The following is a 57671-nucleotide window of genomic DNA, read 5'->3' as shown; positions in this document are numbered from 1 at the left end:
TACACGAACTCAAAATAGCGATGAGTTTGGAGAGAAAACGGCGAAATTACCTAATCTGTGGCAACAAGTTCATTCCAAGGGTTTAGCGGCAAATGCGACTATTGTAGCTGTTTATTCAGACTATGAGTCTGATGCCAATGGGCTTTATACGGTTACTGTCGGTATTCCCTCCGATGACACACCGGCTCAATTGAATTCGGTTACTATTGAAACGGGAGACTATTTTGTTTTTCAAGGTAAAGGCCCTATGCCTGCTACAGTGGTTGAAACCTGGAAGCGTATTTGGAGTTATTTTGAACGCAACCCTGAGTATCAGCGTAGCTTTATTAGTGACTTTGAAGCATATAAAGGCTCTGATGAGGTGACTATTTATATTGGGGTGAAGTAATAGGCGTAGCCCGGTTGCAATCAACCAGGCTACAATTGATTTTTAAATGCAATTTGCTTAATCCATTGGTGAGTTGGGTTAGTATGATTTCTGACATGGCAATATAAAAGGTTGCAAGGGGGGCTATTGCCATCGGTGTTTCAAGCAATTTAACATTCTCCTATATGCTCATTTATTGGCCATTTTCGCAGCAATTCACTACCAAATTAGAATGAGCAATACGGTGGTATACGCACAGAAATTGTCAAGTACAAACCACAACATCACGCTGCAACTTCTATTTAGCAAGAGCGACATCCACCAGAGCAGGACCAAAACCATGAGTTAACTGGGCTATAATATAGAACATAGGAAACAAGGAGGGATAAGTTCATGAAAAAACATCAGGTTATGGGGATAGATAGCCAATCATTTCATAAGATGAATTATTATGAATGGGGAAATCCGAACAATCCCAAGGTATTGCTCTGTGTTCACGGCCTATTTCGTAACGCTCGAGATTTTGATGAGTTGGCTCAAGCACTATCCTCTCATTATCGCGTTATTTGTCCCGACATGGTAGGACGTGGTTTAAGCGATAAAGTAACGAATGCCAACGATTATTCTGCACCAACTTATATCGCAGACATCACTATTTTATTAGCTCAATTGGGTGTAACCGAAATTGATTACCTTGGCACCTCGATGGGGGGAATGATCGGTATGATCATGGCAGCAATGAACAACTCACCGATTAAAAAACTCGTGCTTAACGACATAGGTCCCTCAGTTGACACCAAAGCCCTGCAGCGAATTATTGATTATGGAAAAGAAGGAAGCAAACATTCCTTTAAAACCCTAGAGGAAGTAGAAACATATTTTAAAAAAACCTATTCGAGCTTTGCGCAATTAAGCCCGAAACAATGGCAACAGCTTGCCATAACAGGGGTATGGGAGAGCCCTAACAAGCACTACCAATTAGCATATGATCCTAAAATAATTGATAATGTAATTGTAGCTACCCAAAATAATATTCCTCTATGGGCATTATGGAGCAAGGTTCAATGTCCAGTCTTATTACTTCATGCCGGATTATCTGATGTTTTATCGGAGGATACCGTAGCCCAAATGCAGCAATTACAACCCGGCTTAAAAACCGTAAACATTCCCGGTATCGGTCACCCTGTGTCCTTGATGAAACAAGATGAGATCGAGCTAATTAAAGATTGGTTAACTGGGCACGAATAACCGTGCCATTAACGCACTAACCTGATGAATTTATTTATTTTATTTAAGAAGTTAGAATGAACAGCGCATCAAAATTTGGTTCGCTGCTAACTTGTTTGAATTTAAGGATAAATTAATGAATAAAAAAGTTCTCATCGGATTCATTTCTCTTTTATTTTTTTCCTCTGCCCATGCGGAAGAAAATGCCTCTTTAGAGCTCAGAATTAACTCCCCCCAAAAGACCAAATCTGCTACTCGTGCTAAATCTATACAAGACATCACTATTCAAGTAACACAAAATAATAACTGTTTAGCACAACCAGGCTCAATTACCATTACCAATAATTCCTTAGTTCATGCGCGTAATATTCAAGCAAGAGCAACTGATCCCAATTATGCTGCCTATATCCTAGCAACAAATAATTGCCCCACTCTTTTAGCTCCGAAAGCCAGCTGCACCATTTCTTTTTACACTAATGCCGCAGTCTCATTTCTAACGAAGGTGCTAGTAAAAGGGAGTAACACCAATAACACTTATTTTAATTTGAATGCCTTTGTTTGCACCCCAAGCATGACCTCCAGTGTATCTAATTTAGGGCTTGCAGTGAAAGGCAGCTTTACAGGGAACTCGCGGCAGTTTTATATTACAAATAATACCTTTATGAATGCACATAACATCAGCGTGCAAGCAAGCAATTTGCCCAATGGGACCACCTACACAACTACCTGTAGCGGTACTTTAGCTATTGGTAATTCATGTTCAATTACGGTAACGCCTGGTTCGACTGTAAGTGCTGATGCGCAAGGAAATCCATGTACCATTGGAAGTGCGTCTAACGCATTTTTAACCGTAAATGCGACACAAACCACCCCAACAAAAATTGGGATTTCTGTGGTAAATTACGGATGTATATATCAATCTGGCTTTGTGTTTTCAATTGATGATACTCAAGGATGCTCTTCATCACCCTGTGTTGGTGGAATTGGCGGAAAGATAATTTCTTTAACCGATTTAAATGGTCCCGGTTTATCATGGAGCTCAAGTTATGATTTAATCCCCGGAATAGACGATGCATCCACGTCAACTGTTGGTGTGCCAAGTTATAGTGATTTTTTAACCTGGTTTAGCACGACTTATCCCAGCTTGACCCCACTTCCCTCCACAGCATTTAATCAATGTGATGGCTTAACGGATGGATCCTGTAACTCAGGAAATATATTAGCTTTCTACAACGAATACATGACGATGGTTCCTGAAAGCAATCCACCCCATGCAACTCCCTTAAAGACTTATGCAGCAGGATATTGTTCTTTGTATTCTGCGGAGGGTTATACCAATTGGTATCTACCTGCTATTTGTGAATTGGGCAAAGAACCTAGCTATGCAGTATGCGGCTCGATAACAACAGATAATGTGGTAACTAATCTTTCTATGCTCATTAATTCTTGCACCTTAGGTGCATCCTGCCTATCGGGTAACTACTGGGCATCTACAGAATGGAGTGGAGGATCAGGCAATTCAGATACTACGTGGGCGTGGTATCAATACTTTGATGGCTCCAGTAGCGTCACACACTTTGACGTAAAAAGTGTGTCGCATTTAATTCGATGTGGACGAGAATTAACCTAGGCACTCACGAATCCAGTAGCTTACATTAACTGAGGGCCATGTCGAAGTAATCCAGAAATCGTTACTGGGTTACTTCACCGCACAGTGCGTATATTTAGGCCCTTATTCCATAATTATGAATATTACTGAACAACAACTTGAACTTCTTCAGCGCAAAGTCCCTTTTGCCCATGCCCGTATTTAAATAGAACCAGCTCTCCTTCTCGCAGTGTTTTAAAACCACTTTCTTGAATAGAACTAAAGTGCACAAAGTAATCCTTACCCTCACTTTGAATAAATCCAAAGCCTTTACGCTCGTTGAACCACTTAACGGTCCCTTTTATTTTTTCAGACATAATATTCCTTGATGAAATTTATCTTTACTCAGGTTATTACTTATTTTTCATTATTTAAGTAAGATTAAATAGCACTAGAATACTGGGTCAATTTTTATTGAAAATCTATTAGGGTTTACCTTGCTTGTGGGTAGATGAGCTAGCGTAGAAGTCGTAGCCCGTATTAGTACAGTCTAATACGAGCTTCATTTTTTGTTACATTTTTGGACTACTATAAGTCACCGCGGCATCCTCTTTTTTATTGATTAGCTCATTGAATAAGGACTTATGATCTTGTGCCCAAAAACGCAGGGCCTCCTCTAACAACTGCGTACGCTCATGCTCCTCACTGTGTTCCAATACAGTGACTAACTCATTAAGTTGCCGATAAGCGGCACGAGACGCTCCCTTAATTTTCACTAAATTCAAGATCCCATCACCTCGTTTAGTAACAGGCAAAGATAGGTTTTTCAGGTAGGTACAGAATTGGTTAATATGTTCAGAAATATCCTCTATCTGCTGTGTGTTTTCAACATCCGTTGTTTTCAATGCCACTAGTAATTCTCTGGTTTGATCCTGAAATTCATAAGCGTCATTTTTAAGTTTTAGGCGTCGTTTGAGTGTAGGCGCCATAGCAACAGCATGCCCTACAAAAAAACCAAAAGCCGCGCCCCCAGTACCTCTTAACAGCGAAGAACACTGCTCATCCTCACAAGTATTCGCAGCCACTGCGGCGCAGAGTACGGTAGCTGTTAAAAGACTGGCGCGAATAGCTAACTCCCGCCAGCTGTAATATGTCCATAAACCCCACAATGAATTTTTAGTCCTTTGTATTGCTAATCCTCCAAGGTTATAAAAATCCACCAAACTTCCAGTTGCATTGGTTAGTGTTCCAGCAAGATTCCTCATAAATAGTCCATCAATTAATAAAGGGAATGCGCATGGTAACAACCTCAACGCAGCTAATGCAAATGATTATTTTTAGTATTTACCCTTTATTTTTTAACCAACCTAACTCTTTGCCTTGATACCAATCACGTACGGCATTTGCAGCAAGAATTAGCACTACATGTTTAACTCCTTTGAAAAAAACGTTGAGCCTGAACCACGATAAAATTGCAAAACCCTTGCTTTTACAATCGCTTTACTAGACTAAATCGACGTTGGGGAAGTGCTTATCCTTCTTCTGGTTTTTATGCAGGAAGCACCGATGGTATCAGCCAACTATATGGCGCCCCCGCATGGCAGAATAACAGTACGTTCCAAGGATTTACTGCTGGAGGCTATGGAGTTATGGGCAGTTATGGTGGGATGCGCGCTGTTGCTGATATTGCCATGCTGGCAGATATTCACACAGGGATCATCGCATATTACACCAATGGTTGCGACAATGGCTGTATTTTTGGAGGTACGAGTGTTGCTTGTCCTTTGTATTCTGCAACCTTAACATTAATCAATCAGGCGCCTATGTTACAAAGTAAAGCGACCATAGGTTTATCAGCACAATACTTATATACCTTTGATCAAGTATTGTTGCAGAATCAAGGACTGAACTTTATAACTCCGCCTCACCGAATTATTGACGGTACCGTTCCCAATCCACCCAATGCGCCTATTTATGCCTTTACCTTATTTGATCAGAGCTATTGGTGTCACCGCCAAGTAACCTTCAACTGGGACTCCTCGCTGACTATGAATGAAAACCAGTATTAGAATGATGTCGTTGGGCTTGGTTCGCCTAATCTACCCATTTTTGTTCCATTCATGGCTTCTTAATGACACATTATCTCGGAACGCAAGAAGAAAATCTCCTGAATGAGACACGGTACCCGTTTCAGGAGAAACTTAGTCTTAAAGTACTCTTATAAAAAAATCTCCTCCTTAATAATAATTGTGCTACATTATTTTCATTAAGGATCAAATTCACTATTTGCCGAGATCACTATGGATTGGGATAAAGATCGTCAGGATTACGAGCAGCGGCTTGCCAATATTAAACCATTTTTAAATGGAAAAATCGTTTTAGAAAAAGATATCGTTGCCTTACTGGAAGCCGCGATAAAACCCTACGACCGGGTTTGTGTGGAAGGAGATAATCAAAAACAAGCCGACTTTCTTGCCCGCAGCCTCTGCACCATGAACCCTAAAAAAATACATGGGCTGCACATGATTCAATCGGCAGTAACACTTGCAGAACACTTAGATCTATTTGAACGTCAAATTGCCGCAAAAATAGATTTTTCTTTTGCCGGTCCCCAGGCAACACGCCTGGCAATTATGATTCAGCGAAACCAAATAGAAATTGGTAATATTCATACCTACAATGAGCTTTATGCGCGTTATGCCATGGATCTAACTCCCAATATTGCACTGATAACCGCAGAAAAAGCAGATCATCAAGGCAATCTCTATACCGGAGCAAATACTGAAGAAACGCCAAGCATCGTTGAAGCAACCGCATTTAAGAATGGTTTAGTCATAGCGCAAGTCAATGAGCTAGTCGATACCCTCCCCCGAATCGATATTCCAGGAGACTGGATTGATGCCGTAGTGCAAGCTCCTAATCCGGCCTATATTGAGCCACTGTTTACCCGCGATCCCGCCTTGATTGATGAAGTTAAAATCCTCATGGCCATGATGGTTATTAAAGGAATTTATGCGCCATATCAAGTCAATCGTTTAAATCATGGGGTTGGCTTTAATACCTGTGCCATTGAATTAATCCTACCCACTTACGCGGAATCTTTAGGGTTGAAGGGAAGTATTTGCAAACATTGGATGGTTAATCCATTGCCTACCTTAATACCTGCAATCGAAGCAGGCTTTGTCGAATCTATATTTTGTGTGGGTGGCGAGGTAGGAATGAATGAATATGTACGAGCTCGTCCTAATGTCTTTTTTACCGGCCGTGATGGCTCTTTACGTTCTAATCGTCTCTTTGGTCAACTCGCAGGACATTATGCTTGTGATGTCTTTATTGGCGCCACATTGCAAATGGACCCCCAAGCTAATAGTTCTACCGCAACCAAAGGCCGGATTGCCGGTTTTGGAGGAGCACCGAATATGGGCTGTGACTCCTTAGGACGACGCCATTCCTCTTATGCCTGGCTTAAAGCGGGGCAGGAAAAAAATAACCATAATCCTCAAGCGATACCGCGTGGCCGTAAACTGGTTATTCAGATGGTTGAAACCTTCCAAAGTGCGGGAAAGCCTACATTTGTCGAAAAACTAGATGCCTGGGAATTGCAACAAGAGATGCAAGCAGACTTACCCCCGGTCATGATTTATGGGGATGATATATCCCATGTCGTTACTGAGGAAGGAATTGCAAATTTATTATTATGTAAAAACCTGGATGAGCGCGAACAGGCGATTCGTGGCGTTGCCGGCTACACCCCCATGGGATTAAAACGAAATAAAACGATGGTCGATGAACTACGCCATCGAGGAGTAATTCAACGCCCGGAAGATTTAAAAATCAGCTTAAAAGACGCGGACCGTGATTTACTTGCCGCTAAGAACATTCATGATTTGGTAGAAATATCACAAGGGCTTTATTGCCCTCCAAATAAATTCAGGAATTGGTAGGAAAATTATGGATACGTATCAATATGCATTTAACCTGGAAAAAAAATTAACTACAGCTCCCGTAATTAAAGTTGGGGTTGCAGGCTCAGGCAATTTAGAAGTAATCATTAAGGCGAATGTGACCTCAATGCAAACCATTATTCGGGTCAATACTTTGATTTCTGGCTTTAAGGCAACCTGGGATGCGGTCATTGAACGCTATATTGAAGAGTACCCCTTCGCAGCGCTTGACATTACACTGAATGATGCCGGCGCAACGCCTCCTGTTGTTGCCCTGCGCTTACGCCAAGCAATCGAAACCTATCAATCAGGCTATGCCCCCAAAGAAAATTACCTCGAAGCCAATGCACGCAGCCGCATATACTCCTTAGTGGATGCTCAAACCTTTACCGAATTTCTTCTAGATATAGATACACCAAGCCCCACGCTACCGCAATTAAAGATGCAGGTAGAAACCGATGATGGGGTCATCATTGGTACCGCGCAAATTGGCGGAAGAGCGATAGCTATCGCGGCTCAGCAAAAAGATTTTATTGGTGGCGCAGTTGGCGAAGTTCATGGCGCCAAAATTAATGGCTTAATTAAATACACTATTAAAAAGAAACTAGAGGCCCTAGTCTTCCTAATTGACAGTGGTGGTGTACGTTTACAAGAAGCCAATGTTGGCGAAATTGAAATTTCAGAAATTATTCGCTCCATTTTAGATGCACGTTCTGCTGGCATAAAAACGATTGGCGTAATTTGTGGTAGTAATGGCGCCTATGGGGGCATGGGAATAATCAGCGGTACCTTAGATTATCTCATTGTAAATCAAGGGGCCCGCATCGGCGTTTCAGGTGCCGAAGTTATTCAAGCCGTAAAAGGAGCAGAGGTATTTGACAGCAGCGACCGTGCATTAATTTGGCGCGTTTATGGCGGCAGAACCCGCTTTTTGCAGCAAGCTGTACAAGCTTATACCTCGAATAAAATGGCCGATATACGTGAAGCCATAAACAATGCCCTGCACGACTCTAACCCAAAACTTAATTTAGACACCGTTCTTGTCCAGCATGAACGATTACAACAGCGAATCATTTCCGCCAAGCACTGCACTGAAGAGGGAGAATGGCTGAAAAAGTATCATCCCGAACTGGATGAGCAAGATGTTTTTAATTGTACGGATTTACAATTTTTAGCCTTAGCCAATAAGGGGAAAAATCATGTCCAGTGATCAAATTACCGCTCAACAACTAATTGAAGACTGTTTTGATACAGCGGAAACCCAAGTCAATCAGCAAATTATCTTTGGCAACGGCAAAATAAAAAACAGACAATTTAATATACTCGGAACCATTGAAAATACCGAATTTGGTGTAGAGGAAGCCATGGAAATGGCCAATCAGGTCTTGCAGCTAGTTAAAAGTAAAAATCAAGATCCTATTGTCTTGCTTACTAATGTCATTGGCCAAAAGTTATCGGTGCGTGATGAGTGGCTGGGCATGTATGGCTATTTTTCTCATTTATTGAGCTGTTTACACCTGGCCCGGAAAAATGGCAATAAACTCATCGCCTTAGTCTACAATCAAGCCATCGGGGGCAGCTTCATCGCCTTTGGTATGATGGCCGACCGTATTTATGCATTGCATAATACCGAATTAGCCGTCATGTGGTTGGAAGGTATGGCTAAAGTCACTAAATTAGACATTGATTTGCTCCGCAAAATCAGTGAAACCTCAGCTGTGTTTGCACCCGGCGTAGATAACTTTAAAAAACTGGGCGGCTTACATGAAGTACTGCATTTAAATGAAGTATCCGAAAAACTATTAATGACTTTAACAGAAGATAATATTACTGAAGATAATCGCGCAGAACTTGGAAAAAAATATGGTGGGCGCCAAATGGCCTTTGATCTAATTAACACGATTGAAAACCTATGAGTTACGCCAGACATACCTTATGTTACTTGAATCCCACTACAATAGCGGCAAGTGAGCATTCAGAGGAACAACAGCGTTTATTTCAATACTGGTTGAACCGCGGCTATCCCTTTATATGCTCCCGACAACCTCAAGACATTGCATCTGGGCAAATTCAACTCGCCCTCCCCTACTTTAACCACCAACAGCGAAAATTACGCCTCAGCTATCAGGTGTCAAAATCTAAAATAGCTCAACGCCAAGAGCTCCCTAAGTTTGCGGACGTATTTCCCTCCGTACTACTGGAGACTCCTGCGGATATAAAAGTCTATGGCTCTTATTGTTGGCAGTATCTTACCCAAGAATCCTATGTACAAGCTAATTCTGATTTAGATGTACTGATTGTCTATGAGGCGCAATCACTTACTGACTTCGGACGACTCTATAAAGAACTGTCCCATAAAAGTAAGGTACTTCATATTGATGGCGAAATACGCTTTCCTCTATGGGGAGATTGCTCGCTACCCGAGTTATTGCAAAGTAGTGATTCCATTTTATTTAAGTCCATTAATAACGTACGTTTATTAAGCAGAGAGGAACTCTATGCAGCATACCCCTCCCTCTGTTTCTAGCCCCAATAAAATGGCCCGTTATTATGCCAAAATAGCGGTGCGTGCGCTTTACGACGAAATATCCCTATACCCCAAGCCAGGCTTAGTAAGTTTTGTTGATAATGGTGCACATCACGACATGAATGGCGCTTTATTTTTTCGCAGCCTCTTTGGCTTACGCCATTATTTCGTGGAAGTCGGACAACATGCAGCCCTAAATGCACCACGATTGGAACTTGTTAAACTCGGCTTGCAGGCCGAACAAACCATGCATCAGATAACCGCTGGAGTTAATACCCACCGTGGAGCAATTTTTGCCTTGGGCATCATGTGCAGCAGTATATGTAAATTAAGCATCCAGTATAAAACGTTTTATCCTCAAGATTTGCATTTTACAATTATGGATGAATGGGCCCATTACTTACAGAAACATCACCAAAATACTAATACTCACGGCAGCCTAGTCAAAAATAAATATGCAGTAGCAGATGCCAAACAAATGGCAATAGATGGCTATAAACTGGTTTTTGATACCTATTCCGCTTTATCAGAGATTCAACATGATAAAGAGTTTTTTGGCTTGCTGGCCTATCAGCAGTTATTATTGGCAATGGATGACATCAATATCCTGTATCGCACAGGTCCTGAGGGCTTACAATTCGCCCGTTATCATATCAAGCAAAGTATCTCCTTAGAGAATCGCGCACAATCTATGAACGAGGCGATTCGCCTGCATTTATTATTTTCTCAATGCAATATTAGTCCTGGAGGTGTTGCAGACATGTTGGGACTTATTTATTTCTTACGCCATGTATTCTCAAGGAAATCACGATGAAGATTTTATTCGTTTTTTCAGGGCAAGGTTATCAAGACAGTAGCTTATTTAGCCTCTTTCAGGAAAATCATCAAGCCATGAAACGCTTAAGCGATTTTTCATCACTAACCAATGTCGATTTTTTACAACCCAATGTCCCTATTAGCAATCCAAATTTTACCCAGCTTATTATTGGTGTTTACCAGCTCACACTTTTTAGTATGCTCAAACCACTTTGCCACCTGCATCAAATTGAATTAGCGGGTTATAGTCTGGGGGAGATCAGTGCGCTTCTCACCAGTATTGATGCATCATTAGAGGAAAGCATTAAACTCTACACCTATCGCAGCCAACTGATGGCAACTCTGCTGAATCAAAACTATGATTTACTTTCTATTTGCGGTAATTTTGACTTAGCTGAGGTGGTGACCGTCTGTGCACGCAATCGCTGTTATATCGCGATTGTTAATTCCGAACAACATTTAGTATTAGGTGGAAAAATAGCGGATCTCGACCAACTGATTAGCGAGGTGCAACAACAAGTCGCGCACGTTAAGTTTCTTAAAGTGCATTTGCCTTCACATACGCCCTATTACAGCGATAAAAAAGGGCTCTTATTAGAGTTCATGAATAAAAATCTGCCTCAGTCAGGTTTATCTTATCCCATTATCAGCCCTTTAGAATTAACCAAAATATATGATTTCCAGCAAGAAAAATGCTTACTGGATCAAGAATTATATACACCGTTACAATGGCATAGCGTCTGTGAACTAATTGGAGCCTATCAATATGATCTCATTATTGATCTGGGGCCTGGAGCTGCAATGAGCACTATTTTAACGGGAGCTCATCCGCAATTAGCAGAAGTAAGGCGAGTTACAACATCCCAATATAAAAGTTTAGATGGTTTATTAACGGCAATAATGCGTTCGCTGTAATGGAGACTGGCCTGTTGCAAGAGCCCTATTAAGCCGCCAAGCGAAGATAGTTTTTGAGGCTAAGTTGCTTCGCTTGACGGGAATAGCCTGGCGATGAACATTTACAATTACATTGATAAAGGAAAGAAAAGCGATGATAAAACTCTACCAATTTCCACCCCAATGGTCCTTGCCAAATCCTAGTCCATTTTGTATGAAACTGGAAACTTATTTGCGTATGGCAAAACTGCCTTTTGAAGCCATCTATGTAGTAAACCCAACAAAAGGACCAAAGAAAAAACTTCCTACCATTAATGATGAAGGCACAATACTTGGTGACAGCGGTTTAATCATTAGCTATCTAAAAGAAAAATATGGCGACCCTTTAGATAGTCACATATCAAGCGAACAAAAAGCGCAAGCTTTGGCAATACAACGTTTACTTGAAGAGCATTTATATTGGATCATGGTGTATTCCCGTTGGATAGATGAGCGTTATTGGCCAGTTACCCGAGATACCTTTTTCAGCCATTTGAAATGGCCCCTGCGTATAATTATTCCTATCATTCTGCAAAAAAAAATTCGTGGAGATCTCTATAAACACGGAATTGGCAGGCATAGTACCACAGAGATTTATCAATTAGGTGTTGAGGATCTAACGGTCTTAAGTACCTTCTTAAAGTCCTCGGAATTTTTGTTGGGTAATGAGCCCACCAGTATCGATGCTAGTGCTTATGCCTTTCTGGCCAACATCCTGGAGACACCGATTGCCTCTCCACTACAAGATTATGCTAAAACTCAACCTCAGTTTATTGACTATTGTGAACGGATGAAGCATCGGTTTTACCTATAAAGCTTTCACCCAATAATCGCTTGGAATAAGGCTTCAAGCGATTTCCCCTATTTTCATCTCTCTAATCATTTTCAATTTAAAGCACTTTGTGTTAAAATAACACACAATCTGATTTTAATTTAAATTGCCTGGTGGGATTTTAATTGCACTCTCATTTTGACATAAGCGCGGCTAACTTGAATAAACAGTTTAACATGCAAACACTTCCTTCAACATTCAGTCAGTTTTTAGCTCAGACTGATACGGAGTATCGCAAAAAATTATCATCTATTCCTCTTTTTAATATAGAGAAAACCAGAGCCTGGGATAAAAATCAAAAACATTTGTTTGCCGCTATTTTTTATCATTTGAGAGGACATTTTATTAATTTCATGTGGTATATCGCCAACTTTTCAGCTGACGCTCTATCAAAATCAATTATCTTAGAAAATATTAATGAAGAGTTTGGGATTGGAAACAGGCTTTCCCATGAACAACTTTATGCTAATTTTGCCCAAGAATATGGTGTTGATATTCATGATGAAATTGTCAATGAGACCCATTACCGGCCTTTTGCCAAAGAATTTAACAAAGGTCACCTGGCTTGGCTAGCAGCTCATGACACAGAAGCTCAAATCGCTGCATTTGCCGCTTATGAACGCCTGGATAATATCGATTACATTTATCTTAGTGAATGCGCCTTATCGATGAGTACCTCATCTCAAGGAATGATTTTTTTTAAAGTTCATACTCATGTAGAACATTTTAGTTCCGTTATTGGAAAGTTAGAGCCAATTTGGGAACACTGCAGTGATAAAATAAAACAAGCCTTTGAGTTTATTTATTCGCATCAAATTCAAATGTGGCAAAAATTGTCCGATGAAATTTTTGCACTGGCTAAGTCATCATTACAAAGAGGTGGCTAATTGATATTATTTTTTTTAAAAAAAGGAATGGTTACTGTTTACAATTACCTGATGGAAAAAACCATTGAGGCCAGCCATCAAATCACCTTATTTGGTATTGTGATGATGATCAACTTTCCTCTTTTTGGAATTCTCTGGAAATTGCAAAATTTTCAGGTAAATAAAGAGTTTTTCCTCAGATTAATCGCGACGACTCTTTGTGCCTTATTAGCGCTCCATCGATTTTGGTCTCCTAAATTTCTAAGAGCCCTCCCATTTCTTTGGTACCTCAGTCTACTCTTTTGCCTGCCTTTCTTTTTCACTTATTTAACCTTATTAAATGCTGGGGCAACCTTATGGTTAATGAATTGCATGTCTGCGACCTTTTTCCTGTTTTTGGTAACAAACGCCTTAGACTCCCTAATATTGCTTCTGTTAGGCAGCAGTCTGGCCTACTTTTTCTATGTTTATGGTACAGATAAAATAATTAAGTATGTTCCCGGCGATGTATCCATTTTTGGTTTAGGAATAACCTTTACAGCAGCCATTATCATTGGGGCGCTTTTTGCCCGAGATAGAGAACTCATTTATAACGCTAAAATTTCGGGGATGCGCTTACTCGCGGGAAGTTTAGCGCATGACTTGCGAACCCCGCTATGCAGTATTTACCTACAGGCTAAAATGCAAAAATCCCTGGTGGAAGCCCTGCCTAATAATCAGGAAGTGAAGCAGAATTTAAACCAAAGCATTGCGAAAATTGAACGTGGCATTGACAGTGTGAATCAACTCATTAGCACGCAATTAAATAACATCCGCCATGATAAGTTTGATACCTGCAAATTTGGATTTTACTCCATCAATGAGCTCCTAAAACATGCTTTAGAAGATTATCCTTTTAAAAATAATCAACATGAACTTATCGACCTCCTTATAGAAGGTGATTTTATAATCTGGATTGAAAAAATCGCCTTTAGAAATCTTATTTGGAACTTATTGAACAATAGCTTTGATTTTATTGAAAAAGAAGGCAAAGGTGAGGTGCTAATTAGTATAGCTGAAGGACAAGAAAAGGATAATTTTAATTACCTACATATTAAAGATACTGCCCAAGGTATTTCTACAGAAAAAGCTAAGCTGATTTTTGAACCCTTTTACTCTGAAAGGCAAGGTGGCACGGGTATTGGCTTAGCCTATTGCAAATTACTCATGAAAGCCGCGGGAGGAGCAATTGCTTGCCAGGGCAAGCTGGGGGAGTACACCCATTTCACCATTAAATTCCCTAAAATAGACTAAAAAGATCAATAAAGAGCAGGCGATCTAAAAATAATTATATATACTCGTTATTTTTAAGGGACTTCTTATGCTGTGAGATAAAAAGAGGAAGCTTAAAAAAATTACAATGACCTCTACTTGGATATGCCGCAAGAAAACACCGAATACGCCACTAAAACGTTTTGAACAAACCGAATATAAACCATTCCCAATTGGAATATTTTTTACCTAAACGCATTTAACCTCTGCCGATGATTATCTCGAAAGCAATGAACGCACACTCGAATTTATCATGGAGAACCTGAACTCTCGAGCGAATCAATAAAAAGTGGTAAACTGTATTATTTAAGAAATATATGATTTAAACTGAATTTTTCTAACCGTAATGGATAATTAATAACGCATGGCTTTAAAAGAAACAGACTACACTAAGGTTGTTCAGGCAGCCGGTTCCGTCAAAAAGCAAGGAAAAATACCCTCCATTACGAATGTATGTGAAGAATTAGGAATGATTTCCCCGACACCCAATTTACCTGCACTTTTAGAACAATGGTTTCATACTCAACCTGAGTTTCAACGCTCCATCCCGGCCCCACTTTCAGAAAACATTACGATAAAAGCGGTTAACCTTTTTGAAAAAAATATTGAACTAGAAAAGTCACTCTCCCTACTGCGCGCCACTCTTGAGTCAACCGCTGATGGCATCATGATGGTAAATGGCCAAGGTAAAGTTGTCGATTGGAATCAAAAATTCGTGGAAATGTGGCGTATTCCCACCTCTATGCTAGAAGTTGGGACAGAAAGCATTAGCTTCGAATACATTCTAGAGCAGTTAATTAATCCTGAAGGTTTAATTTCCGATGTCAATTTTCTTTACGACAACCCTGACTGGCAAGGTGAACTGCCTATATTACATTTCAAAGACGGGCGTATTTTCGAGCGCTATACGCAACCCCAACGTGTCGGTGTGGAAATTGTCGGGCGCGTATATAGTTTTAGAGACATCACCAAAAAATTAATGCATGAAGATGAGCTTCGTATTCGTGAACGTGCGATTGAAGCAAGTACCCATGGCGTGGCCATCCTCGATATTAGTAAGCCTAATCTCCCTATTATCTATGTTAATAAAGCTATTGAGCGTATCACAGGCTATTCCGAAGAGCAGCTTTTGGGCCAAGATCTTACGTTCTTGCATGCGAATAAAACTCAGCATGTGAACCACAAGCGCATCATCTTAGCAATAAAAGAATTACGCGAAGAAACGGTTGAACTTGAAAGTTATCAACAAAATGGTGAAATTTTTTGGTGTGAAATCAGTGTAGCACCAGTGCGAGATTCCTTTGACAAAGTGAAACATTATATCTGTCTTATCAATGATGTTACAGAACGTCGTAAGATGGAAGAGCAGCTAATCAAGCAAGCAACACATGACTTCCTCACCGAATTACCGAATCGAGTTCTCTTAATCGACCGTGTTGATCAAGCAATTTTACAGGCGAAAAAGAAAGGGGCCATGTTAGCCTTTTTATTCTTAGATTTGGATCATTTCAAATTAACCAACGATACCTTAGGCCATAGCATGGGCGACCGACTCTTGCAGGCTGTATCAAATCGATTGCTTCTCGCAACCAACGATATTGATACCGTCAGCCGTCTAGGAGGCGATGAATTTGTTATTTTATTGCAAGACATCCATACAGAGCAGCAAGCGCATCAAATTGCCGACAAGATACTCAACTCCTTAGCAAAGCCCTTTACAATTGACGAACATAATCTCAAAATAACCGGCAGTATTGGCATTAGCTATTTCCCCAAGGACGGTAATGATTATGAATCGTTGATGAAAAGCGCGGATCTATCAATGTATCATGCCAAAGACAATGGGCGTAATACCTACCATAATTATGACAAGGAAATGAACACGCAAATTGTTAATCGCATGCAAATTAACAATGCTTTACGTGATTCACTGCAAAAAGAAGAATTTCATTTACTCTATCAACCATTAATCAATTTATCAGAAAATAAATTGATTGGCTTTGAAGCTTTATTACGTTGGAATAGTCACATTTTAGGAATGGTCCTACCCAATGATTTCATCGGCGTTGCTGAAGAAAATGGTTTGATCTTAGAAATTGGATTGTGGGCAATGGAAGAAGCATGCAAGCAACTCGTTCGCTGGCATCAACAAGGCTACTCTCATTTAACCATGGCGGTAAATATTTCTGGCCGGCAATTACGACAGCCAGGGATGCCAGAAATGATTGGAAAAATTCTTGCCGAAGCAGGCTTATCACCTAAATTTCTTGAGTTAGAACTTACCGAAAGCCTCTTGGTAGATAATATAAAACATGCTGTTGATGCAATGTATGAACTCAAAGATATGGGAATTAAAGTGGTCATTGATGATTTTGGTACAGGCTATTCAAGTTTGGCCTACCTAAAACAATTTCCCGTAGATAAATTAAAAATTGACCGCTCATTTATTACCGAATTAGTAGATAAAGAAAGTGACGCGGCCATCGCCCGCGCAATTATTAACTTATCCCATAGTCTAAATCTAGAGGTTTTGGCCGAAGGAGTAGAAACGGAATTGCAACGGGAGTTTATTATGAGGCATGGCTGTGATTATGCTCAGGGATATTACTTTTCTCCACCTCAAAAGGCTGAAGATTTGGGGCAGGTTCTAAGAGATTATTTGTAAGCAATAATAGAAGACCGAATTACCGTGGCTTGCCCCCGGTAATTCGATAACATTCTTAATATGGCTTAATCCCAAAGCAATTCCTACCAACCAGGCACAATTCTTGCTCCCATACCTATAGAGTTCATGTATCAGGGAGATAGGAATGAAGGAGATAAGCATTATTGGGGCTGGTTTATCCGGAACCCTACTTACACTCTACCTGGCAAAACGTGGATACAAGCTCCATGTTTTTGATGCAAGACCCGATCTCAGATTAACTCAAAATCATGATGGACGCTCCATAAATCTTGCCTTATCTTGCCGCGGAATTACAGGTCTTGCCGGTGTCGGAATTATGCAGGAAGTAGCACAGTTAATGGTTCCCATGCGAGCTCGAGCAATTCATGACGCTCAAGGACAAATAAAATACCAATCCTTTGGCCGCCATCATGAAGAATACATTAATGCAGTTGAACGCAATGAATTAAATAAACTGTTACTTAATGAAGCAGAAAAATATCCCAATGTACGATTTAGCTTTAATAGCAAATTATCTCATCTAGATCTTGAAAAGAAAGTCTTGTATTTTAAAACCCTTCATGAAGAGCATTTAAGTTTCCCCTACCAATACTTAATCGGCGCCGATGGAGTTAACTCTTGCGTACGAGAGCAATTAAGTGCCCATGGCTTGATTAAAGCAACGCGAAGCTTTTTATCCTACGGATATAAAGAATTGTCCATTGGTGCTCCAGGTCAACACGAACTCGCACATGAATATTTACACCTATGGCCTAGGAATGCCTTTTTATTATTAGGTAATCCTAATCGCGATCACTCCATTACAGGTTCCTTATTTTTACCTCATGAAGGAAAAAATAGCTTCGCTGAATTAAATAATGAATTAAAAATTAATGCCTTTTTTAAAGAAGAGTTTTCTGATGCCTATGAGGTCATGCCCAATTTACTGCATGAGTTTACCGAACACCCAACAGGTAACATGAGCACCATTCAATGTGACTCATGGCATTATCAAAATCACTGCCTGTTACTTGGTGATGCAGCGCATGGCGTCGTCCCTTTTTTCGGCCAAGGTATGAATAGCGCTTTCGAAGATTGTCGTATTTTAGACACATTGCTCGATAAATACCAAGATGATTGGACTCAAGTAATGCCCGCCTTTTATCACTCCAGAAAGCCCAATACAGATGCGGTAGCACAAATGTCTATGGATAATTTCCACGAAATTCAAACCAATATCCGCGATCCTCAATTTAATTTAAAAAAACAATTAGAACTGTTGCTCATGCAACGTTACCCACAACAGTACGTTTCCAAACACGTACTGGTCATGTTTACTAATACACCTTATGCAGAAGCGCTAAAAATTGGTGTAAGACAAACTGAGTTTTTAAATCAAATTTGCAAGAATGTGACCAACCTTGAAGCTATTGATTGGGAACGCATAGACATACTTATCAAGGACAAGAACTTAGCATACACCATGAGTTAGTGCACATAAAAAACAGGGAGAGATGATGCGACTTATTCAAGATTATATTGATTCAAAACAAAATGAATTTAAAAAACATCCGTTTTTTAATCTTTTAGAACAGTTAAATAGCCTCGAGGAAATAAGTTATTTTGTTCCAGAATTAACTTTTTGGACTATGACATTCCAAGATATTTTGCGCATTAATGAAGAACGAGTTACAGATCCCTATCTCAAAAAAATAGCACGCCATCATCGGCACGAGGATGCAGGCCATGACCGTTGGTTCTTACAAGATAAAAAATATATGGGAACAACCAGTATTAATAAAGCCTGTAATAAAAATGGGGTTAGCTGGCTCTACAGTAGAGAGACCCGCGCTACTCGTGATGCAGCTTATGCGCTTGTTGCTGAAGTATTCCATGCCAAAAATGACATTGTGAATATCGCCCTTCTCTTAACCCTTGAATCGTCAGGACACGTGTTCTTTGAAAAAGTGGCCGATCAAGTGAGAAAAACAGGTGAGGAAGAACATTTGAAATATTTTTCCAAGACTCATCTGGATGTAGAAAAAGCACATGCATTATTTGAAACGGAAATGGAACGCGAATTATTTTCCAGAAAAGTTCCTACCCACGTAAGACGTGACGCCCTACAAATGATTGATCGATGTTATGATGCATTTACTAAAATGTTTGATGGATTAGTAATTGCATGCAACCGTAAACTGGAATTAGCCCAAAAAAGGAACTTAAAAAATGCCGCAAACTGCGAACCAGTGGAACACCCAACACCTAATGCAATGGGAAAAAAAACCAGAGCAAAACATTCTAAGTAATGAGCAGGCGCTGGTTCCTTTCGGCCGCGATTTCGGTGGGATGGTACACTCCCAACCTGTAGCAGTCTGCGAGCCCCAAACACGCGAGGCGCTGCAGTCCTTACTTAAATATGCTCATGAACACCAACTTCCAATCACCATTCGTGGCAATGGCATGAGCCAAAATGGGCAATCACTAGCGGCTCCTGGAGGATTAATCCTCAATATGAAGCATTTTAATAAGGTTCAGGAGCCCGAGCATCATTCCATTTGGGTAGAAGCAAATTGCACTTGGGCCGATTTACTCCAGCGCTCATTACCTCACTGTCTTACTCCTTATGTACTCCCTTATAACTGCAACTTATCGATTGGTGGGGTGCTGTCAGCAGGAGGAATAGGCGCATCATCATTTAAATACGGTAGTGCAATTGCGCATGTGCGCGAATTGGAGGTTATCCTTGCCAATGGGGAATTAGTACAGGTAGATAGGCATTCCCCGTTAATGCAAGCCTGTTTAGGAGGTCAAGGTCATTTTGGCGTAATCACCCGAGCTCGCATTGCCTTAAGATCATGCAAAAAAACCGTACGAACATTCTATTTAACATATGACGATAAAGAAAGCTGGCTGCATGATTTACATCAATGTCAAAACTATGCGGATTATGTTGAGTCCTTTTGCACTCCCGCCATACAAGGAGCAAAGCTTACCGTCTCAGGTCGAACACCCTTCGCGCAATGGCTTTATGCTTTGCACGTCTCGATTGAGTACGATCGTCATGCACCTGATTTTCATAGTTTGTCCTTGAAGCCTTGGAAAATTCTCCATACTCAAGACGAGGACATTCACTCTTATTTACATCGTCATGACACACGCTTAAATGTCATGAAAATGAGTGGCCAATGGGATTTACAACACCCTTGGTATGAATGCTTTATCCCTAAGCTTCCGTTAAATAAATTAGAAGAAATTTTAGAGTCCCTACCTATCCACTATGCGTCATTAGTACATTTAATCCCCATCGTTAACCGTAAAGCAACTGGCTTTTTAATGATTCCCGAAGAACCGCATATATTCTCTTTTATGATTATCAATCCTGGCTTACCTGCGGTATTCACCCCCAGTTGTGTGGAGGCCATCAAATATTTAGATGCACTTTTTTTACCTTTAGGGGGAAAACGTTATCTATCGGGGTATTTAGGAGAGTCACTAGCGGATGACTATTGGCAAAATCATTATGGAGCACGCTATTCTGAATGGCTTGAGTTAAAAAAACAGTACGACCCGCTGCATATTTTAAGTTCTTATTTATTTAATAAGTGTTCAAAAATGCCGGAAATTAATCTATCTTAGGGGAGAATCTTAGCCTACGAATAAAAACAGGAGTAATATATGCCCATAAAGCTACTCAAAGGAATTCGCCATTTTAAAAGTTATGACCTTCCTGAACAGCGTGACTTATTTCACTCCTTAAGCAAAGGACAATCTCCAGATGTGTTCTTAATCACCTGCTCTGACTCCCGAATTGTTCCCTCCTACGTAACCAATGCAGATGCAGGAGATTTGTTTGTTATCCGTAATGCAGGAAATATTTTCCCACCCAAAGTCCCTTACCCAACAGGAGAAAGGGCAACCGCTGAATATGCTCTGAAAGTACTCAATGTAACTGAAATTATTGTCTGTGGACATTCGGATTGCGGTGCGATGAAGGGCTTATTAAATCCTAATCTTGCAGAAAACTTACCTCTCGTTGCTGAGTTCCTTGATGCTTACGCTCGACCCGCTCTGGAGCGGGTACATGAAAAGCATGCTGAATTGCAAGATTCACCACAAAAATTAAAATATCTTACAGAGGAAAATATCCTCTTACAAATAGAACACTTACATACTATGGATATAGTTAAAGAACGTTTACAAGCAGGCAAACTAAAAATTCATGCCTGGTATTATGACATTGAAGAAGGTGAGTTTTTTATTTATGAGCCCAAGACCCAACATTTTTTACCCTATGAACAAGCTGTCGAAAATCTATTTAATAGCGAACTTGTACTTAATAAAATGAACGCGATTATTGAGGAAGAGGCAAAAACCTATTCATTGCCCGCCACAGAAGAAGAGTACCGTACAATAGCTGAACAAATGAAGTTACTTAAGTTTAAAGGGGAAAATGTTATCTGGGATGCAATTAACACCAAGGTAATAGAGCGACTTTGGCATGAGTTTGGTGAGTTATGCATTGAAAGTGAAGGGAAAAAGGACCGCCGATTTGCGTCACTACTGGAAAAATGCCCAGAGGTTGCCCTAAGAACTGCGGGAAGTTGTCAGAAAAATATATTGAACTCGCCAGGCTATAATAAGGCTTGTATTAAAACAGCGCATACTCCGATGCATACCACCACGCCATCTAATGATGAAGAGTTGGTACCTACTAATGGGTTTCATTACGCTTAAAAGCCCCTAAATGTAGGTCGGGCCATAAGCCCGACCTACTCACGTGTTTTACGGGTCTATCTTTTGCGGTGTCAATAATGCCATCAATTGCTTACGAAAATAAGTGAAGAAAGTTAAGGTAAGTAATTCCGCAAGCTGCGCAGTTATTCTATCAATCCATTTTTCTTCACTGAGCTTCCAACCTAACCACAAACAAGGAATTAATACCGTAACCACCAAAACCACCGTATAATTCACCTGATGTAATCCCAGATATCGCTTATTCTGCGCCACCAATGCCCGTTGCAGATGTACCTTCTTGTCCATCGCGGTTATTTGCGCTCGTAACTGTTTCCTCGAATTGCTCATCATCCATACTCTTATTTTGGGAAAAATAGGATCTAGTTTTTTCAAAGCTCATATTTTTCAGATTAAAAGTAAGGTACTTAGCTAAAGCCAGCAATACCCCCAGATTAAATAGAACGACTAATACCACTGAGAGTAAGAAATTATTAGAAAGTACGAAAAACTCATACCCAAGTAATAATGAAATGCCTATCCAAAAAGTCATTAAAACAATGAGCAGCAGGCAGATATTCAGCACCAGCGGAAACACAGTAAGGCCCGCCAGCCTTGCCTCCAAACGCATCACTGAAAATATCGTTTTTACAAGATTAATTCGTGTAGAAACAAGCTCCTCTACCTGCTTTAAGGCTTCCATTATTTTCTCAAGATCTTAGATAATAAAAAACCTATCCCGCCCGCAATTAAAACGGAACTTAATGGATTTTCTTGTATTTTTTTCAATAATTGATCGGAGCATTCTTTAAGGCTCTCTTCTGCTTGGCAGGCACGATTTATGCCCTCTTCACACACCTCATTAGCCCATTTTTTTCCTTCATTTAGCAATTCACTAGCAGCTTCAGAAACATGTGATTTCTCACTACGATTTGCATTATCCATAATAGCTCTCCTATAATTTCTAGTGTTTTCCTACCTTTAACTATAGTTAGTCAGACGGTAAAAACAAATAAAATCCATAAAAACCTTAAAACATTTATGAAGAATCAATCTCCATACTACGCTATGCTAATAATTATCCCTAGAGAAGATAGGCCAGTTTCGATCAACGCTTAATTCGTGCTCCGCATAGCTTTCTGAACTCAAACTGCATTGTTGTTCAAATACCTTACCAATGGTGCTTGCAATATATGTTGAGGTTGAATCGCCCCCATGTCCATCATAAATTCCCACTAAAAAAGGTTTATTTTTTGCTAAGACTTGCACCGAAATGGAAATATTATCCCTTGAGCCGGCATGGAATGCCTTGTAAGCAAGCAACCGTGCCAACTCAGCCTCCGAATGTAACCCAGGATTATCAATAGACTGTAACTGCTGCCAAAACCATTGCTCCTGAGTTTCTTTCGTTTGTCCAGGGACTGGCTCCGTAAATCCATCGCAGGTAGTGATAATTTGCGTCTTCATCCCAGGAGCATGGGTAAAATCACTTGGTGTTATATCAATATGCGCCTCATCACAAACCCCAGATTCGATAAAATCATAATCCCCCAGTGCCCTTGATAAAGCCAAAGAACCATACCGTCCCAACAAACGCCCATTTTTTACAAGCCCTCGCACTTGAGTCAACCGCTCTTGATCGAGATCAGGATGATGAATAACCTTATTTAACCGCACAACTGAAGCAACATGTCCATTAGGGAAATAGACCACGGCAAAAACCACCGAATCCCCTAAGGTAGCTGTAATTAAATTACCTCCACCATCATAAATGGTGGTCGATGCGGTAGAGCCACCAAAACCAGGTTTGAGACAATGTTGATTAATCAGTTTATAACTGGTCCATAAACGATGCCCAATATCTTGCGCGGTTAATGAGTTAAATGAGTCTGCTGTGTACCAATAGGCTACCGCCGCATCCTCTTGAGTTGGACGTAAACCCTGCATCTCAAATAAAGCAAAATTCTGTTCTTTTTTTTCAAAGCGAACCTCAGACTCATCACTTGGTATAGAAATTAATTCTGCGACTCTCATCATGGTTGCTCCTTAACATACAGCGCACTCCCCAACTGCTTAATCTGTTGTTCAAGCTCTTGTGTAATCATTTTATATAGTTGATAGTTTAGCTCAGATACGCTGGACACATAATTTTTCATGACGATTGGCAGACCAAAGCTGACAGTAATTTTGCCCTTCCTAGGCCACATTTTTCCTTTAGGTAAACACTCATAAGCACCTTTAATATACGCAGGAATTATAGGAATTTGTAATTCCCAAGCCAACATCGCACAGCCACCTTTAAACGCGTGAAGGTCACCATCTAAAGAACGCGTAGCTTCAGGAAAAATAATTAAATTTTTATTTGCCTTAATCGCAGCTTGACATCTATTGATATTATTTAACATCGACGAGGGTTCAGGATTTCGATCAAAAGGAATTAAATTAAATAACTTTTTCAATAAAAAAAGAGTCGGCGAAGGAGGCTCATAAAAATAATCTTTGGCAGCTAATAAAGCATAATTATCAAAGGTACCTCCCGCCGCTGCCATCAATGCCAAGCTATCCAAATGACTACTATGATTTGCGGCGATAATAAACGAACCATCTGAAGGAATAAATTCACGCCCAAGGACCTCCATACCAAAACGATTACGGACAAATCCGGCCATGTATCGATGTACGGTGCTCCGCATGAGTGATGATTTAAAAAAAGCTGGTGTATCTGCAATCCGCTCACTTAATGGGGCACTAAAACGTTTGTATTGTTTTTGCTTCGATGTAATGGTTTGCGCTAAATCATCCAAAGTATTTGCCCCAGCAATTTCATGATCCGCTAAACGAATACCAAATTTTTTTTCAATTGCCGTTAATAACTCTATTTGTGCTAATGAATCTAAACTCAAGAACTCAGATGTGGAATTAGTAGGGTTGAGACGATGAATGAGATGCAGCAAATCCTGCTGAATCTCTTGCTTTTGAGTCAATTTTTGCCGTAACTCCCACATCATCCCTCCTTGATGAATTAATCTATTGTCCCCCAACCCTCACAGTACACAAAAGCGCACATATTGAAGTATTTTAGATATAGAACTTGAATCATGGATACTATCAATATAGAAAATTTCTAATGAACCTTCCAAATAATTTTTCTTACATAATAAACGCTGAATTTTACCACTGGTTGTTTTAGGAACTGCTTTGTGTGCAGCAAGCACCACAATATCGGCAGTAATCCCATGCTCTTTTAAAATTCTATTGCGGATTATTTTAATAATCTCTCTAGCTACCTCAACTTCTACATGCTGTGTTATTTCCTGAACGATGACTAAATATTCCCGCTCATTCTCATCCACAGAAAAGATGGCGCAACAATTCACGCGTACATTGGAATGACAACCATTAATCGTCTCCTCCAAATCATGAGGATAATAATTACAGCCGCGAATAATAATCATGTCTTTAAGCCGCCCAGTAACATACAACGCTCCCTCTGCAAGATAACCCAAATCACCTGTTCGCAGAAAAGTTCGCTCATCACCAGAAATTTTTGCATGAAAGCAATATTTTGATTCATTAGGCAATTGCCAATACCCCTGAGTGACACTTTTACTTGTTACCCATATTTCTCCAACTTTCCGCTCAGCACATACCTGTAGGGTCTCAGGATTAACGATCAGGACATGAAAATCATCAGCCGGCTTTCCACAATTGACCAACCGACGTGCATAAGGATAGCTTGCATCACAATAACGCACCTGTCCTAAACTTAAAGCCTTATTATCGACTAACTGACTTCGAGCCCCTTCGTTACGATCTACCGCAGTGACCATTAATGTAGACTCTGCCAAGCCATAACAAGGATAGAAAGCAGCAGCCTGGAAGCCACAGTCTTCAAAAACATTGATGAACCGTTCTATAGTAGAACAACGAATCGGTTCAGAGCCTGTAGCAGCAATTCGCCAGCTGCTTAAGTCCAGATGTTTTTTTTCATTCTCCGTAATCTTATCAATGCACAAATCATAAGCAAAATTAGGTGCTCCAGTAATTGTTCCTCTAAAGTGGGATATTGCCTCTAACCAAGCAACTGGGCGTTGTAAAAAAGACATCGGTGCCATTAACTTTACTGGATAACCTGTAAACAGAGGCTGCAAAACTCCAGCAATAAGCCCCATGTCATGATACGGGGGCAGCCATGAAACACAAATATCGTCTTTGGATGAGCGATTACGTAACTGCATTCCCGCTAAGTTATTCAATAAATTTCCATGACTAACCATGACTCCTTTGGGTTTTCCTGTAGACCCTGAAGTATATTGTAAAAAAGCAAGAGCATCCGCAGTAATCAATGGCTTATCCCATCCATCCCCTGAATAATCAGATAAATAGTCGGTAACCAGAAAATGCATTTTTTCAAAATCCCAACCCAGCAATTGACTATGCCGTTCAAAAGATTGGCCAGCAAGACAATTAACCATTTTGCCAAGAACTGGTGTTTTATTTAATAATTTTACTATTCTTAACTTTTTAATTTTACGTAAAATTTCACCAGTGGTTAAAGCGACTCTAGCCCCAGAATTTTGAATAATATGGTGCAGTTTGTTCGCTAAAGCTTTAGTATGGGGAGGATAAACCGGAATCGCGATGATACCTGCATACAAACAGCCAAAAAAGGCAGCAATTAATTCCAGCCCAGGAGGATAGATAATAATAACGCGTTCACCTGGATGAGTACTCTTTTGTAATAAGATCGCTATTTTTCTTGCTTGTTCTGCCAAGCTCTCAAGCGTTAGAATCCTGTTTTCATCCGTGTTTCTGCCTAAAAAAGTATACAGAGGAAAATCAGGTTGTGACTGCGCTTTTGCTTCTAATAAGCTCACTAAACTACTGTAACGGCTGCTCATACATCGGTCCCTCGGAGAACAATAAATAGATACAACCACGGTTTAATAGCTCTATTAATCTTATTAAAAACTAGCAAATGATAAATATTTTGTCAAAAACCACCTCGCATCAAAAAAGGAAAAATAGATCAAACAATCAATATGATTGGCAAGTTTCTATTAATTAATAATTTGAAAAAAAGAAGAGCCTGGGCCAAAATTAAACATATCTTAAGAGTCCAGGTCAAATTAAGTTTATTTTTAAAGGTACATTGAATGCTAAAGTTTCTGGCAAAAGTAGGATTGCAACTAAAAAGAGCAACATTTTATTCTTTAGACGGATTAAAAGTTGCATTCAAAGAGGAATTTGCTTTCCGTTTAGAGATTTATACAGGTTTTATTGCTGTGCCTGCAGCCTTCTGGATAGGGAATTCAGCATTGGAACGAATTGCCTTAATTAGCTCCTTTTTATTCGTTCCCATCGTTGAACTACTCAATTCAGCCGTGGAAACTGCATTAAACCGTATTGATCTAAGTTGGCATGAATTAACCAAAAAAGCTAAAGATATTGGTTCTGCCGCCGTCATGCTGGCAATACTGAATGCAATTATTGTATGGCTTATTATTATGCTCCCACACAGTTAGGGGATTTTATGCGACAACCTATAGCTGTTTTTGATTTTGACGGCACACTCAGCGACGGTGTTTGTGGCCTTAGATTTTTTCGTTATTTACTGGGAGATATAGGGTATTGCCAATTTATTTTTCGTAACGCATTCTGGAGCTTACTATTTTTATCAAGGCTCAGTGATGAATACGCGCTGAATAAAATGGTCAGCTCAGTCTTTAAAGGGCGAAAACTGGAAGAACTAACTCAGATTGCCGATGAATTTTCTAAAGAAATCATGCCCCATCATCTTTATGACAAAATTGTGCAGCGACTGGTGTGGCATAAAGAGCAAGGACATCGCAATATCATTATTACCCGTTCTTTAGATCTGTATATGAAGCCATGGGGCAAACAAATCGAAATTCATGACATGATTGCCACCAAACTTGAAGTAACTGACGAAGGATTATTAACAGGCAACATAGCTAATCATAGCTTTGTCGGAGAGAAAAAGTTACTGGCTTTAAAAGAGCTTCTACGTAATCAAGAACATGGCACTCTCTATGCTTATGGTGATAGCACCAGTGATCGTTATATCCTAGCTGCCGCAGATTACGCTTATTGGATTCGCAATCCCGAAGATCATGTTGATCTATCCTTGGTTGATCCTCTGACTCATGCGCAATGGAAAAAAAATTATAAACTGTAGGTTGGGCCCATCGCCCAACCTACAGTTTATGAATATAATCCTGAGTCTAATGGCTATGATAGCGCCTTGCGCCGCAACTCCAAGTTTTCCTGAACGGGTTGCTCCATAAGCCTCCGCCATATCCCAGGAATGAAAATAAGCAAACTACATACAAAATATCCATAAGGCAGTTGTGGATTTTCTGGACTATCCACACTCACCTCATAATCACGACCAGGGCGCAGATGGTGTATTGAATGGCGAGGTAACTGGAACAACAGATAGTTGGTTAAAATATAATTAGAATTCCAACAATGCATGGCAGTAAACTTTTCATAGCTGCCATCCGGCAACGTAAACCGCTCCAATCCATAATGTTGAATATAGGCTGCGCCAAGAATAACAATACTACTAACGAGCACCACTCCAATGAAATAAAAAAGTGCTGCAAGCCCCCAAAGACTTGTTAAGAGTAGGGCCAATAAAAACGTGCAGAGATTTAACGTCACTAAGCGATTATGCCAACTGAATATTGAATACCCTTTGCGCCGCATTAATTTCTTTTCTGCAGTAAACGCGGAGGTACGCAACCCTACCATCGACTTTAAATAATAGGTATAAAAATTCATCCCATGGGGTGCATGCACATGATCCGCGGGTGTTCCCGTAATAAAAGGACCATGATGAACCAACACATGTTCCATGGGCGCATGACCGGTAGCAGTACAAATTAATACAATATTTCCCATCCAATTATCCCAGCGATTGTTTTTATGAATTAATTCGTGTGCGGCAGAAAAGGCAATTCCTCCATTAATACCCACAGCAACAGAATAGCCAATCACCTCAAATAAGTACTGACTATGGCTAGCAGCATAAGCTCCCAAAAAGGTTAAAATAACCTGGCAGATGACGACACCATACAAAATAGCCCTATAATAAGTATGAGAATCGATTTCAACCGCGTAGGGGTTTACATAATCCTCTCCACAAAAAAATTCGGCGGTAGGAAGTATCATGCTGAAAAAGAATAAGGTGGTAAAGCTGGCAATCCCACCAAACATAAAACCAATAATTGCGGAAAGAGGAAAAATAAAAACCAGCAAATACCAATAACGACTTTTCATAGGTGGCCTCGTCGCACAGACATATTAGATAATTTTTATAGTCTATTAATTAAGGTATAACATAAATTTAAGGAAAATAAACTAGACGCTAAAGCGATCCCTCGCGATGCCGAAACGAACCACATACCATTCCTGCTAAGAATGAATTTAAACCCTTTTACTCAGGCTTGGGACGTCATTTTCGACAGAGCCACTTTTTCCGCCATGCTTTTCAATTAAAGCTATAGTTTCAGCACTACCATGAGCAACGGCCCAGTCTAAAGCAGTCTTTCCATTACTCTTTGAGGGTTCATTAATATCAAAACCTAATACATCCTTGTAACGCAATAATATACTCACAAGTTCTATATGACCAATAGCACTGACTTTACGCAATGCCAAAGCATATTGGCTACATTGAATAACCTCTAGCACATTCTGATATTTTTCCGTACAAAGATGTTTTATTTCCGAACATAACTGCTCATTCATATCCACGCTGCGAGCAGAAGGAAATAAGCCATGCTTCGACAGCGCATGGGAACTTGCCGTGGTTGTACTGGCGGGAGAGGTTAACTTAAACCATGGTAAATCTAATGTTCCAGTGTATTTATCTATGATTTTTTTAAATTCGGCCTGCAGGAGACGTTTGGTATCACGCTCAATCTGATGGAATAAATGGCCTTTACTATATACGCAAAGTTCCATGCCCAATCGATTAGTGTATATCACATCCATCGTACACGAATCTTGACCATGAAGAAAAGCATGAACTGAAGACCCCTGGGGCATTTCAACAGGAACCGCAATCACACCCAGCCAAGTATCAACAACAAGACATTCATCACCCCAACTGGCGATATCAGTTAAAGGATAGTCGCCGATACATCGATTAATTACTAAGAAATTATGGTTTATTGTTGGGTTTATCTTATCCTGCACCGCCATACTTTCAATAAGTACGTCAGGGTCAAACAAAAATTCTTTGTTTAATATAAGAAACATTAATGATGCATGTTCCATGCACCCATTAAAACCTTCTTTTAAGGATAAGCTACTGACGAATAAATCAAAATATATTCTCGTTAAGGAATGTCCAACGTTGTTTATTGTCTTTAATAAGGCAGCTTTTTGCTTATGAATTGGATCGACAGAATCTCTCTGTGCCAGCGCAGTGCGAATTCGTGCAGCTTCTATTTTTTGTCCATGAGCAATTCGCTCACCAAGTTCTTCCTCAAAAATCTGCGTCTCCTTTTTCGCTACGACAGCCAGCGCTTTGCGTGCGCCAAGGTTCTCAGTTTTAAGCCTTTGGCGAACATTCTCCATGGCGTGGTGTAACTGATCTATGTATTTTTTCATCTTTTTGCTCAAAAAAAACTAAAGATGGAATCTTAAAACATAAAAGTGCATAATTAAATTCATTTTGCTAAAAAATTTAGTTCTTCCTTAGAGTATTTTCAAAAATATCGTCAGATTCACATTCATATGCTATTGTTTGAGATAATAAAAAGAGGTCATTACTTAAATAACAGGATCATTATGGAAGATTTACTATTCATGAGCATGACCATATTGTTTTTTATTTTGTGCCTGGGATTGATCAATTTCTACGATAAACTGTCACGGAGTGAACAATGATTACCTATTTAGTTGCGGGAATAATCGCTGTTGGCTTACTAGTCTATCTGTTGTTTGTTTTATTTAAACCTGAGTTTTTTTAATTAGATAAAACACAAGCTCTTAGAAAGGATTCTATGATGACATTAATAGGTTTATTGCAAACCATAGTTTTTCTTTTAGTTCTATTAGCCACGGTAAAACCATTAGGCTGGTACATGGCTAAAGTCTATGAAGGAAAACATTTCTGGTTAAATCACATTGGGAATCGATTTGAACTATTCATATATCGAGTCTGCCGCATTAAAACCAATCAAGCAATGGACTGGAAATGCTATCTAACCTCGATGCTTATATTTAATCTCTTCGGTTTGCTCGCGGTTTATCTCATTCAACGTTTGCAAATTTATCTTCCTTTTAATCCCCAACACCTGCCCTCCCCCACTCCAGATTTAGCCTTAAATACCGCGGTAAGTTTTGTCACCAATACTAATTGGCAAGCCTACGCGGGTGAAAGCACTATGAGCTATTTTACCCAAATGCTCGCGCTAACCACCCAAAACTTTATTTCTGCAGCTACAGGCATGTCCATATTAGTTGCTATAAGTCGAGGCATTGCCCAACATGAAAGCACAAATCTGGGTAATTTTTGGGTTGATATGGTGCGAAGCATCCTCTACATTCTATTGCCCTTATCTTTTATCTTTGCTTTACTCTTGGTATCGCAAGGAGTCATTCAAAACGTTAAACCCAATCAAACCATCCACCTTGTACAAGCCAGCAGTTACCAACAGCCACTTATCGATACGTCAGGACACCCCATCAATGCTCTTCAGGCAACAGCAAAACCCTTAACAGAGCAAGTGATACCTATGGGGCCGGTTGCCTCACAAGTTGCTATTAAACAATTAGGTACTAATGGCGGTGGCTTTTTCAATACCAACTCAGCACATCCCTTTGAAAACCCCACTCCTTTTAGCAACTTTTTAGAAATGCTCGCGATTCTATTAATTCCTGCAGCTCTTTGTTATACCTTCGGCGAAATAGTCCACGACACACGCCAAGGTTGGGCTATCCTTACGGCAATGTTTATTGTGTTGATTCCCTTTGCATTATTCGGAATCATGGCAGAGCAAAAAGGAAATCCCATCTTAACCTCTATGAATATTAGTCCATCGGCCATAGCCCAAAGCTATCCTGGTGGCAATATGGAAGGAAAAGAGACTCGTTTCGGAATCACCAGCTCCGCCCTATGGAGCGTGACTACTACGGCGGCCTCTAATGGTTCAGTAAATTCAATGCTCGACTCATACACACCTCTAGGTGGGTTAATACCCTTATGGATGATGCATTTAAATGAAGCAATTTTTGGTGGCGTCGGCTCTGGTCTATATGGCATGTTAATGTTTGTCATTCTTACCGTTTTTGTGACTGGCCTAATGGTTGGCCGGACGCCGGAATATCTAGGCAAAAAGATTGAACCCTATGAAATGAAAATGGCATCCATTGCCGTTTTAGTCATGCCACTTAGCGTCCTTGTTTCCACCGCATGGGCTGTAGTAACTCAAAGTGGTTTAAATGCTATTGCCAACCCTGGAATGCATGGTTTTACGGAGATTCTTTATACATTCACCTCCCTTGGCAACAATAATGGCAGCGCTTTTGCCGGGCTTAATGCCAATAGCCCGTTCTATAATTTGCTTGGGAGTGTCATCATGCTAATTTCTCGCTACTGGATTGCCATACCTACAATTGCCCTTGCTGGATCCCTAGCACAAAAAAAGATAATTCCTCAAACAACCGGAACTCTAGCTACCCATACCCCGCTGTTTATTATCCTACTTATTTGCATCATTTTTCTGGTCGGTGCACTCTCATTTCTACCTGCTTTAGCACTAGGACCTATTGTGGAGCATCTAACCTTGTGGGGCCAATATGGATCTTAAAATGCATCGTGTATCTTTCTGGGCTGGTGATACTGTAAAGCTCGCCATACGTGCTTCATTTTTAAAATTGACCCCCCAATACCAGCTCCGTAATCCGATTATGTTTACAGTTTATATTGCCTCATTATTAACTACCGCTTTATTTATTCAATCATTATGGGGTCAGGGGGATGCAGCGACTAGTTTTATTTTTGCCATCACTTTATGGCTTTGGTTTACCCTTATTTTTGCTAATTTTGCAGAAAGTATGGCAGAAGGAAGAGGGAAGGCTCAAGCCGAAGCATTAAGAAGAGCACGCCATGAAATTCAGGCAAAAAAATTAGCAAAACCTAAAAAAGATGCCACAATTACCCACGTCCGCTCAGGATGTTTACGTGCTGGTGATATCGTCTTGGTAGAAACAGGAGATTTTATTCCCAGTGATGGCGAAGTAATTCAAGGAATTGCGTCTGTCAACGAGAGCGCCATTACCGGTGAAAGTGCCCCTGTAATTCGTGAAAGTGGCGGCGACCGCAGCGCCGTTACCGGAGGAACTCAGGTAATCTCTGACTGGTTAATTATTCGTATTACATCCAATCCAGGAGAAACTTTTTTAGATCAAATGATATCCCTGGTGGAGGGAGCTCAGCGTCAAAAAACCCCTAATGAGTTAGCACTCACTATTTTGCTTGCCGCCCTGACGATTGTTTTTCTTTTAGTTTGTGCCACGCTTCTTCCTTTTTCCCTCTACAGTGTAAGTAGCGCAGGAAATGGTAAAGTGATCAGCATCACCGTCTTAGTTGCCCTGTTTATTTGTTTGGCTCCAACTACTATAGGCGGTTTACTATCCGCTATTGGTATCGCAGGTATGGATCGCATGATTCAGGCAAATATCATTGCCATGTCTGGCCGCGCCGTAGAAGCGGCGGGAGACGTTGATGTATTGCTACTTGATAAAACCGGGACAGTTACCTTAGGTAATCGAGAGGCGATTGAATTTATTCCTTTAGAAGATGTCTCCATTGAGGCTCTGGCTGATGCCGCACAATTGTCTTCGCTTGCGGATGAAACACCAGAAGGACGTAGTATTGTTATCTTAGCTAAAGAACAATATGGCTTGCGTGGTCGTGACATCAGCGAATTAAAAGCAAGTTTTATCCCCTTTACCGCAGAAACCCGAATGAGTGGCGCTAATTTACCCGGGCGACAAATTAGAAAAGGGGCGACCCAAGCAATTGAATTATATCTGCAAGAAATTAATGGCCATTTCCCTGAGGCAGCTCATCAAATTGTTGAGCAGGTTTCCCGCCAGGGTGGAACTCCTTTAGTCGTCCTTGAAAATAAAAAAGTTTTAGGAGTAGTTCATCTTAAAGATATAGTCAAAGGAGGTATTCGTGAACGCTTTGCCGAATTACGCCGTATGGGTATTAAAACCATTATGGTCACGGGAGATAACCCCTTAACCGCAGCCGCAATCGCTGCAGAAGCAGGTATAGATGACTTTTTAGCCAATGCTAAGCCTGAAGAAAAACTAAAACTAATTCGCCAATTGCAAGCACAAGGCCATTTGGTCGCTATGGCTGGAGATGGAACAAATGATGCGCCCGCCTTAGCGCAAGCAGATGTTGCAGTAGCGATGAACTCAGGTACTCAAGCAGCCAAAGAAGCAGGCAACTTAATTGATTTGGATTCTAATCCCACGAAGCTAATTGAAGTCGTGGAAATTGGTAAGCAACTGTTAATGACTCGTGGTTCACTGACTACCTTTAGTATTGCCAACGATGTTGCCAAATATTTTGCTATTTTACCCGCCGCATTTGCCAGCACATACCCTACTTTAAACAACTTAAATATTATGCGGCTGAGCACTCCTGAAAGCGCTATATTATCTGCTGTTATCTTCAATGCACTCATTATTATTTTTCTTATTCCTCTAGCCTTGCGTGGCGTGAGATATCGTCATGTGGAAGCAGCCAAACTGCTGCGCAATAATGTTTTAGTGTATGGTTTGGGAGGCTTAATTATTCCCTTTATTGGCATTAAACTCATTGATTTAATTTTATCAGCACTCAAAGCAATACATCTAAGCCCAATCTAATATTTAAGGACAAATCATGCTAAAAGAAGCAATAAATCAAATGAAAACCGCATTGATATTGCTTATTTTACTCAGTATTTTAACTGGTTTTATTTATCCGCTCACGGTGACGGGATTAGCGCAAATTTTTTTCCCCTGGAAAGCGAATGGCAGCTTAATAAAGCAAAATAATCAATTTGTTGGCTCGCAATTAATTGGGCAACCATTCTCAGATGGAGCCTATTTTTGGGGTCGCCCTTCAGCAACTACGCCATATGCCTATAATGGTGCCGCGTCTTCAGGATCGAATCTCGGGCCTTCAAATCCTGATTTTTTGTCTATAGTAAAAGAAAGGATGATGCACTTAAAGCAAGCGGATCCACAAAATGAACAAGCAGTACCTATCGATTTAGTTACCGCATCAGGTAGTGGTCTTGACCCCGAGATTAGCCCCTTTGCTGCCAATTACCAAGTGCCACGAATTGCCAAAATACGCAAGCTTCCCGAAGCGGATATTTATCAATTAGTGGAAAAATACCGTAAACGGCGAACATGGCAAATATTAGGTGAACCGCGTGTTAATGTTTTGGAGTTAAATCTTGCCTTGGATAATTTAAGGAGCAGAAATGCCCCAAAATCGCCCTAACCCGGACCACTTACTACAACGAATCGCGGAAGAAGAACGTCAAGAACATCATGGAAAACTCAAAATTTATTTAGGTGCCTCTCCTGGTGTTGGTAAAACCCATGAAATGCTCCATGATGCCTATGAGAAGCAACAACAAGGACTTGATGTCGTTATTGGTATTGCTGAATCCCATGGACGTGTAGAAATAGATAGTTTTCTTAATAACTTTGAGATTATTCCCCGCAAGCCAGTGGCTTATCGCGAGAAAACCTACTATGAATTTGATCTTGATGCCGCACTTCAACGCCATCCGGGATTAATTTTGGTCGACGAGCTAGCCCACACGAATACCCCTGGTTTACGGCATACCAAACGATGGCAAGACATTAAAGAGCTTTTAGAGCGCGGAATTGATGTATATACCACCTTAAATATACAGCACATCGAAAGTTTAAAAGATGATGTAGCGCAAATTATTCATGCCCCAATTATCGAGACCGTTCCCAACTCAATGATTGAACGTGCCGACACCATTGAGCTCATTGATTTACCTCCTGAAGACTTATTAAAGAGATTACAAGAAGGAAAAATATACATCCCGAAACAAGCAGAATTTGCTCGAGAACATTTTTTCCGTAAAGGTAATTTAATTGCCTTACGTGAATTAGCATTACGTGTTACGGCCGAACGAGTAGGCTCTGATGTCTTATGGTATCGACATGGGGAGGGTGTTAAAGAGATTTGGCCAGTAAAAGATAAAATACTGGTTTGCGTCGGCCCGAATCCGGAAACCATGAAACTAATTCGCGCGGCCAAAAAACTAGCTACGCACCTCCAAGCAGAATGGGTAGCCGTTTATATTGATGTTCCGCAAAAAAATATTGGTGCCCGCAGCCAGGCAATTAAAAATTTACGTTTGGCCGAACTATTAGGGGCACAAACTCACGTACTATCCGGGTTTGATATTGTCAAAGAAGTATTACGTTTTGCGCATGAACAAAACATTACGCAAATTATGATTTGGAAACATATTCGAACCCGGCTTCGTGATTGGTTCTATAGAAATTTGACTGATGAAATTGTTCGTCAAAGTGGTGATATTGATGTATACATCATTACTGGGCGTAGGAGCAAATCACCACAAAAGAAAGCAAAAGCGCCACCGCGAACCTATCCGTGGAAAATTTATGGATTAGTCCTTATGGTTCTACCTCTGATGACCTTATTCAATTTTGCTTTAGAACCATTTCTCAACACGGTGAATCTTATTATGGTTTATTTGTTGGGAGTTACCCTTATCTCTTTATGTGGGCGTAGGGGACCAGCACTATTTGCTTCATTATTAAGCGTTATTGCTTGCGACTATTTTTTCGTTTCACCACGATATAGTTTTGCAATCAGCGACATCCAATTTTTAATTACCTTTGTCATTATGCTGCTGGTTTCACAGACTATTAGCTATTTAACTATCCTCATTCGTCACCAGGACGAATCCTCACGCTTTACCCAGCATCAAACCACAGCTTTATATGCTTTCAGTCGCCAACTTATCCGTTCACGTAGCATTAATAAGCTATTAAGTTTTGGGGTCGAGTATATTGCACATACCTTTGACAGTGAGGTCATGGCCTTAATGCCTAAAAAAAATCACCTTACAGTTCAAGTCAGTTTTCCCTCATTAATGAGGCTGGATGCCAAAGAGCAAAGTATTGCCCAATGGGTCTTTGATATGGGGCAGCCTGCAGGAATTGGTACTGATACCCTCTCCTTATCTAGCGCTCTTTATTTGCCCTTAGCCAGCGCCTCTGGAGTCATTGGCGTATTAAGAGTGCAATCTAGAGACCAACAATTGCTTACTCCTGAACAGCGTGGATTGCTCGATTCTTATGTGAATCAAATGTCCCTAGCTTTAGAAATTGATCTATTGCATGAAAAAAACCGCAGAAAAGAGCTGGAAATAGAAAGAGACCGCGCTCGAACCTCATTACTAACCTCAATTTATCATGATTTAAGTTTTCCCTTGAAAAGCGTGATTAATGCCATAAACAGTTTAAAAAGCAATCATAAGGCCAATCTTAGTCTTATCGAAAGCAACATCGATCACGAGATAAATAAATTAAATCACTTAAACAATAATCTTTATCAAATGATTTGTCTTGAAACTGAGGGAATCAGTCTGAAAAAGACGCCCTGTTCTTTAGAAGAAATTATCCATGCAGCGCTGAAAATCTCCAGTGAACTCTTTGAACAAAGACCCATAAAATTAACACTTCCCGAGCATATGCCCTTAATTAATGTGGATCCGCGATACATCCAAGAAGTACTCATGCACTTGCTCGATAATGCCATTAAATTTTCGGCTCCCAAATCCCAAATCCGCCTTTCGGCACAAATTACCACAATTAATCTTATTGTGAGTATTGAAGACATTGGGCTGGAAATTGATGCTGAAGAACGAGCCGAATTATTTAAAAAATTCTACCGCAGTAAAGAGGCTCTTGAGGAGCATGGTTTAGGATTGGGCTTATCCATCTGTGAGAAAATAATTTCAGCACATCAAGGGACTATTTGGGTAGAAAATATTCCAAGCAAAGGAACGGTTTTTCGCTTTGCATTACCCATAAATTGAAAGCAAGAAAGTTAGACTATACTTTTTATATCCCCTTGTTTTAATTGGCTTGCTGGTTAAGCATGAAAATACATTATCTCCCAATTATAGCCATGATCGTTTCATCACTTGCTTTTGCAACGGCCGAGAAAAGTCCTATGTTTCATAGTGAAATAAGTTCCATTCCGCCTACAATTGCAACGCAAATGCAGAACTATACTTGGCATGAAGGCTGTCCTGTGCCACTAGAGCAATTAGCTTACATCCAACTCAGCTATTGGGGGTTTGATAATAAAACTCATACGGGAAAACTCATAGTCAATCAAGAACTCGCCGATGAGGTCGTTGCGATTTTTAAAGAGCTTTACCTGCATCACTTCCCCATCCAAAGTATGGAGCTTATGGATACTTTTTATGGAGATGATGCAGCATCCATGGCGGCTAATAATACTTCTGCTTTTAATTGCCGTGGCGTTACTGGACGCGTGGGAGAATACTCACAGCATAGTTATGGACGCGCCATTGATATTAACCCGTTAATAAATCCCTACGTCAACGGTAATCTTGTATTACCTCCGGAAGGAGCAATATATGCGGGGCGTACCGAATCCATCCCCGGGCAAATTGTTAAAGACGATATTGTGTATCAAACTTTTGTCAAACACGGTTGGGATTGGGCTGGGGATTGGTTTGATTTACAAGATTATCAGCATTTTGAAAAAAGAGCGCATGGGAAAAAACGTAATCCTTATGGGTATGGATTTTGAGGTGTACAGCGAAAAACCTCTTTATCCCAAAACGTAGTAAGAAATCTCGCATTTGGCTCAATGTGGGCATTGCTGCTCCCACTACGTTGGGGATGTCGTTTAGGGGAATTCCAATCAAGAATGCGTAAATGTATTCTCGTTAATAAATTGATTGAGATCTTCAAACTGTTGTCCTTCTATATACGCATCTTGGCGTAAATCTTGGGCCAATCTCAATCCATTCAACTTTTGATACAGTTCCTCCACATTTTTATGGCGCCCCTTACCAAAAAAGCACGACCGACTATAATAATTTGACCAGCTATTTTCAGTTTTTTGACGACCAAACTCTTTTAGTGCACATAATTTTTCTATAGGTGACTTATTGGAATTTAAAATTGTAAAAATATGTGAAATACCCGAACTATTACTTCCGCGAAATCTGTTTTCATCACCCAGGATCTGCACATGCTGATTAAAACAACCTAAAACTCTCCCCAACTTTAGGTTTTCTGCACGTAATCTTGCAATCACATCACCTAATAGAGGATAAGGGCTGTCTTCCCCGTCAAAATCAGCGAGGCGATTTTCACTGATCAATTGCGTGGCCAATTCATAGTGAGATTTAGGCTTCTTAGGCAGCGTAGAAAGTAACTGGTAAATTACCTCTTTCGAGCGCACGATAGCCTGATTAAATGGATTACTTCTGGTCTCAGCAAGATCAAATCTATTTGACTTGTAACGCTCTAACCTATTCCTTTCTTTTAAAAAATGCAACGCTAAATAGTGAGTCTCTAGCTGTTTAAATTCTTCAGTCATTAAATCCCAATCAGCACAAAACTTATTATACGCCGCCATCCTGGCTTGCAATAAATTGAAAAACTTATTAACTACGTTAATGTTCGGACGCAGCTCCGGCGGTTTTTCTTGCATCCGCTTAAATAGGGTTTTGATATCGTCTAATAAAAAGGAATCAACCTCCGAAACATCATATTCAGTAAATAGACCATCCAAACTAAAGGGTGCATTAACAAGGAGCTCGTCCACAGAGTATCCTGTTTTATAAAAAAGTACATTTTTACAGCCAAAAAGCTCGATAAAAATTCCCGCCAAAGAATAGATATCCGATTCATAACTACTGCCTGCTCCATGAAATACCTCAGGAGCCATATAGCCTAGAGAACCAACCACCATATTAGAATGTTGCTCGGTTTTTCTTGCCAAGCCAAAATCAATAAAAATAATCCGAAACTGGCCCGGAAGAATCCCGCGTTCGGGGTTTTCAGGAATTTCTTTATAACAAATATTAGCCGGCTTAAGATCACAATGTATTATTCCACGTTGCTGCAGTGATAACATTTCATTGGCAATATGTAATGCAATTTCCACACGCTTCATGAATGGAAAAAGACTATCTCCACGTTTAAAAGGAAATAGCTTATCAAGACTAGTGCCACAATCCTCCATCACCGTTATAACTTCGCTTTTAGTATCGATAACAGAACTCACATGTACGTGCTGCTGTCTTTGATATTGAGCTTCCTGCGCAATGCTTTTCACTAAATCCTGATGGGTAATCGTGCGCTCCCCAACGCGTTGTATCTTCACTACTTCATTTGTTACAGATACCTCAGCCTGATAGGTCTCTATGGCTTTCTTTATCGTAATTTTAAATCGTGACTTATAAGCTACCCCAAACTCCCCTTTTCCTATAGGTTCTGCCTCCAGAATATGCCATTGATTCTCACCTGATTTAATCAATTGATGGCTAAATACAAACTCATCTTTCGCAGTTTTTACAGGGATGGACGCTGGGGCAACTAACTTAGGCTGTTTGCATTCATGCAAAAATTTAGCTGCATTTTTATCCAGTAAAAAAGGGGGGGGTTGTTGTCCAACCAATAAACTTAGATCAATAAAAGGCATCGTTGGTATACCGAATCTCAAATTGGCACTATTTTATAGCAAAAACATGCTCATTAATATACCTTATTTTTCTTTTTTTGACCTAATGAATAAATTACAGAGTAAAATTACAAATTTACTTACGAGAACAACAGATTCAGGTTAAAATAGCCTCCCAAGTAAATAAGAAGTTTAGAAATCACTCAACGCCATGCTCAATTCACTAATTCAAACCAAACAAATCTCTTGTGTTGTCCCGGTTTATAATGAAGAAACCATTATTGCGGAGTTTATTGCTGCATTGGACACAACCCTCAAGCAACTTGCTTATTCCTATGAAATAGTGCTTGTTGATGATGGAAGTCAAGATAATACTCAAGCAATCATCCAACAATTAAGAGGCCAATACTCTTTTCGCTACCTACGTTTTAGTCGTAACTTTGGCAAGGAAAAAGCGATTAGTGCAGGATTAGATCATGCCCGTGGAGATGCCGTAATTTTAATGGATGGTGACTTTCAACATCCGCTCGAATTGTTAAGTGAATTTATTGCCAAATGGGAAGAAGGTTATGACATGGTTTATGCAGTACGCCAAAATCGAGAGGATGAATCCTGGCTAAAACGTACTTGCGCAAAAACCTTTTATCAATTCACCTCCAGAATCAATCGCGTTAATATTCCAGCTAATGCTGGAGATTTTCGTCTGTTAGATCGTAAAATAGTCAATGGATTGCAAAAACTTCCCGAACGAAATCGTTTTATGAAAGGCTTGTACAGTTGGGTAGGTTTTAAACAAGTAGCAGTTCCTTTTGAGGTTCAACCACGAAAAGCCGGTTCTTCTCAATGGAACTTTTATTCCTTAATCGATTTAGCGATTACTGGAATTACCTCATTTACTGCCTTCCCATTGCGTCTGATTGCACTTGGTGGTATTGGAGTAGCTACCTTAGCGATACTGTATGCTGCTTGGATTATCATAAGCACCTTAATTTTTGGCATTAAAACGCCAGGTTGGGCAACTATAGTTACCGCAATTACCTTTTTTGGTGGTTTACAGCTTTTTGCTTTAGGTGTGGTCGGCGAATATATAGGGCGCGTCTTTGATGAAGTAAAACACCGACCGCATTATATTATTGATGAGGAAGCCAGTTTTGATGAATGCACAACTTAAGCTAAAACACCGACTGGTTTATTACGCAGGAATTGGGGCTACAGCGGCAGCCACACATCTTAGTATTGTTTTTTTATTAGTGAATTTTGCCCATGTACACGCACTAATAGCTAATATTTTTGCCTTTTTTACTGCATTTAACGTCAGTTTCTTTGGTCACAAATACCTTACTTTTTCGCAACTGCATGATCAAAAGGTATTGAGCTTACCTCATTTTTTTCTGGTAGCGGCTTCCGCGGGCACAATTAATGAAGGGCTTTATTTTCTAGTGTTACGCTACACTCATTTAAATTACCTCTTTGCTCTTGGCTTAGTTTTATTTTTAGTTTCCGTTTACAGCTTTTTGCTCTCAAGATATTGGGCCTGTCGCTAACATCCCATTCACGACCTCTACAGGCTCACGAATAATCAAACGAGTTCCAGACATTTCCTTGACCCTAGGTAAGATCGACTCGATCCGCTCCTCAGTATCCAAAAATTGCACAACCAGAGGTAAATTAGCACCTATATCAACGAATGAGGCCGTTTCAACCGGCTCTCTATAAGTAAAACCTGCAATGGCACGTAATACGGTTCCACCGGCAATTCCCTCTTCATCCAGCATTGACATGAGTTCTAAATGCAAAGGACGATGGTTCCATTTATCAGATTCATTAATATAGATAGAAACTTTCATACAATTCATAGACGCATCCTTATGTTAATCTCTATTTTTTTAACTCGGCATCTAAATTACCCGGGCAAGGGCAACTCCCGCAATCACGGCAATGAGGCAAAAAAGATTATTACAGATAAAATTCATAGCAGCAAGGGCATAATCCCCCTGCTCGATTAAAGCATAAGTTTCATAACTAAAGCTTGAAAAGGTGGTATAAGCACCACAGAATCCAACGGCAACAAACGCACGCCACTTAGGATCAAGCTCGACGCGCCCCAAGCTCCAAGCAAGGAAAAAACCTAAGATAAAACTTCCGGTGAGATTAACAATAAATGTTCCATAAGGAACATCTGAAGACAAATAACGTAGCGAAAAACGATTCACAAAATAACGCAAATTAGCGCCAATAACTGCCCCCATAGAAATCCATAAAATATCAATCAAAATGTCTCTTCCTCTTCATTGCAGGTCTATACCCTATATTCTGTACTCACTAATTAGTATAAAAAATAATGCAAAATATCTCACTGGTTTTACATACAAAATAAAAAGATATCCATAAAATTAAAAGCTTGCATCTAAATAAAGTTTCGTATAGCCTCACCTTCACGGCCATTGCCTTATAAGTAAAAAATAGCATTCCTTTGCCACTTAAAAAGTCCGTAGGTTGAAGGAATTATTATTGTCAGGATTGATTAGGATTTTCTAATGAAACACTTCATTAAATTTGGATTTATATTAGGGCTAACTATGAGCTCTAAGGCATTTAGTTTGGACCCCGTTCAAGGCATTTATTTAGGTCTCTTTGGTGAAATAAGCCGAACGATTTCCAATCCCAACGTTACTTTTAATATTGGTAATAATCAATTCTCACTTGCGAACACAAGTCCTGTTACGCTTAGCCCTATTGGTGGCGGCGCCGGCTTTTCCCTGGGATATAGAATAAATACGGTACGATTGGAAGGACAATTCCTTTTTAATATCAATAATTATGGAGAATTAAAAGTTGGCTCTTGTACCCTAATTAGTCCGAATGTTATGGGCCCCGAGGGAACCTGTCCTGCAGAAATAAGCAATGACCAGGGTATTGGATTAGGTTTTAATGGAAATACCACCGGTATTTATGGAATGTTTAACGTATTTTATGATTTTCTTTCCAGTGATCCCAATACCAAGATGTTTCCCTATATTGGCGTTGGTCTAGGTGGCGCAATCATCAAAAACAAAGCTAATTTTGCAAGTAATCAATACAATGCATTAGGCAGTACTTTTTCTACAACGGTAAGCACCTCAAATAACGGTTTTGCTGCTCAAGGAATTATAGGAATTGGTTCTTATTTGGATGATTTTGCAACCATAGGTATGGATATCCGTTATACCTCAGCATTCAATCCTAGTAATAATAATTCAAGTACTACTAGCACTAGTGGCTCCAGTAGACAACTTGGAATTGTAACTCTTAACTTTACGGGAACTTACGCTCTTGACAAAGGGAGTGATTAATCAAGTTTTAAGCAGGCCTAAATCTAAATAAGGCCTGTAATGAATGATATGGAGGTTGGGCTCATGGCCAAGATTAAGTTTTGCGGTGCGTGAAAGCTTGTTGGACCATGGGCCCAACCTACAATTTATAAATATAATCCTACAAAAACTTAAGCCTTTTCCTTAACCTTGGCCTTTTCTATTTCTTTTGTCTTATCCTTTTCAGCAACAGAATCCATGCGCTTTTTCTCTCTACGGTAATCTTTCGCTAATTGACAATACAGCTTACGCAGCTCAGGAGTCGTATCCTCGCGGCATAATTTTTGCAATCGAGATAAGGTTTTTTCATTAGGTGCTTCATTCCCAACAGCAATTAAGGGAGCAAAAAGAAGCATGAAAAATAATATTCTCATTAAAAATCCTTAGTTTTTGGAGCATAGAAACAATAATTATCCTAAGGTCGGATAATCAATATACCCTTTTTCATCACCGCCATAAAAAGTGGCGCGATCCCCTTGATTAAGGGGCGCATTGAGACGAAAACGCTCCACTAAATCAGGATTTGCAATAAAATCTTTACCAAAGGCAACCAAATCAGCATAACCTGAATCAATAGCCTCAATAGCTAATTCGCGTGTATAGCCATTATTCACCATCCAAGGCCCATGAAACTCATCTCGTAAAGCATGAAAATCGAACCCTAGAAAGTCACGAGAAACTCCTGTTGTTCCTTCAATGACATGAATATACGCTAAATTTAAGCGATTTAATTCGCGCACTAATGGGAAATAAACTGACTTAGGTGAGGTTTCGGTAATTCCATTCATAGAGCCGACAGGTGATAAACGAATTGCAGTGCGCTGACCGCCAACTTCACCAGCTACAGCCTCCATCACTTCTAATGGAAAACGTAAGCGATTCGCAACAGAGCCACCATAATTGTCCGTGCGATGATTGGCCCCATCCGATAAAAATTGCTGGAGTAGATAACCATTTGCACCATGAACCTCGACCCCATCAAATCCAGCCTCCATGGCGTTGCGCGCTGCTTTGCGGTAATCCTCAATAATTTGAGGGAGCTCATCTAATTTCAATGCTCTTGGCTGTCCAATTTCAGTAAACATACCGGTTTCTATGAAGGTTTTTTGCCCTACAGGCGTTAATGCTGAAGGAGCCACAGGCTCCCCCCCACCTGGTTGTAAACTAGGATGAGAAATTCGCCCTACATGCCATAATTGGGCATAAATAGTTCCGCCTTGCTCATGCACTGCCTCGGTGACCAATTTCCATCCGGCAATTTGTTTGGGAGAATAAATACCCGGGGTCCAAGCATAGCCTTTAGCTGTTGGTGAAATCTGGGTTGCTTCGGAAATAATAAGTCCTGCTGAAGCGCGTTGTGCATAATATTCTGCGTTTAATGCATGCGGAGCATCAATCTCATGCAGAGCACGATTACGTGTTAAAGGCGCCATAACCAGACGATTTTTTAATTGATGTCCCCTTAAATCAAAGGGAGTAAATAGAATAGATGCGTCAGTATTCATAATTTATATCCTTATAATGGGCGTTAGTTATTCTGCTGCTAGCATAACGAACTTAAGATTCAAATTATAGTACACTTATGGTCACCCCATATTCCTCACAATCGTGTAAAAACTCATTACTGGAAAAATAATTCATTTCAGTGCTGCGAGTAGCGGCGATGACATCAGGTTCATTCCAGTGCTCACCTGGATGGCACATGATTAAAGTAGGCCCCGATATAGAGTGCAACCAACTACGAAATAAACTCCGATAATCAGTGTGTGCGGCAAAATCATAGATACCAGAAAAAAATGCATTGTGCGGGATCTCTGCCTTAGCTAAAGTCGCGCGCAAAGCTCTGCCCCCAGTGAATGCCAAAATTTTTGCTTTCAATCGATGTCGCTTCACATCAACAGAAGGATAAGTAGAACGAATACAAGTTCCATGCTGCCTTAATTGTTCATCATAAAGGTCAACTATCACTTGGCGTATCCGTGGAAATTGATGCACATGTTGATGGCCATCTACAAAATCAGGGAGTCTCCCCATCACCTGTACAAATTGCGCCAGCTGCAGCTTAAACTCTTGGGAAATGAAGGATAATTTAATGGATGCTAAATGGCTTTTAATGAGTAATTCATTGAGTGAAAAACAAGGGCGGTTAGGTATGGATAAGAAGTTGCCTTCGGTTAAGTTAAAATGCAAACCAATCTGCACCTGTCCTTGTAAATCCAATAGTTGTTGGGCATAGATAGGGAATGAGGGCATGTTCACCATACAACTTACCGCGGATAACCGACCCATCCGCACTAATTTTAAAATTCCTTGGGATACACCAGGATTTAATCCAAAGTCATCGGCGCATAGCCTAATGCTTTTTATCTCGCTCACCGCCAACACCTATTTTCTGAGAAAAAACTATGATAACGCATCTCAATAAGAAAATCAGGCCGCTTCCGCATCCACATTGAGCCGGGGTTTTACTGCAAAAAATCGAGAGCCTAAAATATTGATGCATAAGCCACTAATCACCAATAATCCAGCCACCAATTTCCACATATAAAATGGTTCACCTAAAAAGAACACCGAGCTTACCATGGCGACTACGGGAACTAGTAAAGTAAATGGGGCCACCATCCCTACAGGGTAACGAGCCATTAACCAATTCCACAAGCCATAACCAACCCAGGTTGAAGCAAAAACGATATAAAGCACGGCTCCCGCACCTTTCCAGGTTAAGTGAGTAAAGGTAGAAGTTAAATTGTTGACTCCCTCAACCATTAAAGAAATTAAAAACATTGGAATACAAGCAACAAAGCTGCCCCAAACAATAAGTGCGATCATATTAACGTGCTCACCCTTAATTTGTTTGGTAATTAAATTGCCAATACCCCAAGTCGCTGCAGCAGCCAAAATAAAGACAAAGCCGGCTACAGAAATATCATGGTCAAAGTGCGTGGCGACTAAAGCGATACCGGAAAACGATACCAAAGCCCCCACGATCTGTCCGATATTGGGTTGCTCTCCTAAAAGAATTACCGCAAAAAACATGCTAAAGAATACTTGTACCTGGATAAGGATTGAAGCAATCCCTGCAGGCATACCAAAACTCATACCAATAAAGAGAAGCGAAAATTGCAATGCAAACATCACCAAACCATATAAAGCCACCATTTTGAAGGATTTCTTGGGAAACTTAACGAAAAATATGGCAGGAACACTAGCTACGAGGAACCGTAAAGCGCAAAGCAATAAAGGAGAGATCTCGGTAAGGCCTATGCTTACAAAGAGGAAATTTACACCCCAGACGAGAACGACAACCAGCGCTAATAATAGATGAGAAATGGGCATTTTTAGGCACTACGAATTAAAACCTTATTTTAGCGCAAAGCCTGTAACAAAGCTAGATACAAAGTTTAATTTTTATACACAAAATTGTGTATAAAATGAGAAGTTTCATCATCGAAAATGACGGTTGAGATTAGTTGCTCTCAGAAGTCGTAGCCCGTATGAGCATAGCGTAGTACGGGCTACAGTTAAATCGCGCTGAGTCTATGCCTCTTCCTTAAGCGCCTTTTCCACCACCTTAATCAGCCGTGGGGCATCAGGAGAGGTAGTTGAATAAAAATAATCAACCAGTTCGCCTTTACGATTAATTACATATTTATGAAAGTTCCATTTAGGTGCGGTTCCAAAACCCAATTTTTGTTTAGCCCACAAATAAAATGGATGCGCCTGTTTGCCTGAAACAACCTCTTTAGCAGCCATTGGGAACGACACCCCATAATTAACCTGGCAAAAATTAGCGATTTCTTCCGCAGCGCCTGGCTCTTGGCTACCAAAATCATTAGAAGGTACGCCCAAGATTACAAAGCCTTTATCTTTGTAATCTTCATAAAGCTTTTCTAAGCGAGCATACTGTGGCGTAAAACCACATTTAGAAGCCGTATTCACTACCATTACCACCTTACCTCGAAACATATCTAAAGGTAAATCTTTGTCACCAACCAGTGTATGAAACGAGTAATCATAAGCATTATCATGAAGATTAGGTGTATCCGCTGATGTTGTAGTGTTCATAAGAAAACATCCTAGTATTAAAATGAGAAAACGCATTAATGATCCCTGAAGGGTCCTGTCTTCTCCATTATATACCTAACTACAAAAAAATTCAGTTCCGCTTTGCTAGTGAACAGGTTAAACTCGCAATAAAATCAGATACCTTCAAATTTAATAATCATGAGCACTTCAATGAACGAACTGGTTCTGGCCACTAGCAACCAGGGGAAAATTAACGAATTAAACGCGCTTTTAGCCCCGATTCAATGTATATCACAAACAAGTTTAGGGATAAGTGATGCCATCGAAGATGGCTTAAGTTTTATAGAAAATGCTCTCATTAAAGCTCGCCATGCTAGTTTTCATGCACAAAAACCAGCTCTTGCAGATGATTCCGGATTAGTAGTCCCTGCATTAAATGGAGCGCCTGGTATTTACTCCTCACGTTATGCAGGTAGCAATGCTACTGACCAGGAAAATATCGACTTGCTATTAAAAAATATGGCACATTTACACGGCGAACAACGCCAAGCCTATTTTTATTGCGCCATTGCCTTCGTATTGCATGCCAAAGACCCTACCCCCGTGATTGCCACCGGTATTTTTAAAGGGACAATCCATAATAGCAAACTGGGTGATGGCGGTTTTGGCTATGACCCCATCTTTTATATTAATGAGTACCAATGCACAGCAGCCCAGTTACCTGCTAAACTTAAAAATAATATTAGTCATCGCGCACAAGCATTAAAACAATTGCGCACACTTATTCAGAATCAATCATGAACGCAGAAATAGAAGGACTCTTTGCACAAGCCTATAAGCTACAACATGAGGGGAAATTACCTTCAGCCATTTGTATTTATGAGCAAATACTGACTAAAGATCCGCAGCATTTAAATACCCTGCTTTTTTTAGGGCTAGCCTATGCCCAATCTGGAGACATGCATAATGCGATTCTTTATTTATCACAAGCCCATGCCATAAATCCTCAAGATTCCACGGTACTGAATAATTTGGCTAATGCTTACAAAAAAATACATCAACTGGACAAAGCCATTGACTATTATTTGCAAGCCATTGAATTAAGCCCTGATTATGCCCAAGCCCATAATAATTTAGCGACTATTTATGCATTACAAAACAATTACAACAAAGCCCTGCAGCATTATACTAAAGCGGTTCATGCTGAGCCTGATTTTAGTCCGGCGCACTTTAATCTCGGTTTACTCTTGCTGCAAAACAATCAATTAGAAGCAGCAAAAGTCCAATTTAATAACGTAATTACCTTAAATCCAGACCATGTTGAAGCCCATTTTTATTTAGGAATTTTACACCTGGAAAGCAATACCCTTGATGAGGCAGAACATGCGTTTCAACGTGTTTTAGAACAAGACAGTGAACAAATACAAGCACTTACCAACTTAGGGGTGGTCGCTTTAAAAAAAGAGCGGAATCAATTAGCGGTAGACTATTTCAGTAAAGCAATCGCCTTAGATAATGATAATGTTGATGCTCGCAATAATTTAGCTGCAACCTTTATGCATCATGACCGCTTTGAAAATGCACTCATGCATTATGATGTATTGTTGCAGAAAGATCCTGACAATATCGAATATCTGTATAATTCCGGGGTGGCTCAAATGGCCCTAGGACATTTAAATGAGGCCATTATCTTTTTTGATCACATACTACGTTTAGACAAAACCCATACGGCTTCTTTAAATAATTTATCCGCAATTTATCTGCGCATGGGCCAACGAGAAACATCACGCGAGTATTTGCGACAAGCGTTAAACATTAACCCAGATGATCGAGTAAGTAGTTATATGTTGCATGCGATTGAAGGTGATTCAACAGCAGAAACTACTCCTGAGTATGCCCAAAATTTATTTAATAACTATGCGCTTTATTATGATCAACATATGCAAGGTACTTTGCATTATTCAATTCCCCAGCATATTACACGTATTATTCACCGACTCGGGTTACCGAAAAATACACAAACCCTAGATTTAGGCTGTGGTACTGGTTTGACGGGGGTAGTACTTCGCGAGTTAAGCAAACGTCTAACTGGGGTAGACATCGCCCCGAAAATGCTGGCCCAAGCGAAAGAAAAACATATTTATGACGAATTAATCGAATCAGAGCTTAATGAATTTTTTCAGAATAATCAAAAACATTATGATTTAATTGTCGCCGCAGATGTTTTTCCCTACTTTGGCGAGTTAGATACTTTACTGCATGCCGCACAGCAACATTTGACCCCTGAAGGCTATTTTATTTTTAGCACAGAAATTAGCGCAAAAGAACCATGGTTTTTACAAACCAGTGCCCGCTTTAGCCATCATCCGGATTATGTGAAACAGTTGATAGAGCAAAATCAGTTGCAGTTAATTCAACATGAAAAAGTCCCGGCACGCATGCAAAATCAACAGCAGTTAGAAGTGATGTTGTATGTGCTGCAGAATAAGACTACGTCATCTCAAACACGGTAATGTGAGAGATCTTCCAAATAAAGAATAGGTGTTAGAAATAACTACCAAAGCCCATTCGGGGTGTCCTTCATGGTAAGCTCCTCGAATGGCGTAGCTTAATGCTGCCCTGCATCAAGCATGACTATTTAAAATGGTAATTTTAAATCCGGACTTACTCGCTGTATTTCTTTCTTAAACAATTGCTTTATCTGCTCCAAAGAAGCCAAATCAACTGCTTCAAAACGAGCACTCAAACAGGGAGAAGTATTTGATGCACGTAATAAGCCCCAGCCCATGGAAAACTCAACGCGTAATCCATCAATCGCAATAATTTTTGCCCCCGAAAACTCTGCCTGTTCCGCAAAACGCTGCATGAATAAAAACTTTTCTTCTTCAGCAAGAGGAATTTTAAGTTCAGGAGTGTTTACACTGTGAGGAATTAAAGCAAATTGTTCACTTACCGTTAGCTCTGAAGCACTAATGATTTCTAATAACCGACAAGCACTGTATAAGGCATCATCAAATCCATACCAACGATCTTTAAAAAACAAATGACCGCTCATTTCACCAGCCAAAATTGCCTGCTCTTCACGCATTACTTGTTTCACAATAGAATGACCTGTGGGACACATTTTAGCCACACCACCAGCAGCCTTAATTTCAGCTTCTAAATGCCCAGAACATTTAACATCAAATACAATGGTGGCACCAGCATGACTGGCAAGCAACGCACGCGCATAAAATATCATTAAACGATCGGACCAAATTATTTCACCCGTATTGGTAACCAAACCTAAGCGATCCGCATCACCGTCAAAGGCTAGGCCTAAATCAGCTTGGTGCTGCGCAATTGATGTTTTCAAGTCATTCAGATTCTCTGCAATACTAGGGTCGGGATGATGATTAGGAAAATTTCCATCAATCTCACAATGCAGGGGGATTACTTCGCAGCCTAAGTCACTCAGTACTTGAGGAACTACTGGACCAGAAACACCATTTCCACAATCAACAACAACCTTTAATGGGCGTCTAATCTGGATGTCGCTTTTAACCCGCTCCATGTACTTGGGTAACATATCGACCACGGATTCTTTACCCGCTCCATGCACTCGTTTTTGCTCAGCAATCAAATGGTACAAAAGATCAATATCTTCTTGCACCAGCGTTTTGCCAGCCAAGACCATTTTGAGACCATTATAATCTGCGGGATTATGGCTTGCAGTAACCATCAAACCACAATCAATTCCTTGGGTATGGGTTGCGTAATACATGACAGGAGTGGCAACCATACCAAGATCAACCACATCAATGCCACTTTCAAGCAAGCCCTGTTTGAGCGCTAAAGTTAAAGCAGCACTCGTTAATCGCCCATCACGCGCTAAAAAAATTTGTTGGCGCTGCAACGCATGCAAACGACAGGCGATGGCCAAACCGATGCTGTAAAAAGCATTCTCATCCAATTCTTGGCCAATGATACCTCTTATATCATAAGCTCGAAAAACAGAACGAGAAATTGGCCGTTGCTGATAGCTCATTAATGTCTCCCAGAGCTACCAAAGCCACCTTCCCCACGAGAACTTTCGGTAAACTCATTAACGAGCTCAAATGCAGCTTGCACTACCGGAATAAACACTAATTGCGCAATGCGCTCCCCTGGATTAATGGTGAAATGCTCATCACTGCGATTCCAACAGGAAATCTTTAATTCCCCTTGATAATCTGAATCAATTAAACCCACGAGATTACCTAAAACAATACCATTTTTATGGCCTAAACCAGAGCGAGGTAAAATCACCGCGGCCAGTTTTGGATCATCAATATAAATAGAAATCCCAGTAGGAAGTAAGACCGTTTCTTGAGGAGCTAATTGTATGGGTTCATTAATACAAACGCGCAAATCCAGACCCGCAGAGCCATCGGTTGCATAAGTAGGTAAAGGGATACTTTCCCCAATACGTGAATCAAGAATTTTTAGTTGAATTGCTTGCATTATCATTGTTCCTAAATCGTAATGTCGCGTTATCTTCGGCGCCATTGTGCAGAGATGCGGCCAGAATTGCAATAATTTGTCCTGCCAATCGTGTTTTATGGGTTAAAGGCAAATCAATTTGTTTGCTTGGCGTGATTACCGTCACCTGATTTAACTCGCTTTCAAAGCCCAACCCTCTTCCTACCGCGTTAGCCACGATCATATCCAATTTTTTACGTTTTAATTTATCTTGAGCATAGTGGATCACATCCGTGGTTTCCGCCGCAAAGCCCATAACAAAAGAGGCTTTTCCCGTTTCAACTACTGAGCTTAAAATATCGGGATTTTTCGTTAAAGTTAAGCTGAGTTCAGCATGCTCAGTTTTCTTTACTTTTTCAGTTGCCGGCGAGTGAATATGATAATCAGCCACCGCGGCAGTACCGATAAAAATGCTCCCAACCTGCAATTCGTGCATGACCACATCCAACATTTCTTGGGCTGATTCCACTTTTACTCGTTTAATCCCAGCAGATACGGATAACTCGCAAGGCCCACTAACTAAAGTAACTTGGGCACCCGCCATTGCTGCAGCTTCAGCCATCGCGTACCCCATTTTTCCGGAACTATGGTTACTAATATAACGCACCGGATCAATTGGCTCACGTGTAGGGCCTGCCGTAATAAGCACTCTTTTTCCGGATAATAATTGATTCACTTTATACAAACGCAAAGCACTGATAATTTGGTCTGATTCACTGACCCGTCCCAAGCCAAATTCACCACAGGCTTGTGAACCCTCTTCAGGCCCTACCAAAATAGCTCCCCGTGTCTGTAATAATTTACAATTGCTTTGAGTTGCAGGATGTGACCACATGCTGTGATTCATTGCCGGACAAACAAAAACCGGTACTTCGGCAACCAGGTATAAAGTGGATAATAAATCATCAGCAATACCATGGGCCATTTTTGCCATAAAATTAGCAGAGGCAGGAGCAATTATCAAATAATCAGCCCAGCGTGCCAATTCAATATGCCCCATCGCCCGTTCGGCCTGCGCATCAAACAAATCAGTACGCGCCTCATTACCCGATAGTGCTTGCATAAGTAAAGGGGTTACGAATTGTTGAGCAGCGGCGGTCATAACCACCTTAACCTCAGCCCCTAGACGTGTCAGGTCACGGACTAAATAAGCAGACTTGTAAGCCGCTACCCCGCCACAAATGCCTAAAAGAATTTTTTTACCTGTAAAATCGTGCATGGCTTACCATTTCGAAAAAAATAATGCTGATCAAAACATAAACCATGCAATAAAGAAATACAAAATTATTAAAAGCCGGTGTTATCTTGAGGTAAAAAACTCTTTGTTTTTGGCACAGCATCAAATGATTGCTAGATACGCATTAACCATAGAAAAATGTTGCAACTCCTTCTATTTTTGATAAAAATACTCTCGCTAAACTTCGCAATAAAGGAATAAAGAATGATGTTTGTCCAAACAACACGGCAGTTAAATCTGCGTGAACGATTACTTACCAATGGTGTGCAAGGCCTTTCCGACACCGAATTATTAGCCATATTCATTAGTTCCGGCAGCGGGAAACGTTCTTGCATGCAATTAGCCGCAGATCTACTCATGCATTTAGGGGATTTACGTGGGGTGCTCAATTCTAATCAACAACATTTTCAACAAGTCCCTGGGCTTGGAGCGGTTCGCTATACTCAATTACAAGCGGTTAAAGAAATTTGCCGCCGTAGTGATTTTATTCAGCTGCAAAAGGAAAGCCAAATTACCAACAGCAAACAAACCTATGCCTATTTAAAGAAAAGGTTACGTGACTATAAAAATGAAACCTTTGCAGCCATTTTTCTCGATAATCAACATCGGATTATTGCTTATGAGGAACTTTTTTCAGGAACTATTAATACAGCGACCATTCACCCCCGCCCTATCGTAGAGCGTGTGTTACAGCTTAATGCTGCGGCACTTATTTTGGCGCATAATCATCCATCAGGGGTTTCGGATGCAAGCCAGCAGGATATTGCGGCAACGGAACGTATTCGAGACGCGCTTGAATTAGTGGATGCACGTTTATTGGACCATATTGTTATTGGTGATAACGAGGTGTATTCGATTATGGCAGAGAGTAAGTGGATTTGTAATTAACACTATGAATAATTTCCCCACTCTCCTTCGTAGAGGAAATTTTGCAATGGCTCAACATTAAGTTCTGGTGTGGCTCTATGTTGGGCCATAGGCCCAACATACGTTCTATAAACATAATCAATAAGTTAATTTCGAAATATAAGCTATATGCTATGCTGGCATTTCTTGTTTTTATCTAATACACTGAGGACAAAATATTACTTGCAAGGACATAAATCATGCCATTTGATAATAAATTAATAGCAGACTACACGGAATTGATTAACGATGAGCTCGATAATATTGCTATTAATACGATTGAAGAATATGGCTTAATAAGCTCCGCTCTACAGAGGCTCCTTCCTGCTGAGTCCGGCATTTGGAACTTTTTATTGCGTAAGTTGGGTAACTTCCTATTTCCGACCCCAGCACCTACACCGCTTCCAAAGTATATAGAGGAGCGAGTCTCTATGGTTAAATATTATCTGGATTCCCCGGAGGATTATGTAGCATTACCTGAGAATTATGCAGAATATAAACAAATCATTGTTCAGCGTATTAAAGCCAAAATTAGTGAATTTGCATCTCTTGATGCTGTTCAGAAAGACAATTATATGCAAAATTTAGCTGCTAAAAAAAGTATGGTGCATCCAGGCTTGCAGCTACTTGGGCCAAAAGTGTCATCTGATGCCCCCTATTATGATAAGGAGTTTGAGTTTGATCTCGCCGAAGATGGCTCTGAACCAGAAAATAACTGGCTGCGATATAATGACGGTGATGAGGAAACACTGTCTCATTTTGAGATCAATATGGATATGCATGTAGATTATGATGGGCAAACACGATGGGGCGTTTTAACTGAATGACTTAAAATGTAGGTTGGGCCATGGGTACAACTACAAGTCCAATCCTTAAGCCCGACTGAAATCAAAAGAAATAATCTGTGCCAACTTCGGTTTGTTTAACGCTAAAGCCAATAATCGATCTATTCCTAAAGCCACCCCACTACACGCAGGTAACCCATGCTCCAAAGCCTGTATAAGGTACTGATCTGCCTGGGCATCCGGCAATCCCTTCTCTTGACGCATCTGTTGGTCCACAGCAAAACGTTTTGCCTGCGCGGTAGCATCGGTCAACTCATGAAAACCATTCGCTAATTCAACGCCCTGATAATATACTTCAAAGCGTTCAGCTACTCCCTCATTAATTTTTGCTAAAGCCGCTTGGGATGCTGGGAAATTGTACACTGCAACAGGGGAATTTTCTTTGCCTAAAAATGGCTCGACCACATGACTCATGAGTAAAAATAAATACTGGTCGCGATCCTGCTCATCAGGGGGAAGTACATTATCCAAATCATAACGTGCTAAAACCTGGCGCAATTGTTCTATCGATGCAGTTAATGGATTGATCTCACAAGCCTCATCAAAAGCTTGTTGGTACGTCTTTTTAAGCATCGGTGGTGCCTGCATTACTGTTTGCAAAAATAAATCCATTTCTTGCATCAAAACATGATGATCTATGCCCAACTGATACCATTCCAACAGGGTAAACTCTGGATTATGCCAACGCCCTAATTCATCATCCCGAAAAACTCGAGCCAGTTGAAAAATGGGACCACTCCCTGCAGCAAGCAAACGTTTCATGTGGTATTCAGGGGAAGTTTGTAGATTATAGGTTTCCCCACGAAATAAGGCCTTGATATTGCTTAAATAAACATCAGTAGTACCATGGCGTGCCATTACGGGTGTTTCTACTTCCAAATAGCCACGGCCATTAAAAAAATCACGAATACTGGATAAAAATTGCGCACGTTGTCGCAATGATTCTATGGAAGCTGAAGGTTGCCACATCTTAATAAAAAATCCCTAACTCAAGTCGTGCCGCTTCCGTCATTCTCTCTTGTGTCCAGGGTGGCTCCCATACCAGCTCAACGGTACAATCACGCACTCCATCAACTTGATTTACCGCTTGTTCCACCGTTCCAGGGAAGGTTTGAGCAACTGGACAGCCCGGCGTAGTTAGCGTCATTTGCACAGCAACATGTGCTTCTTCATCAATAGATACGTCATAGATAAGTCCTAAGTCATAAATATTGACTGGAATTTCTGGATCAAAGACGCCTTTGAGGGCAGTAATTACCGCCTCTTTCATCACTTCAGGATCTTGTTTTTTCTTTAAGCCAAACATACAGGTACCTGCTCTTATTCAGTTTTCACGACAGCGCTATCTTTATTCAATGCCGCTTCCAAGGTATGCCAAGCTAAAGTAGCGCATTTTACGCGCGCTGGGTACGCTTTAACTCCAGCTAATACCGTGAGTTTATCCATTAACCGTAATTGTCCGTCCTCATTCTGCGTCAACATATGGTGAAAGCGATGAAAGAGCTCATGAGCCTCATCCACCGTCTTCCCATTGATGGTATCCGTCATCAACGAAGCAGAAGCTTGTGAAATCGCACAACCGCATCCTAAAAAGCTCAACTCAGAAATCCTATCCTTATCTAATTTGACATAGACGGTTAATTTGTCGCCACATAAGGGATTAAACCCATTGGCTTGAGTGGTTGCATCATCCATCGCATAATGGTGTCGTGGGTTACGATTATGATCAATAATGATTTCCTGATACAACTCACGCAAATCAGCACTCATGCAAATACCTCTTTAACTTGATTTAATGCGTCAATACAGCGGTCAATTTCTTCTTTGGTATTATAAAACGACAGCGAAATACGTGATGTTGCAGCAACTCCGTAGAAGTCCATCAAGGGCATGGCACAATGATGGCCGCTACGTATAGCAACGCCTCTGCTGTCCATGATGGTACCGATATCATGCGCATGAATGCTTTCATGTACAAATGAAACCACCGGCACTTTCTGCTTTGCTGTACCAATAATTCTAAAGCCACCTAGAGATAAAACGCCTGCCGTTGCGTAATCAAGCAAGTCTTTTTCATAGGCGGCAATGGCATCTAAATCTAAAGACCATAAATAGTCTATAGCAGCTCCCAAACCAATTGCTCCAGCAATATTTGGAGTGCCTGCTTCAAATTTTTGTGGTAAAGGAGCGTATTCAGTAGAATCAAA

General features: G+C 40.4%; 58 protein-coding genes (2 of these 58 only partly in view). 33 read left to right on the top strand and 25 right to left on the bottom strand.

Translation table 11 applies throughout. The annotated features are described in order from the left end of the window. From E1P08_RS09165 to E1P08_RS09155, 3 genes are all read left to right on the top strand, one after another. On the top strand, positions 1–388 hold the 3' portion of the coding sequence (locus E1P08_RS09165; RefSeq protein WP_165485136.1) for a GyrI-like domain-containing protein. 59 nt of this gene lie to the left of the window's left edge; only the last 388 of its 447 coding nucleotides appear in the window; the start codon falls outside the window, past its left edge; it ends in the stop codon at positions 386–388. A 372-nt stretch (positions 389–760) separates the two neighbouring features. Beyond that, on the top strand, positions 761–1615 hold the full coding sequence (locus E1P08_RS09160; RefSeq protein WP_133136727.1) for an alpha/beta fold hydrolase: 855 nt from the start codon (positions 761–763) through the stop codon (positions 1613–1615). Positions 1616–1730: 115 nt separating this feature from the next. After that, on the top strand, positions 1731–3224 hold the full coding sequence (locus E1P08_RS09155; protein ID WP_133136726.1) for a hypothetical protein: 1494 nt from the start codon (positions 1731–1733) through the stop codon (positions 3222–3224). A gap of 122 nt (positions 3225–3346) precedes the next feature. Here the strand turns inward: E1P08_RS09155 and E1P08_RS09150 are convergent, their stop codons facing one another. Both E1P08_RS09150 and E1P08_RS09145 read right to left on the bottom strand, forming a co-directional pair. Beyond that, positions 3347–3559, bottom strand: coding sequence for a cold-shock protein (locus tag E1P08_RS09150; protein WP_133136725.1), 213 nt, complete (start codon positions 3557–3559; stop codon positions 3347–3349). A 195-nt stretch (positions 3560–3754) separates the two neighbouring features. After that, positions 3755–4447: a hypothetical protein gene (locus E1P08_RS09145; RefSeq protein WP_133136724.1), complete on the bottom strand. Its 693-nt coding sequence runs from the start codon at positions 4445–4447 to the stop codon at positions 3755–3757. Between the two features lie 207 nt (positions 4448–4654). Here E1P08_RS09145 and E1P08_RS09140 point away from each other — a divergent pair, with 207 nt between their 5' ends. The 15 genes from E1P08_RS09140 (at position 4655) to E1P08_RS09070 (ending at position 21813) form a co-directional block, all read left to right on the top strand. Continuing rightward, positions 4655–5251, top strand: coding sequence for a S8/S53 family peptidase (locus E1P08_RS09140; protein ID WP_133136723.1), 597 nt, complete (start codon positions 4655–4657; stop codon positions 5249–5251). 231 nt (positions 5252–5482) lie between these two features. Next, positions 5483–7126, top strand: a complete 1644-nt coding sequence (mdcA, locus tag E1P08_RS09135; RefSeq protein WP_133136722.1) for a malonate decarboxylase subunit alpha — start codon at positions 5483–5485, stop codon at positions 7124–7126. 7 nt (positions 7127–7133) lie between these two features. Continuing rightward, complete coding sequence (gene mdcD / locus E1P08_RS09130) at positions 7134–8336, top strand: biotin-independent malonate decarboxylase subunit beta (RefSeq protein WP_133136721.1); 1203 nt, start codon at positions 7134–7136, stop codon at positions 8334–8336. Then, complete coding sequence (locus tag E1P08_RS09125) at positions 8326–9042, top strand: biotin-independent malonate decarboxylase subunit gamma (RefSeq protein ID WP_133136720.1); 717 nt, start codon at positions 8326–8328, stop codon at positions 9040–9042. Before mdcD ends, E1P08_RS09125 begins: the two co-directional genes overlap by 11 nt. Beyond that, a complete protein-coding gene (gene mdcG / locus E1P08_RS09120; protein WP_133136719.1) occupies positions 9039–9653 on the top strand; it encodes a malonate decarboxylase holo-[acyl-carrier-protein] synthase in 615 nt (204 codons plus the stop codon). Before E1P08_RS09125 ends, mdcG begins: the two co-directional genes overlap by 4 nt. Next, on the top strand, positions 9625–10467 hold the full coding sequence (locus tag E1P08_RS09115) for a triphosphoribosyl-dephospho-CoA synthase MdcB (protein ID WP_133136718.1): 843 nt from the start codon (positions 9625–9627) through the stop codon (positions 10465–10467). Before mdcG ends, E1P08_RS09115 begins: the two co-directional genes overlap by 29 nt. After that, positions 10464–11384 carry an acyltransferase domain-containing protein gene (locus tag E1P08_RS09110; RefSeq protein ID WP_133136717.1) on the top strand — a complete coding sequence of 307 codons (921 nt, stop codon included), beginning with the start codon at positions 10464–10466 and terminating at the stop codon, positions 11382–11384. The genes E1P08_RS09115 and E1P08_RS09110 overlap by 4 nt, the downstream gene beginning before the upstream one ends. Before the next feature lie 133 nt (positions 11385–11517). Next, a complete protein-coding gene (locus E1P08_RS09105; protein ID WP_133136716.1) occupies positions 11518–12216 on the top strand; it encodes a glutathione S-transferase family protein in 699 nt (232 codons plus the stop codon). Between the two features lie 194 nt (positions 12217–12410). Continuing rightward, complete coding sequence (locus E1P08_RS09100) at positions 12411–13121, top strand: iron-containing redox enzyme family protein (RefSeq protein WP_133136715.1); 711 nt, start codon at positions 12411–12413, stop codon at positions 13119–13121. Then, a complete protein-coding gene (locus E1P08_RS09095) occupies positions 13122–14393 on the top strand; it encodes a sensor histidine kinase (protein WP_133136714.1) in 1272 nt (423 codons plus the stop codon). A 382-nt stretch (positions 14394–14775) separates the two neighbouring features. Next, entirely contained in the window at positions 14776–17076 is a 2301-nt protein-coding gene (locus E1P08_RS09090) for a sensor domain-containing protein (RefSeq protein WP_133136713.1), read from the top strand. A gap of 145 nt (positions 17077–17221) precedes the next feature. Then, positions 17222–18568 carry an FAD-dependent oxidoreductase gene (locus E1P08_RS09085; RefSeq protein ID WP_133136712.1) on the top strand — a complete coding sequence of 449 codons (1347 nt, stop codon included), beginning with the start codon at positions 17222–17224 and terminating at the stop codon, positions 18566–18568. A 25-nt stretch (positions 18569–18593) separates the two neighbouring features. Continuing rightward, entirely contained in the window at positions 18594–19385 is a 792-nt protein-coding gene (locus E1P08_RS09080; protein WP_133136781.1) for a hypothetical protein, read from the top strand. Further along, entirely contained in the window at positions 19306–20715 is a 1410-nt protein-coding gene (locus E1P08_RS09075) for an FAD-binding protein (RefSeq protein WP_133136711.1), read from the top strand. Before E1P08_RS09080 ends, E1P08_RS09075 begins: the two co-directional genes overlap by 80 nt. A gap of 39 nt (positions 20716–20754) precedes the next feature. Continuing rightward, positions 20755–21813: a carbonic anhydrase gene (locus tag E1P08_RS09070; RefSeq protein ID WP_133136710.1), complete on the top strand. Its 1059-nt coding sequence runs from the start codon at positions 20755–20757 to the stop codon at positions 21811–21813. Positions 21814–21861: 48 nt separating this feature from the next. On the opposite strand, the gene E1P08_RS09065 is transcribed toward E1P08_RS09070, so the two are convergent. The 6 genes from E1P08_RS09065 to E1P08_RS09040 form a co-directional block, all read right to left on the bottom strand. Beyond that, a complete protein-coding gene (locus E1P08_RS09065; protein ID WP_133136709.1) occupies positions 21862–22050 on the bottom strand; it encodes a hypothetical protein in 189 nt (62 codons plus the stop codon). Positions 22051–22072: 22 nt separating this feature from the next. Next, on the bottom strand, positions 22073–22513 hold the full coding sequence (locus tag E1P08_RS09060; RefSeq protein ID WP_133136708.1) for a hypothetical protein: 441 nt from the start codon (positions 22511–22513) through the stop codon (positions 22073–22075). After that, the gene (locus tag E1P08_RS09055; RefSeq protein WP_133136707.1) at positions 22513–22755 is read right to left on the bottom strand and encodes a hypothetical protein; all 243 of its coding nucleotides are present in this window, start codon (positions 22753–22755) and stop codon (positions 22513–22515) included. Before E1P08_RS09055 ends, E1P08_RS09060 begins: the two co-directional genes overlap by 1 nt. A 126-nt stretch (positions 22756–22881) precedes the next feature. Beyond that, positions 22882–23847, bottom strand: a complete 966-nt coding sequence (locus E1P08_RS09050) for a PP2C family serine/threonine-protein phosphatase (protein WP_133136706.1) — start codon at positions 23845–23847, stop codon at positions 22882–22884. Further along, positions 23844–24818, bottom strand: a complete 975-nt coding sequence (locus tag E1P08_RS09045; protein ID WP_133136705.1) for a 1-acyl-sn-glycerol-3-phosphate acyltransferase — start codon at positions 24816–24818, stop codon at positions 23844–23846. Before E1P08_RS09045 ends, E1P08_RS09050 begins: the two co-directional genes overlap by 4 nt. A gap of 36 nt (positions 24819–24854) precedes the next feature. Next, positions 24855–26711 carry a fatty acyl-AMP ligase gene (locus tag E1P08_RS09040; protein ID WP_133136704.1) on the bottom strand — a complete coding sequence of 619 codons (1857 nt, stop codon included), beginning with the start codon at positions 26709–26711 and terminating at the stop codon, positions 24855–24857. A gap of 255 nt (positions 26712–26966) precedes the next feature. Between E1P08_RS09040 and E1P08_RS09035 the strand changes: the two genes are divergently transcribed. Together E1P08_RS09035 and E1P08_RS09030 are read left to right on the top strand one after the other, a co-directional pair. Further along, positions 26967–27335, top strand: a complete 369-nt coding sequence (locus tag E1P08_RS09035) for a diacylglycerol kinase (protein ID WP_133136703.1) — start codon at positions 26967–26969, stop codon at positions 27333–27335. 8 nt (positions 27336–27343) lie between these two features. Beyond that, a complete protein-coding gene (locus E1P08_RS09030; protein ID WP_165485135.1) occupies positions 27344–28009 on the top strand; it encodes an HAD-IB family hydrolase in 666 nt (221 codons plus the stop codon). A 53-nt stretch (positions 28010–28062) separates the two neighbouring features. Here the strand turns inward: E1P08_RS09030 and E1P08_RS09025 are convergent, their stop codons facing one another. Then, a complete protein-coding gene (locus tag E1P08_RS09025; RefSeq protein WP_133136701.1) occupies positions 28063–29115 on the bottom strand; it encodes an alkane 1-monooxygenase in 1053 nt (350 codons plus the stop codon). Positions 29116–29262: 147 nt separating this feature from the next. Next, on the bottom strand, positions 29263–30453 hold the full coding sequence (locus E1P08_RS09020) for an ankyrin repeat domain-containing protein (protein WP_133136700.1): 1191 nt from the start codon (positions 30451–30453) through the stop codon (positions 29263–29265). Between the two features lie 275 nt (positions 30454–30728). Here E1P08_RS09020 and kdpF point away from each other — a divergent pair, with 275 nt between their 5' ends. From kdpF to E1P08_RS08990, 6 genes are all read left to right on the top strand, one after another. Then, entirely contained in the window at positions 30729–30815 is an 87-nt protein-coding gene (kdpF, locus tag E1P08_RS17750; RefSeq protein WP_207387355.1) for a K(+)-transporting ATPase subunit F, read from the top strand. Positions 30816–30848: 33 nt separating this feature from the next. Continuing rightward, positions 30849–32657 (top strand): potassium-transporting ATPase subunit KdpA, encoded by a 1809-nt coding sequence (kdpA, locus tag E1P08_RS09010; RefSeq protein ID WP_242602415.1) that lies wholly within the window; start codon positions 30849–30851, stop codon positions 32655–32657. Continuing rightward, positions 32647–34734 carry a potassium-transporting ATPase subunit KdpB gene (kdpB, locus tag E1P08_RS09005; RefSeq protein WP_133136699.1) on the top strand — a complete coding sequence of 696 codons (2088 nt, stop codon included), beginning with the start codon at positions 32647–32649 and terminating at the stop codon, positions 34732–34734. Before kdpA ends, kdpB begins: the two co-directional genes overlap by 11 nt. Before the next feature lie 16 nt (positions 34735–34750). Then, the gene (gene kdpC / locus E1P08_RS09000) at positions 34751–35359 is read left to right on the top strand and encodes a potassium-transporting ATPase subunit KdpC (RefSeq protein WP_133136698.1); all 609 of its coding nucleotides are present in this window, start codon (positions 34751–34753) and stop codon (positions 35357–35359) included. After that, positions 35340–37970, top strand: a complete 2631-nt coding sequence (locus E1P08_RS08995; protein ID WP_133136697.1) for a sensor histidine kinase — start codon at positions 35340–35342, stop codon at positions 37968–37970. Before kdpC ends, E1P08_RS08995 begins: the two co-directional genes overlap by 20 nt. 62 nt (positions 37971–38032) lie before the next feature. Then, complete coding sequence (locus E1P08_RS08990) at positions 38033–38716, top strand: M15 family metallopeptidase (RefSeq protein ID WP_133136696.1); 684 nt, start codon at positions 38033–38035, stop codon at positions 38714–38716. A 114-nt stretch (positions 38717–38830) separates the two neighbouring features. Here the strand turns inward: E1P08_RS08990 and E1P08_RS08985 are convergent, their stop codons facing one another. Then, positions 38831–40621 carry a protein kinase domain-containing protein gene (locus E1P08_RS08985; protein ID WP_133136695.1) on the bottom strand — a complete coding sequence of 597 codons (1791 nt, stop codon included), beginning with the start codon at positions 40619–40621 and terminating at the stop codon, positions 38831–38833. Between the two features lie 190 nt (positions 40622–40811). On the opposite strand from E1P08_RS08985, the gene E1P08_RS08980 reads away from it, so the two are divergent. After that, complete coding sequence (locus E1P08_RS08980) at positions 40812–41771, top strand: glycosyltransferase family 2 protein (RefSeq protein WP_133136694.1); 960 nt, start codon at positions 40812–40814, stop codon at positions 41769–41771. Then, on the top strand, positions 41755–42144 hold the full coding sequence (locus tag E1P08_RS08975) for a GtrA family protein (RefSeq protein WP_133136693.1): 390 nt from the start codon (positions 41755–41757) through the stop codon (positions 42142–42144). Before E1P08_RS08980 ends, E1P08_RS08975 begins: the two co-directional genes overlap by 17 nt. On the opposite strand, the gene E1P08_RS08970 is transcribed toward E1P08_RS08975, so the two are convergent. Both E1P08_RS08970 and crcB read right to left on the bottom strand, forming a co-directional pair. Next, positions 42121–42456 carry a DUF190 domain-containing protein gene (locus E1P08_RS08970; protein WP_133136692.1) on the bottom strand — a complete coding sequence of 112 codons (336 nt, stop codon included), beginning with the start codon at positions 42454–42456 and terminating at the stop codon, positions 42121–42123. The genes E1P08_RS08975 and E1P08_RS08970 overlap by 24 nt on opposite strands. Before the next feature lie 42 nt (positions 42457–42498). After that, positions 42499–42873 carry a fluoride efflux transporter CrcB gene (crcB, locus tag E1P08_RS08965; protein ID WP_133136691.1) on the bottom strand — a complete coding sequence of 125 codons (375 nt, stop codon included), beginning with the start codon at positions 42871–42873 and terminating at the stop codon, positions 42499–42501. Between the two features lie 264 nt (positions 42874–43137). On the opposite strand from crcB, the gene E1P08_RS08960 reads away from it, so the two are divergent. Beyond that, on the top strand, positions 43138–43932 hold the full coding sequence (locus E1P08_RS08960; RefSeq protein WP_133136690.1) for a hypothetical protein: 795 nt from the start codon (positions 43138–43140) through the stop codon (positions 43930–43932). 149 nt (positions 43933–44081) lie between these two features. Here the strand turns inward: E1P08_RS08960 and E1P08_RS08955 are convergent, their stop codons facing one another. The 5 genes from E1P08_RS08955 to E1P08_RS08935 form a co-directional block, all read right to left on the bottom strand. Next, positions 44082–44324: a hypothetical protein gene (locus tag E1P08_RS08955; RefSeq protein ID WP_133136689.1), complete on the bottom strand. Its 243-nt coding sequence runs from the start codon at positions 44322–44324 to the stop codon at positions 44082–44084. A 36-nt stretch (positions 44325–44360) separates the two neighbouring features. Beyond that, entirely contained in the window at positions 44361–45455 is a 1095-nt protein-coding gene (locus E1P08_RS08950) for an alkene reductase (protein WP_133136688.1), read from the bottom strand. A gap of 64 nt (positions 45456–45519) precedes the next feature. Continuing rightward, positions 45520–46326: a ChbG/HpnK family deacetylase gene (locus tag E1P08_RS08945; protein ID WP_133136687.1), complete on the bottom strand. Its 807-nt coding sequence runs from the start codon at positions 46324–46326 to the stop codon at positions 45520–45522. Between the two features lie 54 nt (positions 46327–46380). Continuing rightward, positions 46381–47286: an EamA family transporter gene (locus E1P08_RS08940; RefSeq protein ID WP_133136686.1), complete on the bottom strand. Its 906-nt coding sequence runs from the start codon at positions 47284–47286 to the stop codon at positions 46381–46383. Positions 47287–47487: 201 nt separating this feature from the next. Further along, complete coding sequence (locus E1P08_RS08935; protein ID WP_242602414.1) at positions 47488–48015, bottom strand: glutathione peroxidase; 528 nt, start codon at positions 48013–48015, stop codon at positions 47488–47490. Between the two features lie 171 nt (positions 48016–48186). On the opposite strand from E1P08_RS08935, the gene rdgB reads away from it, so the two are divergent. Together rdgB and E1P08_RS08925 are read left to right on the top strand one after the other, a co-directional pair. Further along, positions 48187–48777 (top strand): RdgB/HAM1 family non-canonical purine NTP pyrophosphatase, encoded by a 591-nt coding sequence (gene rdgB / locus E1P08_RS08930; RefSeq protein ID WP_133136684.1) that lies wholly within the window; start codon positions 48187–48189, stop codon positions 48775–48777. After that, positions 48774–50489 carry a tetratricopeptide repeat protein gene (locus tag E1P08_RS08925; protein WP_133136683.1) on the top strand — a complete coding sequence of 572 codons (1716 nt, stop codon included), beginning with the start codon at positions 48774–48776 and terminating at the stop codon, positions 50487–50489. Before rdgB ends, E1P08_RS08925 begins: the two co-directional genes overlap by 4 nt. A gap of 125 nt (positions 50490–50614) precedes the next feature. On the opposite strand, the gene E1P08_RS08920 is transcribed toward E1P08_RS08925, so the two are convergent. The 3 genes from E1P08_RS08920 to coaBC are packed head-to-tail and all read right to left on the bottom strand — an operon-like array spanning position 50615 to position 53695. Beyond that, the gene (locus tag E1P08_RS08920; protein WP_133136682.1) at positions 50615–52003 is read right to left on the bottom strand and encodes a phosphomannomutase/phosphoglucomutase; all 1389 of its coding nucleotides are present in this window, start codon (positions 52001–52003) and stop codon (positions 50615–50617) included. Beyond that, positions 52003–52461, bottom strand: coding sequence for a dUTP diphosphatase (gene dut, locus E1P08_RS08915; RefSeq protein ID WP_165485142.1), 459 nt, complete (start codon positions 52459–52461; stop codon positions 52003–52005). Before dut ends, E1P08_RS08920 begins: the two co-directional genes overlap by 1 nt. Continuing rightward, entirely contained in the window at positions 52430–53695 is a 1266-nt protein-coding gene (coaBC, locus tag E1P08_RS08910; RefSeq protein WP_133136680.1) for a bifunctional phosphopantothenoylcysteine decarboxylase/phosphopantothenate--cysteine ligase CoaBC, read from the bottom strand. Before coaBC ends, dut begins: the two co-directional genes overlap by 32 nt. A gap of 222 nt (positions 53696–53917) precedes the next feature. Here coaBC and radC point away from each other — a divergent pair, with 222 nt between their 5' ends. Beyond that, a complete protein-coding gene (radC, locus tag E1P08_RS08905; RefSeq protein ID WP_133136679.1) occupies positions 53918–54601 on the top strand; it encodes a RadC family protein in 684 nt (227 codons plus the stop codon). A gap of 218 nt (positions 54602–54819) precedes the next feature. Further along, positions 54820–55446 carry a hypothetical protein gene (locus E1P08_RS08900; RefSeq protein ID WP_133136678.1) on the top strand — a complete coding sequence of 209 codons (627 nt, stop codon included), beginning with the start codon at positions 54820–54822 and terminating at the stop codon, positions 55444–55446. Positions 55447–55491: 45 nt separating this feature from the next. Here E1P08_RS08900 and epmA read toward each other — a convergent pair whose 3' ends face one another. The 4 genes in view from epmA to E1P08_RS08880 are tightly spaced (at most 14 nt apart) and all read right to left on the bottom strand, a layout consistent with a single transcriptional unit that may run on beyond the window. Next, on the bottom strand, positions 55492–56433 hold the full coding sequence (epmA, locus tag E1P08_RS08895; protein ID WP_133136677.1) for an elongation factor P--(R)-beta-lysine ligase: 942 nt from the start codon (positions 56431–56433) through the stop codon (positions 55492–55494). A 1-nt stretch (position 56434) separates the two neighbouring features. Beyond that, complete coding sequence (locus E1P08_RS08890; protein WP_133136676.1) at positions 56435–56770, bottom strand: SUF system Fe-S cluster assembly protein; 336 nt, start codon at positions 56768–56770, stop codon at positions 56435–56437. 14 nt (positions 56771–56784) lie between these two features. Continuing rightward, positions 56785–57234, bottom strand: coding sequence for a Fe-S cluster assembly sulfur transfer protein SufU (sufU, locus tag E1P08_RS08885; protein ID WP_133136675.1), 450 nt, complete (start codon positions 57232–57234; stop codon positions 56785–56787). Continuing rightward, positions 57231–57671, bottom strand: the end of a protein-coding gene (locus tag E1P08_RS08880; RefSeq protein ID WP_133136674.1) for a cysteine desulfurase. 804 nt of this gene lie beyond the right edge of the window; 441 of the gene's 1245 nt are visible here — the last part of the coding sequence; the start codon falls outside the window, past its right edge; it ends in the stop codon at positions 57231–57233. Before E1P08_RS08880 ends, sufU begins: the two co-directional genes overlap by 4 nt.

Origin of the sequence: Legionella rowbothamii (assembly GCF_900639985.1) — a bacterium.
In the GTDB taxonomy this organism is placed as follows: domain Bacteria; phylum Pseudomonadota; class Gammaproteobacteria; order Legionellales; family Legionellaceae; genus Legionella; species Legionella rowbothamii.
Note: the sequence above shows the minus strand (reverse complement) of the source record. Positions and strands in the feature narration are given on the sequence as shown.

Bases quoted from the DNA above. Each gene is read 5' to 3' on its own strand.
- E1P08_RS09160 (WP_133136727.1), top strand. From the start codon at position 761: ATGAAAAAACATCAGGTTATGGGGATAGATAGCCAATCATTTCATAAG.
- E1P08_RS09155 (WP_133136726.1), top strand. From the start codon at position 1,731: ATGAATAAAAAAGTTCTCATCGGATTCATTTCTCTTTTATTTTTTTCC.
- E1P08_RS09150 (WP_133136725.1), bottom strand. From the start codon at position 3,559: ATGTCTGAAAAAATAAAAGGGACCGTTAAGTGGTTCAACGAGCGTAAA.
- E1P08_RS09145 (WP_133136724.1), bottom strand. From the start codon at position 4,447: ATGAGGAATCTTGCTGGAACACTAACCAATGCAACTGGAAGTTTGGTG.
- mdcA (WP_133136722.1), top strand. From the start codon at position 5,483: ATGGATTGGGATAAAGATCGTCAGGATTACGAGCAGCGGCTTGCCAAT.
- mdcD (WP_133136721.1), top strand. From the start codon at position 7,134: ATGGATACGTATCAATATGCATTTAACCTGGAAAAAAAATTAACTACA.
- E1P08_RS09125 (WP_133136720.1), top strand. From the start codon at position 8,326: ATGTCCAGTGATCAAATTACCGCTCAACAACTAATTGAAGACTGTTTT.
- mdcG (WP_133136719.1), top strand. From the start codon at position 9,039: ATGAGTTACGCCAGACATACCTTATGTTACTTGAATCCCACTACAATA.
- E1P08_RS09115 (WP_133136718.1), top strand. From the start codon at position 9,625: ATGCAGCATACCCCTCCCTCTGTTTCTAGCCCCAATAAAATGGCCCGT.
- E1P08_RS09110 (WP_133136717.1), top strand. From the start codon at position 10,464: ATGAAGATTTTATTCGTTTTTTCAGGGCAAGGTTATCAAGACAGTAGC.
- E1P08_RS09105 (WP_133136716.1), top strand. From the start codon at position 11,518: ATGATAAAACTCTACCAATTTCCACCCCAATGGTCCTTGCCAAATCCT.
- E1P08_RS09100 (WP_133136715.1), top strand. From the start codon at position 12,411: ATGCAAACACTTCCTTCAACATTCAGTCAGTTTTTAGCTCAGACTGAT.
- E1P08_RS09090 (WP_133136713.1), top strand. From the start codon at position 14,776: ATGGCTTTAAAAGAAACAGACTACACTAAGGTTGTTCAGGCAGCCGGT.
- E1P08_RS09085 (WP_133136712.1), top strand. From the start codon at position 17,222: ATGAAGGAGATAAGCATTATTGGGGCTGGTTTATCCGGAACCCTACTT.
- E1P08_RS09080 (WP_133136781.1), top strand. From the start codon at position 18,594: ATGCGACTTATTCAAGATTATATTGATTCAAAACAAAATGAATTTAAA.
- E1P08_RS09075 (WP_133136711.1), top strand. From the start codon at position 19,306: ATGCCGCAAACTGCGAACCAGTGGAACACCCAACACCTAATGCAATGG.
- E1P08_RS09070 (WP_133136710.1), top strand. From the start codon at position 20,755: ATGCCCATAAAGCTACTCAAAGGAATTCGCCATTTTAAAAGTTATGAC.
- E1P08_RS09060 (WP_133136708.1), bottom strand. From the start codon at position 22,513: ATGGAAGCCTTAAAGCAGGTAGAGGAGCTTGTTTCTACACGAATTAAT.
- E1P08_RS09055 (WP_133136707.1), bottom strand. From the start codon at position 22,755: ATGGATAATGCAAATCGTAGTGAGAAATCACATGTTTCTGAAGCTGCT.
- E1P08_RS09050 (WP_133136706.1), bottom strand. From the start codon at position 23,847: ATGATGAGAGTCGCAGAATTAATTTCTATACCAAGTGATGAGTCTGAG.
- E1P08_RS09045 (WP_133136705.1), bottom strand. From the start codon at position 24,818: ATGATGTGGGAGTTACGGCAAAAATTGACTCAAAAGCAAGAGATTCAG.
- E1P08_RS09040 (WP_133136704.1), bottom strand. From the start codon at position 26,711: ATGAGCAGCCGTTACAGTAGTTTAGTGAGCTTATTAGAAGCAAAAGCG.
- E1P08_RS09035 (WP_133136703.1), top strand. From the start codon at position 26,967: ATGCTAAAGTTTCTGGCAAAAGTAGGATTGCAACTAAAAAGAGCAACA.
- E1P08_RS09030 (WP_165485135.1), top strand. From the start codon at position 27,344: ATGCGACAACCTATAGCTGTTTTTGATTTTGACGGCACACTCAGCGAC.
- E1P08_RS09025 (WP_133136701.1), bottom strand. From the start codon at position 29,115: ATGAAAAGTCGTTATTGGTATTTGCTGGTTTTTATTTTTCCTCTTTCC.
- E1P08_RS09020 (WP_133136700.1), bottom strand. From the start codon at position 30,453: ATGAAAAAATACATAGATCAGTTACACCACGCCATGGAGAATGTTCGC.
- kdpF (WP_207387355.1), top strand. From the start codon at position 30,729: ATGATTACCTATTTAGTTGCGGGAATAATCGCTGTTGGCTTACTAGTC.
- kdpA (WP_242602415.1), top strand. From the start codon at position 30,849: ATGATGACATTAATAGGTTTATTGCAAACCATAGTTTTTCTTTTAGTT.
- kdpB (WP_133136699.1), top strand. From the start codon at position 32,647: ATGGATCTTAAAATGCATCGTGTATCTTTCTGGGCTGGTGATACTGTA.
- kdpC (WP_133136698.1), top strand. From the start codon at position 34,751: ATGCTAAAAGAAGCAATAAATCAAATGAAAACCGCATTGATATTGCTT.
- E1P08_RS08995 (WP_133136697.1), top strand. From the start codon at position 35,340: ATGCCCCAAAATCGCCCTAACCCGGACCACTTACTACAACGAATCGCG.
- E1P08_RS08990 (WP_133136696.1), top strand. From the start codon at position 38,033: ATGAAAATACATTATCTCCCAATTATAGCCATGATCGTTTCATCACTT.
- E1P08_RS08985 (WP_133136695.1), bottom strand. From the start codon at position 40,621: ATGCCTTTTATTGATCTAAGTTTATTGGTTGGACAACAACCCCCCCCT.
- E1P08_RS08980 (WP_133136694.1), top strand. From the start codon at position 40,812: ATGCTCAATTCACTAATTCAAACCAAACAAATCTCTTGTGTTGTCCCG.
- E1P08_RS08975 (WP_133136693.1), top strand. From the start codon at position 41,755: ATGAATGCACAACTTAAGCTAAAACACCGACTGGTTTATTACGCAGGA.
- E1P08_RS08970 (WP_133136692.1), bottom strand. From the start codon at position 42,456: ATGAATTGTATGAAAGTTTCTATCTATATTAATGAATCTGATAAATGG.
- E1P08_RS08960 (WP_133136690.1), top strand. From the start codon at position 43,138: ATGAAACACTTCATTAAATTTGGATTTATATTAGGGCTAACTATGAGC.
- E1P08_RS08955 (WP_133136689.1), bottom strand. From the start codon at position 44,324: ATGAGAATATTATTTTTCATGCTTCTTTTTGCTCCCTTAATTGCTGTT.
- E1P08_RS08950 (WP_133136688.1), bottom strand. From the start codon at position 45,455: ATGAATACTGACGCATCTATTCTATTTACTCCCTTTGATTTAAGGGGA.
- E1P08_RS08940 (WP_133136686.1), bottom strand. From the start codon at position 47,286: ATGCCCATTTCTCATCTATTATTAGCGCTGGTTGTCGTTCTCGTCTGG.
- E1P08_RS08935 (WP_242602414.1), bottom strand. From the start codon at position 48,015: ATGAACACTACAACATCAGCGGATACACCTAATCTTCATGATAATGCT.
- rdgB (WP_133136684.1), top strand. From the start codon at position 48,187: ATGAACGAACTGGTTCTGGCCACTAGCAACCAGGGGAAAATTAACGAA.
- E1P08_RS08925 (WP_133136683.1), top strand. From the start codon at position 48,774: ATGAACGCAGAAATAGAAGGACTCTTTGCACAAGCCTATAAGCTACAA.
- E1P08_RS08920 (WP_133136682.1), bottom strand. From the start codon at position 52,003: ATGAGCTATCAGCAACGGCCAATTTCTCGTTCTGTTTTTCGAGCTTAT.
- coaBC (WP_133136680.1), bottom strand. From the start codon at position 53,695: ATGCACGATTTTACAGGTAAAAAAATTCTTTTAGGCATTTGTGGCGGG.
- radC (WP_133136679.1), top strand. From the start codon at position 53,918: ATGATGTTTGTCCAAACAACACGGCAGTTAAATCTGCGTGAACGATTA.
- E1P08_RS08900 (WP_133136678.1), top strand. From the start codon at position 54,820: ATGCCATTTGATAATAAATTAATAGCAGACTACACGGAATTGATTAAC.
- epmA (WP_133136677.1), bottom strand. From the start codon at position 56,433: ATGTGGCAACCTTCAGCTTCCATAGAATCATTGCGACAACGTGCGCAA.
- E1P08_RS08890 (WP_133136676.1), bottom strand. From the start codon at position 56,770: ATGTTTGGCTTAAAGAAAAAACAAGATCCTGAAGTGATGAAAGAGGCG.
- sufU (WP_133136675.1), bottom strand. From the start codon at position 57,234: ATGAGTGCTGATTTGCGTGAGTTGTATCAGGAAATCATTATTGATCAT.